Here is a 57,186-nt window from a genome sequence, read left to right on the forward strand (position 1 = left end):
GATGGCACCAGCATGCGCCAGCTGCTGGAACGCGAACACGTGGACCTGATCGTGCTCGACCTCAACCTGCCGCGCGAGGATGGCCTGACCCTGTGCCGCGACCTGCGCGCGCGCTCGAACACGCCGGTGATCATGCTCACCGCGCGCGCCGAGCCGATCGACCGCGTACTCGGCCTGGAAATGGGCGCCGACGACTACCTGGCCAAGCCGTTCGAGCCGCGTGAACTGCTGGCGCGCATCCGCAACGTGCTGCGACGTACCGAAGCGCTGCCGGCCAACCTGGAACCGCTGGCGGTGCGCCGTGCGCGTTTCTCGCGCTGGATCTTCGACCTGGAGCATCGCCACCTGGTCGATCCGGACGGGCGCGTGGTGGTGCTGTCCGGCGCCGAATTCCGCCTGCTGCGGGTGTTCATCGCCCATGCCAACAAGGTGCTCTCGCGCGAGCAGCTGGTGGCCCTCAGCAGCGGCCGCAACTACGAAGCGCAGGACCGGGCGATCGACCTGCAGGTCAGCCGGCTGCGCAACAAGCTGGCCGATGATGGTGGCCCCGATGGCCTGATCAAGACCGTGCGCAACGAAGGCTACGTGCTGGCCTCGGCCGTCAACCTGGAATAAGCCGCGATGAAGCGCCTGCGCCACTTCCTGTCCTCGATGGTCGGACGGCTGTTCGTGATCCTGCTGCTGGGCATGAGCGTGGCCGCGATCGGCGCGACCATGCTGGCCAGTTCCAAGCGGCAGCAGGAATTCGAGCGGCAGAACCTGAACCGCATCGCCGACCGACTGCAGGGCTACATCAACCTGCTCGACGGCAACCCGGAGCTGCGCGAGCGCCTGCTGGAGATCGGTGGCCCCAGCGTGCGGGCACTGCAGCCCGGCACGCGCATCGGGCGGGCCGACAAGGCGCTGATGGAAGTACTGGAAGACCGCCCGGGCCCGGTGTCACGGGCGCACGTGCACTTCGCCTCGTTCCGTTCGTGCATTCCCAAGCTGCAGGACCTGCTGCCGCCACCGCCACCGGGCCACCGCAAGCCGCCACACGAACGCGATCCCACCTTCATTCCGCCCAAGTGCCGGGCGGTGGACGTGGTGCTCAACGACGGCACGTTGCTGAAGCTTGCCCTGGATTCGCCTGCGATCGCGCACAACGGCATCCTCGCCGTGGACCCGCTGTTCCTGACCCTGCTGGTGCTGGCCATCGCCGTGCTGGCCTACGTGGTTGCACGCATGGCCAGTGCGCCGCTGCAGGAGCTGGCGGCCGCCGCCGAGGACCTGGGCGATGACCTGCAGCGGGCACCTTTGCCGCTGCGCGGGCCGCGTGAAGTGCAGCGCGCCGCCGAAGCCTTCAATGCCATGCAGCATCGGCTGCAGCGCCACCTGGCCGAACGTACGCAGATGCTGGCGGCGATCACCCACGACCTGCAGACGCCGCTGACCCGGCTGCGCCTGCGCCTGGAAAACGTGACCGACGAGACGCTGCGCGAGCGCCTGATCGGCGACCTGGCTGCGATGCAGGCACTGGTACGCGAGGGGCTGGAACTGGCCCGGAGTGCGGAGAGTGCCGAACAGCGCGCCGCGCTGGACCTGGATTCGCTGCTGGAGAGCATCGTCGAGGACACTGCCGAGGACGGCGCCGACGTCGTCTTTGAAGGCCGCAGCGGCGCGGTGCTGATGCTGCGCCCGCTGGCGATGCATCGCTTGTTCTCCAACCTGGTGGACAACGCGGTGATGTATGCGCAACGCGCCCGGGTACGTGTCGAGCGCGGCGAGGGCACGATCACGGTGGTCATCGCCGATGATGGCCCCGGGCTGGCCGATGACCAGCTGGAAGCCGTGTTCGACCCGTTCGTGAGGGTGGAGACATCCCGTTCGCGCGAGACCGGCGGTGCCGGCCTGGGCCTGACCATCGCCCGCGCGCTGGCCGAGAAGGACGGGGGGCGCCTGTGGTTGCGCAACCGCCCCGAAGGTGGGCTGGAAGCGGTGGTGCAGTGGTCGACCAGCGCCGAGGCGCGGTAGCGGCATTGATCCCGGACCCGGCCCGGTTGCGCCGGGCTGCCCGGGCGCGGTGACGCCGGTGACAGGGTTTGCCCTATCATCTGCGTACTTCCCCATTCTTCGTCCGATGAGCCTGCCTGTTCCTGCCGGCATGCCGCCCTGCGCGGTGCGGCTGTCCCTGTTCGCGTCTGCTGCCGCCACCGGCATCCGCAGCTGGCCGCCGCCGCTGCGCTGATGGGCGGGCAGGGGGCGGGCAGGCGCCGGGCGGGGCGCCACGCGGAAAACATCGGTCGCCTGCTGCGGGTGGGTGTGCTGTGGCTGTTGCTGGCGATTGCCACGCCACTGGCCGCGCAGAGTGGTGCGCCGCCGTTGCGCGACTACGCCATCGACGTGTGGACCTCGCGCAATGGTCTGCCGCACAACTCGCTGCGCGACATCGCGCAGACCCCGGAAGGCCACCTGTGGTTCGCCACCTGGGAAGGCCTGGTGCGCTACAACGGCCTGGATTTCACCGTGTTCGACCGCAGCACCCGGCCGGGGCTGCGCGACAACGGCATCGGCGCGCTGCTGGTCGACCCGCAGGGCGGTCTGTGGATCAGCGATTCGCGCGGCAATGTCAGCCACCGCGGCAGCGACGGCCAGTGGCGGGTCTGGGAACATCAACCGGATACGCCGCAGGTGCTGATCCAGTCCATGCAGATGGACAGCCAAGGGCGCCTGTGGCTGTTGTACGAGGGCAAGGGCATTGGCTATCTGACCCCGGACAAGGGCATCGTCTACCAGCGCCCGCCGCCGGACCTGCCGCTGGCGATGAGTTTCACCAAGATGGCGGTCGATGCGCAGGACCGGGTCTGGATCGGCACCCTCGACGGCCTGGTGCTGCGCGACACCGCCGGCGTACTGCAGCGCGCGCCAGCAGCGTGGGGCGTGGACAAGGGCCTGTCGTGGCCCTATCGCGCACCCGATGGCACGCTGTGGATCGTCGCGGGCGAGCGCCTGTACCGGGTGGAGGATGATCGCCTGGTGCTGGTGCACCGGCTGCCTGGCCAGCTGCACTTGACCGCCATGCTGCAGGACCGCCATGGCGACCTGTGGCTGGGCACCGAGAACCAAGGGCTGCTGCGCATCTCGGCACATGGCCTGGAGCGCCTGCCAGCGGGCCTGAACCTGCCCGGCGGGCGCGTGGTCAGCCTGCGTGAAGACGCCGAGGGCAGCATCTGGGTGGGTGCCAATGGCGGTCTGTACCGCCTGCGCGAAACCCTGTTCAGCAGTTACACCGAACGCGACGGCCTCAGCGGCGACTACGTGCGCACGGTGCTCGAAGACCGGGACCGCCACCTGTGGGTGGGCAGCGCCAGCGGCCTGGACCTGCAGACCGCCGACGGTAGATTCCGTGCGATACCGCTGCACAACCGCGGTGGCAAGGCGCCTTCGGTGCTGAGCCTGGCGCAGGATGCCGGCGGCGATCTGTGGGTGGGCACCTTCGGCGACGGCATCTACCGCTTGCACGCCGATGGACGGCTTCGCCACAACTACGCGGCGGCCGATGGCCTGCCTGGCGGCAACATCCGTGCGATCAGCATCGCGCCTGACGGCGTGGTCTGGGCGGGGACGCAGAAGGGCGTGGTCCGCATCGAGGGTGACCAGGTAACCGTGCCCACCGTTCCTGGCATGCCGGGAGGCCTGACCACCGCGCTGGAACACGATCACCAGGGAAATCTGTGGATCGGCACCATTGAAGGCGTCCGCGTGCTGCGCGGTGACCAGGTGCAGTCGATCGACCTGGCGCCGCTGGGCGGTGGCCGCAGCGTGTTCGGCTTCCACCAGATCGGCGATGCGATGTGGATCAGCAGTGACCGTGGGCTGTACCGCTGGCAGGCGGGGACGCTGGCACGGGTGGGCCTGGAGCAGGGCATGCCGGTGGACGCGGTGTTCCAGCTGGTGCCCGACCGACTGGGCAACGTGTGGATCAGCAGCAACCGCGGAGTACTGCGCACCGACATGGCCACGCTCAACGCCGTGGCCGACGGACGCGCGCCGCGGGTCACGGTGGAGCGTTACAACGAGATCGACGGCATGGCCAATGCGCAGGCCAACGGCAGCTCCGGTCCCTCGGCGATCCTGCGCCAGGACGGCACGTTCTGGGTGGTGACCGCCGGCGGCTTGAGCACGGTCGATCCGCAGCGGCTGCAGCGTTTCCGTGAACGTCCCGCACCGCCTGCGGCAATCGAGAACGTACAGGTCGACGGTGCACCGGTGCACTGGGAAGGCCCCGAGCGCAACCTGATTCCCGGTGGGCGACGGCTTGCGGTGAGCTACGTGGGCCTGAGCTACCTGATGTCCGACCGCATCCGCTACCGCACACGGCTGGAGGGGCTGGACAACGGCTGGGTGGAACGTGGCCCGCAGCGCAGCGTGGAATTCGTCGGCCTGCCGCCGGGTGATTACACGCTGCACGTGGCCGCCGCGCACCCGGGTGGCAGTTGGGGGCATCAGGAAGCAGTGTGGAGCTTTACTGTCGAGCCGTTCTGGTGGCAGCGGCACAGCGTGCAGGCGCTGATCGGGCTGGTGCTGCTGTCCGCGCTGGTGGCGCTGTACCGCTTCCTGCTGCAGCAGTACAAGGCCAGCAACCTGCGCCTGGCACGGCGCGTGGACGAGGCCACCTTCGACCTGCAGGCGCAGACCGTGCACCTGCAGGCGCTGAACCAGGAGAAGACCGAGCTGGCCGAGCGCCTGGCGCGGCAGGCCGAGGCGTTCGAACGGCAGGCCCGCGAAGACGCGCTGACCCGGCTGGCCAACCGTCGTGGCTTCGACGAGGCGCTGGCCCGCGACTTCGCCCGCGCCCAGCGCAGCGGCCATCCGCTGTGCCTGGTGGTGCTGGACATCGACCACTTCAAGGACGTCAACGACCAGCACAGCCACAGCATCGGTGATGCGGTACTGGTGGAAGTGGCCCAGGTGATCGCCGCCGCCAGCCGTGATTCGGATCTGCCGGCACGCACCGGCGGCGAAGAATTCGCGCTGCTGCTCAATGACACCCGGCTGGAGGAGGCGGCGCAGCTGTGCGCGCGCCTGCGTGGCTTGTTCCATGACCACCCGGACTGGGCCGGCATCCCCGGCCTGCGGGTGACCTTCAGCGCCGGCCTGGTGGAACTGGACGGCGACGACCGCACCCCGGCACTGCTGTACCAGCGCGCCGACCGCGCGTTGTACCGTGCGAAGAGTGACGGCCGGGATCGCACGAGCATCGGTTGATCCAATGCAAAGCATCCACGCATGGCGTGGATCTACTGGCATTGCCGTACCAACAGTCGGCACCCATCGAGCGCAGCGACCCGCTGTTGCTCCCGCTTTTCTGATCTTTCCGTGGCGCCCGGGAAACTGTCAAAGGCCGGGCAGGGTGGGTTCGCGGGGGTATCTGCGCCATGGATGGCGCGGCTAAGCCCCCAAGGATGGTTTACGGCGTCCCCCGCGAATCCATCCTGCCCGGCCTCACCCGCAATGCCGATTCGCCACGAGGGGCTCCGCCGTTGGCTGCTTCACCGCGGCCAGGCGTTGGCGATCGTGCAGAACAACCGCGCCGTCTGCTCGGTGTCATACACCGCGCTGTGTGCCTCGTTGGCATCCCAGCCCAGCCCGGCCGCCGTGGCCGCGCGTGCCAGCACCGTCTGGCCATAGGCAATGCCCGCCAAGGTGACCGTGTCGAACACGCTGAAGGGGTGGAACGGGTTGCGCTTGTGCCCGGTACGGGCCACCGCGGCGTTGACGAAGCCGAGATCGAAATGCGCGTTGTGGCCGACCAGGATCGCGCGCTGGCAGCCGTACTTCTTCATCGCTGCACGCACCGGAGTGAAGACGTGGTCCAACGCCGCCTTCTCTTCCTTGGCCAGCCGGAACGGGTGGTCGAGGATGATGCCGGTCACTTCCAGCGACTTCGGGTCGATCTCCAGCCCCTCGGCCGGCACCACGTGGGCGCTGGCGGTCTGGCCGGGGTAGAGCAGGCCGTTCTCGTCCATCTCGATCGGCACGGCGGCGATTTCCAGCAGCGCGTTGCGCTGGCTGTCGAAGCCGCCGGTTTCAACATCCACCACCACCGGCAGGAAGCCGCGGAAGCGTTGTGACATCGCGCGCTGCGCCTGGGGTACGTCGGAAACAGGGAGGGCGGCAGGTGCGGAAGTGGGGTCGGTCATGTACGGATTCTAGCAGAGCGACCCTGAGCGCCCGGGATCGCGGTAGGTGCCAGCCTTGGTTGGTACCCTGCGCGCCGACCAAGGTCGGCATCTACCGTACCGCGCGACGTGCGCCGACCAGGGTCGGCATCTACCGGACCGCGCGACGTGCGCCGACCCTGAGTGCCCGGGATCCCGGTAGGTGCCAACCTTGGTTGGCACCCTGCGCGCCGACCAGGGTCGGCGTCTACCGGAGCACAGGCCGCGCCGTGGGGCCCGACGGATACCAGCGCGCCAGCACCGCATCCACGCTCAGGCGCCCAGCACCGGTGAACAGCAGCGGCAACAGCATCGCCATGAACAGCAGCGGCAGTTTGAAGTTGCCAAAGCCCTGATCGCTGATCGCATAGCCCATCGCCAGATCGCCCAGCGAGCTCCATTCGGCCGGCCAGTGCACCGCGTACGTTGCCACAGCCGTCAGCACCAGCAGGCTGGCGGCGGCAAAGCGGGTGCCGAAGCCCAACAGCAGGCACGCTGCGCCCACCAGTTCGAACCAGGTGGCCAATTGCCAGTTCAGCGCAGCGGGCAGCTGGTCGAACGGAAACGGGAAGGCATCCTGCAGATCGGCGAACCAGTTCTGCCCGTGCAGCTTCTCGCGCCCGGATTCGAAGAATTCCCAGGCAAGCAGCAGGCGCAGGCCAAGCGGGGCCAACCACGGGGCGAAACGGTCCAGCTGGCCGCGTGCGGCGGCCAGGGTCGGGGTCTTCATCGGTGTATCTCCTGGAAGGGGCGTCAGGGTGAAGCGGGGAGCGGACCGATCACGCCAGCACGCAGGAACTGCTGCAGCAGGTGCGCGCCAGGGGCGGCCAATGTCCCAGGATCGAGGTGGTGCAGGGCGGCCAGTTGCTGCAGCTGTTGTTGGCCGGTGGCCCCGGGGGACTCGCCGATCAGGGTCAGCAGATGCACCGCCAGGCTGGTCAGGGTGGCAAATCGCACCGCGCCATCGGCATCGCGCCGTACCAGCAGGCCGCTGGGCTCTGCCGGTGGTTGCGACGGTGCATCTTCGCTACCCAGCTGATGCACCGGCCAGCGGTACAGCAGTGGCCAGGCCAGCGGTGAGCGGCGCAGCGGCACCTGCAGCGGATCGATGTCGCCCGGTTCCGGCAGCGGATCGGCCTGCAGCTGGTACAGCGCGGTCTCCACCCACTCGTAGTGGGCCAGTTCGGCAAGCGCCGGATGCGGCAGCTCCGGTTGCACCTGCAGCCACTGCACGAACTCGGCAGCCAGTTCGGTGAACAACGGAGTGTGGCAATGGTGGCTGGCGAAATAGTGGCGCACCAGTGCACTCCAGTCCGGTTCGCCCAGCAGGCGCACGCAGATCGGGAAGCCATTGCTCAACAACCCCAGCAGATTGTTGAACAGCAGGCGTTCGTACACGGCCACCCGACGCGGGTCCATGCCGGGCGGCGCCGGTACCTGTGCCGGGTCGCGCAGGTGCGCGGTGAACGCGTGCTGCTGCGCACGCAGGCGTTCGGGGGCGTCAGCCATGGGCGGCTCCGGCATGCGCGGCCTGCAGGCGGTGGATGGTCTGCAGTTCGCCCCGCAGCTCGGCGTAGGGCGGGAAATTGAAGTCGCGTTCGAGCAGGGTGGGGCGTGGGCCGATGCGGGCGTAGGTGCGTGCCAGCAGGTCCCACACCGGGTCGATCACCGGGCTGCCGTGGGTGTCGATCTTCAGGTCCGGCGCCTCGTCCAGGTGCCCGGCCACGTGCAGGCAGACGATGCGTTGTGCGGGCAGGCCGGCGATGAAGGCATCGGCGTCGTAGCCATGGTTGCAGGCATTGACGTAGACGTTGTTGACGTCCAGCAGCAGATCGCAGTCGGCCTCGGCCAGCACGGCAGTGGTGAAGGCCAGTTCGTCCATCGTCGGGTCCGGCGCCAGGTAGTACGACACGTTTTCCACGGCGATGCGGCGGCCGAGAATGTCCTGTACCCGCGCGATGCGGGCAGCGGTGTGGCGTATCGCTTCATCGGTGAATGGAATCGGCAGCAGGTCGTACAGGTGGCCCTCGTCGCTGCAGTAGCTCAGGTGTTCGCTGTACAGCGGCACTTGATGCTGGTGCAGAAACGCAGCCACCTGCGCCAGCAGCTGGGTATCCAGGGGCGCACTGCCGCCCAGCGACAACGACAGGCCGTGGCAGCTCAGCGGATGGCGCGCCGCCAGTTCGGCCAACGCGTCACCTGCGGGACCACCGACACCGATCCAGTTCTCCGGCGCGCATTCGAGGAAATCGAAATCGCCGGCCGGTGCATCGCGCAGGTCCTGCAGCAGGGCACGGCGCAGGCCCAGGCCCACGGCCGCCGCAGGAAGCGGCGACCGCGGGTGGACGACGCCGGCGCGGACGTCAGTGCTTGCCACCGCACTTGCCTTCGCCGCACTTGCCTTCGGCCGACTTCTTGTCACCGCCGGTCTTGGCCTTGGTGTCCGCACCGGCCGCTGCCTTGCCCTTGTCGCCGCCGCACTTGCCTTCAGCACTCTTGCCGTCGGCGCCACACTTGCCTTCGGCATGCTTGGCCGCATCGGCGGATTTTGCATCGGTCGCCTTCGCATCGGTGGCCTTGGCCGCCTGGCCGGCCACCAGGTAGCCCTGGGCGAGGTCGGTCATGCTCAGGGCTGAGGCGGAGGCGGTCATGCCGAGGCCTGCGGCCAGGGCGGTGGCGGTCAGCAGGGACAGCGTCTTGTTGGAGGTGCTCATCGGTCGTGCTCCTGGGTGGTGGGCGGGTGCCCGTGGTGAAGCGATGGTGCAGCGATCCTACTCAACGAATCCTCGCCGGGAATTCAAATTTTCGTGAGAAGTATTGCAGCGCCAACAAAAAGGCCGCTGTCACGAGGACAGCGACCACCCTGGAGTCGAATCCGGTGTTGCAGTGCAGTATCAGATATCGCCCGCGCTGGAGGTCTCGTCGCGCTTCTGGCGCGGCGGCAGCGGCTGTTCGCCGTGCACCAGGAACCACACGTTCTCGGCGATGTTGGTGGCATGGTCGCCCACGCGCTCCAGGTTCTTGGCCATGAACAGCAGGTGGGTGCACGGGGTGATGTTGCGCGGGTCTTCCATCATGTAGGTCAGCAGCTCGCGGAACAGCGCGGTGTACTGCGCATCCAGGCGGGCGTCGTCCTCGCGCAGTTCCAGCGCGGCATCGGCGTCGTTGTCGCGGTAGGCGGCGATGGCGCGACGGACCTGCTGTGCGGCCAGGCGGCCGAGGGCGCGCAGGCCCTGGATCTGCGGCAGCGGCGGCACCTTGCCCAGCGCGATCGAGCGCTTGGCGACGTTGGCCGCGTAGTCGCCGATGCGTTCGATATCGGCCGGAATGCGCAGGCCGGCGAGGATCTCGCGCAGGTCGCGGGCCATCGGGCCACGCAGCGCCAGGCGCATCACGTCGTGGCTGATCTGCTGTTCCAGCGAATCGATCGCTTCGTCGTTGGCGATGATGCGATGGGCGGCGTTCTCATCGCGCTTCTCGATGACGTCCATCGACGCCTCCAGCTGGGCGACGGCCATCTCGCCCATGCGCACGATTTCGGCCACCAGGCGCTGCTGCTCTTCGTCGTAGCTTTTGACGATGTGGTCGTTGGGAAGGTTCATGTTCTGCAATCCAGGTAGAGCCAGGCGGGCCTGGCTGGGACAGGTGACGAAGCGTCAGCGCCGATCAGCCGAACCGGCCGGTGATGTAATCCTCGGTCTGCTGCTTGGACGGCTGCGAGAAGATCACTTCGGTGCGGTCGTGTTCGATCAGGTCGCCCAGGTACATGAAGGCGGTGTAATCGGACACGCGCGCGGCCTGCTGCATGTTGTGGGTGACGATCACGATGGTGTACTCGTGCTTGAGCTCTTCCACCAGCTGCTCGATGCGGCTGGTGGAAATCGGGTCCAGCGCCGAGGTCGGCTCGTCCAGCAGCAGCACCGACGGGCGCAGGGCCACGGCACGGGCGATGCACAGGCGCTGCTGCTGGCCACCGGACAGGCCCAGCGCGCTCTGGTTGAGCTTGTCCTTCACTTCGTCCCACAGCGCGCCCTGGCGCAGCGCGTGCTCGACACGGTCGGCCATGTCCGCCTTGGACAGCTTCTCGTGGTGGCGGATGCCGTAGGCCACGTTCTCGAAGATGGTCATCGGGAACGGCACCGGCTTCTGGAACACCATGCCGACCTTGCTGCGCAGGCGGTTCATCGGGTACTTCGGCGACAGGATGTTCTCGCCGTCGAGGATCACCTCACCGCGCGCTTCCAGCTTCGGGTACAGCGCGTAGATGCGGTTGAAGATGCGCAGCAGGGTCGACTTGCCGCAACCGGAGGGACCGATCAGCGCGGTCACGCGCTTTTCCGGGATCTCCAGGTTGATGCCCTTCAGGGCGTGGAACTTGTCGTAGTAGAAGTCCAGTCCACGCGCGGCGAGCTTGACCGGGGCCGGAGCGTGCAGGTTCTCGTGCGAGGCCGGCACGACGATGCGCTGCATCGGCACGGCGTTGGAAAGGTCGTTCATGGCGGTATCCACGGAAAGGTCAGTCATGGGAGATACGGTTGCGCAGCAGGATGCCGCGCGCAGAGAGGCTGACCAGCAGCACGAACACGGTCAGCACCAGCGCGCCGGCCCAGGCCAGCACCTGCCAGGATTCGTACGGGCTGCCGGCGAACTGGTTCATCACCACCGGCACCGAAGCCATCGGCTGGAACACGTTGCTGTTCCAGTACTGGTTGCCGAAGGCGGTGAACAGCAGCGGTGCGGTCTCGCCGGAAATGCGGGCCAGCGCCAGCAGGATGCCGGTGATGATGCCGGCCGAGGCACTGCGGTACAGCACCTGCACGATCACCTTCCACTGCGGAATGCCCAGCGAAAGCGCGGCTTCGCGCATCTGCGAAGGCACCAGGCGCAGCATCTCGTCGGTGGTACGCACCACCACCGGCAGCACGATGAAGGCTAGCGACAGTGCACCGGCGAAGGCGGAGAAGCTGCCGCCGGTCTGCATCACGTACAGGGTGTAGACGAACAGGCCCAGCACGATGGACGGGGCCGACAGCAGGATGTCGTTGACGAAGCGGACCACGGTGCCGGCCTTGCGGGCGTTGCCGTACTCGGCCAGCCAGGTGCCGGCCAGCACACCCAGCGGGGTGCCGATGCCGATCGCCAGCGCACACATCACCGCACTGCCGAAGAAGGCGTTGGCCAGGCCGCCTTCCTGCATCGGCGGCGGTGTCATCTTGGTGAACAGATCCAGGTTGATGCCGGCCAGGCCCTTGGAGGCCAGGGTGAACAGGATCCAGCCGAGGAAGAACAGGCCGAACAGCGCGGTGGCGCAGGACATCGCGATGGCGATGACATTGCCGATGCGGCGGCGCAGGTACAGGGAGTCAGCGGTGCTGGACATCAGTTGCCCTCCTTGCGGGACAGGCGCATCAGCATCAGGCGGGCGATGGCGAGCACCACGAAGGTGACGATGAAGAGGACGAAGCCGAGCAGCAGCAACGCCGAGCGGTAGGTTTCAGTGGCTTCGCCGAAGTCGTTGGCGATCAGTGCGGCGATGGTGGTGCCCGGTTCCAGCAGCGACGGCGACAGGCGCACGCTGTTGCCGATCACGAAGGCCACCGCCATCGTCTCGCCCAGTGCGCGGCCGAGGCCGAGGAACACGCCACCGATCACCGCCGAGCGGGTGTAGGGCAGCACGATGTCCCAGCTCACTTCCCACTTGGTGGAGCCCAGCGCGTAGGCCGATTCCTTCAGGCGGGTCGGCACGGTCAGGAACACTTCGCGCATCACCGAGGAGATGAACGGGATGACCATGATCGCCAGCACGAAGCCGGCGGTGAGCATGCCGATGCCCAGCGGCGGGCCCTGGAACACCGGGCCGATGATCGGCCATTCGCCCAGGGTTTCGTTGAGGAACGGGGTGACGTACTCGGTCATCACCGGCACCAGCACGAACAGGCCCCACATGCCGTAGATGATCGAGGGAATGCCCGCCAGCAGTTCGATGGCGGTGCCGACCGGACCACGCAGCCAGCGCGGTGCCACTTCGGTGAGGAAGAAGGCGATGCCGAAGCTGACCGGTACGGCGATGACCATCGCGATCAGCGCGGTGACCAGGGTGCCGTAGATCGGGGCGAGGGCGCCGAACTTGTTTTCGACCGGATTCCAGTCGGAGGAGAAGAAGAAGCTCAGGCCCTGCACCTGCAGGGCGTGGCGACCGCCCCACAGCATCGACAGTGCGGCGCAGGCCAGCGCGATCAGGACGAAGATGACGGTGCCGACCAGCACCCATCGGAACAGTTTGTCGTTGCGGGCATCACGCGTGTCACGCGTGGACGGGGCGGCTACAGGCTGGGCGATGGCATTCATGGGGACGGCAGGGCCAGGAAGGGGCGGGGCAGCACGATGTGCAGGAGACGGTGCCCGCACGTGGCGGGCACCGTCGGGTCCATCACTTCAGTTCGGTCGCCCAGTAGGCTTCGATCTGCTTGACCAGCTCGGCCGGCAGCGGCACGTAGTGCAGTTCGTTGGCCTGGGTCTGGCCGCTTTCGAAGGCCCACTTGAAGAAGGCCAGCGCATCCTGGTTGCGCTTGGCATCCTTCGGCTTCTTCTGCATCAGCATGAAGTTGGTGGCGGTGATCGGCCACGCCTGCTCGCCCGGGGCGTTGGTGATGACCAGGTTGAAGTCCTTGGCGCTGGCCCAGTCGGCGCTGGCGGCAGCGGCGGCGAAGGTTTCAGCGTTCGGCTGCACCCAGGTGCCGGCGGCGTTCTGCAGCGAGGTGTACGGCATCGCGTTCTGCAGGGCATAGGCCAGTTCGACGTAGCCGATCGAGCCCTTGATCTGCTTCACGTAGGAAGCAACGCCTTCATTGCCCTTGCCACCCACGCCGTCCGGCCACTGCACCGAGGTGCCTTCGCCGACCTTGCTCTTCCACTCCGGGCTGACCTTGGACAGGTAGTTGGAGAAGTTGAAGGTGGTGCCCGAACCATCCGAACGGTGGACGATGGTGATCTTGCCGTCCGGCAGGGTCACGCCCGGGTTGGCGGCGACGATGGCCGGGTCGTTCCAGGTCTTGACCTTGCCCAGGAAGATGTCGGCGAGCAGGGCGCCACTGAGGCGCAGCTTGCCGGCTTCCAGGCCGTCGATGTTGACCACCGGCACGACGCCGCCGATGGCCGACGGGAACTGGGCCAGGCCGGCCTGGGCCAGCTCGTCGCTGCTCAGCGGCTTGTCGGACGAACCGAAATCAACGGTGCCGGCCTTGATCTGGGCGATGCCACCACCGGAACCGATCGACTGGTAGTTGATCTTGGCGCCGGTGGCGGTGTTGTAGTCGGCCGACCACTTGGACACCAGCGGGAAGATGAAGGAGGCGCCGGCACCGGAGACCTCAGCGGTCACCTTGTCGCCGGCAGCGGCCGGAGCAGCGGCGCCGTCAGCGGCCGGCTGCTGTGCGGCCTGCTTGTCGCCACCGCAGGCAGACAGGCCCAGGGCGATGGCCAGGGAAAGGGCGGCAAGGCTGGCCGAGTGCAGTTTCATGGTCACTCCATAGCGGGGTAGAGCCGACGGTGTCGGCGGATGCGGCTATGAAATGATGTTTTTGTTACAGCCGTATGACGTCCATGACAGAGGTGTCCTGGATCACGTTCTGGCAAGGGTTTCGCGGGATTCACGGTTGGCTGCCGGGTCGGCTGACAGCCCCAACTGCGCTTCTGCGCGGTCCCCAGCGCGGCGGAGGTCCGGGTAACCGTTGCCCCCGCTCCTGCCTTCCATGACCCCACCGCGCCCCGATGAACCATCAGGCGGCGGTGGGCCGGGCTGCGCAGGACCGTCCACGGCATGGATGCCGTGGCCGAGCCTACAAGGACGTACTTGCGGCGTGTCCTGCGCAGCCCGGCCCATCGCCGCAGCAACTCATCAACGGAAGCGCAGCGCCTTTCACGACCAACCCTACAAAGAAGAAGAGCGCCGGACCCCGAAGGATCCAGCGCCCGGTGGGGCCGGCGGGGGAGAGAGGACCCGCCGGCCCCGTTCCTGCGGGGGAACGCCTTGCAACGAACTCAGTACTTCAGGTTCTGCGTCCAGTAGGTCTCGATCTGGCGCACCAGCGCGTCCGGCAGCGGCACGTAGTCCAGCTGCTTGGCCTGCGCATCGCCATTCTTGTAGACCCAGCGGAAGAACTCCTGCGTGGCCTTGGCGCCCGCCACATTCTTCGGCTGCTTGCGCACCAGTATGAAGTTGGTGGCAGTGATCGGCCATGCATCAGCGCCCGGGGCGTTGGTCATCACCAGGTAGAAGTCACGGGCGTTGGCCCAGTCGGCGCTGGCCGCAGCGGCCGAGAACGAGGCGTCCGACGGCTGCACGATCTTGCCGGCCGCATTCTTCATCGCCGCGTAGGACATCTTGTTCTGCAGCGCGTAGGACAGTTCGACGTAGCCGATGCCGCCCTTGATCTGCTTCACGTAGGCAGCAACGCCTTCGTTGCCCTTGCCGCCGATGCCGGCCGGCCACTGTACCGAAGTGCCTTCACCGACCTTGCTCTTCCACTCCGGGCTGACCTTGGACAGGTAGTTGACGAAGTTGAAGGTGGTGCCCGAGCCGTCCGAACGATGAACGATCGTGATCTTGCCGCTGGGCAGGGTCAGGCCACTGTTGAGGGCGGCGATGGCCGGGTCGTTCCAGGTGGTGATCTTGCCCAGGAAAATGTTGGCCAGGGTCGGGCCGTCCAGCTTCAGCGCGCCGGGGGCGACGCCAGCAACGTTGATCACCGGCACCACGCCACCGATCACCGACGGGAACTGGGCCAGGCCGGCGGCAGCCAGCTCTTCCGGCTTCAGCGGCGCGTCGGACGAACCGAAGTCCACGGTCGCTGCCTTGATCTGGGCGATACCACCGCCGGAACCGATCGACTGGTAGTTGACCTTCTTGCCGGTGGCCGTGCTGTAGTCGGCCGACCACTTGGACATCACCGGGTAGATGAACGAGGCGCCCGCGCCGGTGACATCGGCGGCGTTGGCGGCGAACACGGACGACGCGGCCAGAATGGCGACGGCGGCGCGCGACTTGAAGGCGTGGATCACGGGAGAGACTCCTGGGGTGGTCGAGGGGCGGCTGCCCGACGTTTCGGTGCACATTCCATAACGGTTCCATGACACGCCCGCGTCTGTCATATGACGCGAACGTGACAGCCGTCATGGCGGTGCCCAAGCCCGCCCTTCAGAGCCCGCGCAGCGCCTCCGGAACGGCATAGCGACCGTCGCGGGGCTGCAGTGTCCAGCGCTGTACGGGTGCCGTCGTGTCGGTGGCATGGCAGTCGTCACCGGCGGCGACGCTGATCGTATCGGTGCGTTTTTCGCGCACCACGATCGGCGCCAGGCCAGCGGCATTGGCACTGCCCATCTCCAGCGTGCGCTCGAAGCGGCTGAACTCGCCGGCGCACCGCGTATCCCATTCGCCGCGACTGCCGCTGACGGCCAGCGGGGCAAGCACCCGGCGCAGCTGCCGGCCCTCGCGTACGAACAACTGCAGTTCGGTCTGCGCGAACGGGTTGGGGCCTGAGCTGCCGTTGTAGTCCATGCGCACGCCGAACGCGCGGGTGGCCGGGTCCAGCTGCCAGCGTGCCGTGTCCAGGCGCAGGCCGGTAAAGCGCAGCGCATCACTGCTGACCGCATCGGCCACGCGGGTCCAGGCCAGCGGCTGGCCACTGGCGGTATCGATCAGCAACAGGTCCAGGTCGCCACCGCGCACGTCTTCCGAGGCGGGGGCGGTCCATTGCGCGACGGCCAGCAGGGTCGTGCCGGGCTGTGCGGGCCACGCGCGGCAGGCCGTGCTGTCCGCATCGGTGAAACGTGCCGTGACCGGCAGGGCGCCGGCCGGCAACTGCCGATACGCGGCCTCGCGCACGGCATCCGCATCGTCACAGGCGAACGCAGTGGCGGGCAGGGCAGCGAGCAGGACACCGCAAAGCAGGCGGCGCAGGCGGAGCGAAGAAGGCATCCCGAAGGTCCTTGTCGACAGGGCAGGGCATCATCGCGCGGCCACCGCCTGCCCACAACGACGAAGGCACGGCCTGGGCCGTGCCTTCGTTCGAACGCGTGCTTCCGGTATTACCAGAAGAACTGCGCGCGGGCTTCCAGGATGTTCGGATCGTCGTTGACGAAGCCGCGGGCGGTCGAGCTGTACTTCTTGCTGTCGACCATCACGTAGTTGAGCATCAGCTTGAAGTTCGAGCGCCAGTACCAGTTCGCGCCGACAGTCCAGATGTCCATCTTGCCGCCGAGCACGCCATCGACGATCGGCGGACGGCCGGCCACTGGATTGGCGGCGAGGTTGCCGTCGTTCAGATCCATGTGGTCATAGCGCACGCCCAGCTGCCACTGGCCGCCGGCCGGGTTGTTCGGCAGGCCGGTGCCCGGGGTGCCGCCCTTGTAGCTCCAGCTTTCGCCGGTGACATTCCACACGCCGCTGACGTAGTAGCCGTCGGTGGTGTAGTTGTCATGGGCGTAACGCTTGGCCTTGCTGGTGTAGTACTCGGCTTGGGCCTTGAACGGGCCCTGGAAGTACATCGCTTCGGCGCCGATGGTGCTGACGCGGTCGGTGTCGGTCATGTTGCCGCCATCGACCAGGCGCGCGGTGGCCAGGTCGGCGTTCGGGCGGGCACGCACGCGCAGGGTGTCTGCGTCGGTGTCGTAGTCGACGTAGCTCAGGCCGAAGTGCAGGACCTGGCCCTTCTCGTTGATCGGGGCCCAGGTGCCACGCGCGCCGTAGCCGCTGCCGTGGGCCAGGTTGCGGGTCAGTTCGCGGCCGAAGGCGCTGGCGGTGACCGACCAGTTGTCCTGGCCGTAGCTGTAGGCACCGCCCAGGCGACGGGCGACAGCGTAGGTGTTGGTGACCGCAGCCTTGGAGATGAAGTCGTTGTTCTTGGTGCTGGACAGTTCTTCCAGGCTGTTGGGCTGCTTGAACTGGCCGACCTGGATGAAGTGGTTGGCGTTGCCCAGCAGCTTGTACTTCACGTTGGTGTCGAGGAACTTGTCGGCCTTGGCGTCGTAGCCCACGACCCATTCCACGTTGCCCGGGCCCTTGCCCTTCAGCACCAGCTCGGCGCGACGCAGTTCGAATTCGCTGTTCTTGCCGTTGCCGGCGTCACCGCCGTTGAGGTCCACGACGTCATTGTCGTACCAGTTGCCGTCGGCCTGGACCAGGCCTTCGAAGGTGATTTCCGAACCGCCGATCACATCGATGGCGACTTCGGCGTGGGCGGCCGGCACGTACAGCGCAGCAGCCACGGCGATCGTCAGGAGCTGGTGATGCAGTTTCATGGAGAGGAGCCTTGCAGGCAGGTGGGAAGATGCGCGCAGGCTAAAACGTGAAGATTGCGTAAATGTGACAGTTCGCGCACGGCGGCGATCCGCCGCAGGCCCCGTCACGGCTGGGCCTGCCATTGAAACCGGTTACGTATGACGCGCGGATTGCGCCCCGGTTGCAGTAGATCCACGCCATGCGTGGATGGATTTTCCAGCCGATCCACGCCATGCGTGGATGGCGCCGTCACTCCGCGGGGGTCTTGTCCTTGAACCGGCACAGGTCGGCAATCACGCAGCCCGGACAATCCGGTTTGCGCGCTTTGCACACGTACCGACCGTGCAGGATCAGCCAGTGGTGCGCGTCGAGCAGGAACTCGGCGGGAATCGCTTTGACCAGTCGATCTTCGACTTCGCGCACGTTCTTTCCGGGCGCAAGTCCAGTGCGGTTGGCGACACGGAAGATGTGCGTGTCCACCGCCATCACCGGTTCGCCGAAGGCGGTGTTGAGCACCACGTTGGCGGTCTTGCGGCCGACACCGGGCAGGGCTTCCAGTGCGTCGCGATCGCGTGGCACTTCGCCATCGTGCTTCTCAAGAAGCAGCGCGCAGGTGGCGATCACGTTCTTCGCCTTGGCGTTGAACAGACCGATGGTGGCGATGTACTTCTTCAGTCCCTCTTCGCCCAGCGCGAGGATCTTCGCCGGCGTGTTGGCAACCGGGAACAGGCGTCGGGTGGCCTTGTTGACGCCGACGTCGGTGGCCTGTGCAGACAGCGCGACCGCCACCAGCAGTTCGAACGGCGAGCTGTATTCCAGCTCGGTCTTCGGATGCGGGTTGAGCTCGCGCAGGCGGGTGAACATTTCCACCACGTCGGCACGCGGCATCGTACCGCCGCGGCGCGCAGGTGCGCGCGCGGTCTTCTTCGCGGTCGCCATTACTGCTCCTTGCCGGCGGCGCGGGCCTTGGCCCGGGCGAGGATGGCGGCCGCGGCGGCAGGCAGGGCGGGTTTGACGTCCGGTGCCGGCGCGGGCGTCCGGCGCGCATCACGCTCGGCCTCGCGGCGGGCAAGGCGCACGGCGCGTGCGCGGAAACGTTCGCGCGCCGCCCATGCACGCTGCAGTTGCAACTGCATCTGGCACAGGCGGTCGGGCAGGTCCGGATGATCGGGCAGCAGCCGCTCATCGCCAGGCCGCACCACGTAGTCCATCAGTCCAGCCTGCAGCGCACCATCGGGATCGTCTGCCTGGACCCGGGCGAACAGCAGCACGGGGTTGGGTCGGGATGCCATGGCGTCAGCGGTTCTGGAAGGCGGGGGGGCGGCGCTGCAGGAAGGCGCTGGTGCCTTCGCGCATGTCCTCGGTGGCAAACAGCAGGCCGAACTGCGCACTTTCGTATTCCAGGCCGGCTTCCAGGCTGCATTCGCCGCCCACGTGTACCGCGTCGAGCAGGCCACGCAGCGCCAGCGGCGCCGACTGTGCCAGCTGCCGGGCCAGGGCCTGCACGCGGGCGTCGAGCTCGGCGGCGGGTACCACTTCGTTGACGATGCCCAGGGCCAGTGCGCGTGCGGCGTCGATCGGGGTGCCCAGCAGGCACAGTTCCAGCGTGGCGGCACGGCCACACAGGCGCAGCAGGCGCTGGCTGCCGCCGAAGCCGGGAATCAGGCCGAGATTGATCTCCGGCTGGCCGACTTTGGCCGAATCGGCGGCGATGCGCAGATGGCAGGCCATGGCCAGTTCCAGCCCGCCGCCCAGCGCAAATCCGTTCACCCGGGCGATCACCGGCTTGGGCATGCGTTCGATGCGGCGCATCAGGGCCTGGCCGAGCAGAGAGAAATCACGTCCCTGAACCGCGCTCAAGGTGTTCATTTCGGCGATGTCGGCCCCGGCCACGAACGCCTTGGGGCCAGCCCCGGTCAGCACCACCACCCGTACCGCCGGGTCGGCGGCGGCGTCGCCAAACGCCTCGGCCAGGGCCTGCAGGGTGGCGGCGTTGAGGGCGTTGAGCTTGTCCGGGCGTTGCACGGTAATGGTGCGGACGGCGCCATCATCGCTGACGTCGACCGGGTGGGGAGCGGGGGCCTCGACCACGGGAAACTCCTGGAACGTTAAAAAAAAGTGAGATTGAACTCTGTAAACGCAGACAGGTCATAGCCTGCGTGGTGAGTAGCGGTTACACGTTGTGGCCGTTATCCTAACCCGTCGCCTCAGGGCGGCGCAGAACGTCCCTGAGTTACCACCCCTGGAGAACTGTTTGATGAAGTTGCGTTCTATCGCGGTCGCCGTCGCGGCCCTGGCCCTGACGGGCAATGCCTTCGCCCAGGACATCGCGTCCGAGAAGGGCAAGCTGAGCTACTACTTCGGTTACGACTACGGCAACAACCTGGCGGAGCTGACCGGTCGCGGTGAGCAGCTGGACATCAACTCGGTGGTGAAGGGCCTGCAGGACGCCTACGCCAAGAAGCAGCCGGCCATTACCGCCGAGCAGCTGAAGCCGGCCGTTGAAGCGTTCCAGAAGCGCGAGCAGGGCCGTGCCCAGGCCGCCAAGGCCGAGTACGAAAAGGCTGCTGCCGAAAACAAGACCAAGAGCGATCAGTTCATGGCGCAGAACAAGGCAAAGGCGGGCGTGCAGACCCTGCCGAGCGGCGTTCAGTACCGTGTGATCGAAGCCGGCAAGGGTGCCAAGCCGACCCAGGCCAGCACCGTGCAGCTGGAAGTGGCCGGTCCGTTCCCGTACGGCCAGCGCCCGACCGAAGCCCGCCCGGCCCAGCAGATTCCGTCGATCAAGGTCAGCGAAGTCGAAATGAAGGCCATGCGTGAGACCCTGCTGCAGATGCCGGCAGGCTCGAAGTGGGAAGTCTCGCTGCCGCCGGATCAGGCCTACGGCGCCGACCCGCGCACCCCGTTCCCGCCGAACGTGGCTGTGCAGTTCGAGATCAAGCTGATCAGCGTCAAGTAAGAAGAAACAGCGTCAACATCAACGCGCCGGTGAACCCACCGGCGCGTTTTTGTTTCTGCACCACGCTGCAGCCGTGCGGGGCCCATCCCAAATTCAGCCCATTCGCGCTACTGTTGACCGGTGCAAATAATGGAAGAAACGGCGCGTGCTGTCGCAAGCCCCTGCATCAACGTCTGCAAGCTGGATCGCAACCGGCTCTGCGCCGGGTGCGGGCGGCATATCGACGAAATCGCACGGTGGTCGTCGATGAGCGACAGCGAACGCAGCCACATCCTGCAGCGTGTGCTGCCCCTGCGCCAACAGCTGCAGCAGTCGCTGCGAGGGTCGTTGGCCGATCATGAGCGGCTGCTGCGCGCGCTGCATCCGCTGGCCGAACCGCCGGCAGGTGACGGCTGGAACCGCAGTGAACTGGATGACCTGCTGCCTCCGGGCCCACCGGTCGAGGCGGCGGTGCTGGCTGGCATCGTGCCGCGCGCCAACGGTGCGCAGGTGATCCTGACCCGGCGTACCGAAACCCTGCGGCAACATGGTGGCCAGGTTGGCTTCCCCGGCGGCCGTACCGAGCCCGATGATCGCGATGCGCTGGCTGCCGCACTGCGCGAAAGCCAGGAAGAAATCGCGTTGGCGCCGACACAGGTGCAGGCACTGGGATATCTCGATCCGTTCGTGACCATCACCGGCTACCGGGTGACCCCGGTGGTGGCAGTGATCGATCCGGATTTCGTGGCGGTCCCGCAGCCCAGCGAAGTGGCCGAGGTGTTCGAAGTGCCGCTGGACTATCTGATGGCCGCCGACAACCTGCGCCAGGTAGAAATCAACCATCGCGGCCGCGTCCGCCATGTCCTTGAATATGGCTGGCCCGGCCAGCGCATCTGGGGCGCCACCGCGGCCATCCTGTACAACCTGCGTCGCCGCCTGGAGCAAGTGCAATGAAGCCGATCGACCCACCGTGGACCACCCTTGTCGATGTTGCGACCCTGGCTGCGGCCTTGGGCAATGGGGTACGCGTGGTCGATGCCCGCGCGACCGCCAGTACCGTGCGCGTGGTCGACGCGCGTGCATCGCTGGCCGACCCGCAGGCGGGCAACGGCCTCTACGCGCAGGGACACATTCCCGGCGCAGTGCATGCCGATCTCAACCGCGACCTGTCCGATCTGACGCGGGTGGGCCATGGCCGCCACCCGTTGCCCGACAGCGATGCGTTCGCCGCACGACTGGGGCAATGGGGCATCGGCACCGACACGCAGGTGGTGGTGTATGACGGCAGCGATGGCAGCATGGCCGCCGCGCGCCTGTGGTGGCTGCTGCGCCTGATCGGGCATGCGAACGTGGCCGTACTCGATGGCGGCATCGCCGCGTGGCAGGCCGCCGGCCAGCCGCTGGCGACCGGCAGCAGCGAGGTCACCGCGTTGCCCGCGTATCCGGGGCGCTTCGATGGCAGCCAGGTTGCCAGCGCGGACGAGATCGAATCACGCCTCAAGCATGCGCCGGGCTGGCTGGTCGATGCCCGCGCGGGCGAGCGGTTCCGCGGTGAGGTGGAGCCGCTGGACCCGGTCGCCGGCCATGTACCGGGCGCGGTCAATCGCCCGTTTGCGTTGAACGTGCTGGACGGCCGCCTGCGCGATGCACAGGAACTGCGTGCCGAACTGCAGGGCGTGATCGGCAACCAGGACCCGCAACGCGTGGTGCTGATGTGCGGTTCGGGCGTGACCGCCTGCCACCTGCTGCTGGCGATGGAAAGCGCGGGCCTGTCCGGCGCACGCATCTACGCGGACTCATGGAGTGGCTGGGTCAGCGACAGCAGCCGCCCGGTCGCCACCGGCGCCTGAGCAAAGCGGGTTGGTCGATTTGTCGTTCATCCACGCATGGCGTGGATCTACTGGCCACCGGTTCATCTCTGGGGCAGAGCCCCCTGAGTCAGGGGGCGGCCGCGAAGCGGCGGGGGTGTGGGAGCTGGTAAGTGGGGCCCGCGGTTCGCGCAGCGAAGCGTGGGAGCGACAGCGCGTATGCGATGGCGTGTACCCAGGGCGCAGCCCTGCCGACGCTTACTCCAACCCCTGCAACGACACCTTCGCCAGCACCCGCGCCCACGGGAACAACGGGCCCGGATCACGCTTGCGCGCCACGGTCACCGCCGGGTCATCACTGGCCGGCACCTGCTCCAGGTCCAACTGGTCATGTCCGGCAATCCGCCGCAGCGACGGGTAACGAGCCACCAGTGCCTGCAGCAGCTGTTCCAGCGCCAGCAGCTGCGCTTCGGTGTACGGCTCGTCCATAGCCTGGTGGCGGCTGTCGAGCCAGTGCGGGTAGCGCCCCGAATTGACCAGTTCGATGCCCACGGTATCGGCATTCATGCCGCGCACGTGGTGGGCGATGCGCTCCGGCGCCACGTACTGCACCACGCTGCCGTCGCGGTCGATGTAGAAATGCCCGCTGTTGCCTGCGCCGCTGTCGTACAGCACGCGCTCGCCGTACTCCCGGGCGGTCGCCAGGTCGGGCAGTTCGGTGCAGTGGATCACCACCATTGCCAGGCTGGATGGATCGCGCAGTGGCAGGCGGTCGTGGTAGGGCAACGGCTGCAGCTGCAGGCCGGGCAGGAGCGGTTTGGGCATGCGGCGATGCTAGCATTGCCGGATGAAACTGCCTTCCCTTCTGCTGTCGATCCGCTCCGTGGGAGCGCACGCATGAGCCGCGGTCACTGCATCCTGTCCCACGGCTTCGAGAGCGGCCCGGAGGCGACCAAGGTCACCGCGCTGGCCGAAGTCGCCGAGCGACTGGGCTGGACCCATGAGCGCCCCGATTACACCGACCTGGACGCGATGAGCCAGGTCAGCCGCGTTGGCGATGTGCGCACCCGTCTGCAACGCCTGATCGAGCGCACGGCCGCTGCCGCTGCGCAGGGGCCGGTGGTGCTGGCCGGCTCCAGCCTGGGCGCCTACATCTCTGCCATCGCCTCGCTGCAGGTGCCGGTGGCCGGCCTGTTCCTGATGGTGCCGCCCACCACCATGGGCCCGATGCCGGCGCTGGATGCCGCGCCGGTGCCGACCACGGTGGTGCAGGCCTGGCATGACGAGGTGGTGCCGGCCGCCGGAGTCATCGCCTGGGCGCAGGCGCGCTCGGCGCAGCTGCTGCTGGTGGACGATGGCCATCGCCTGGAGCACCACGTGGAAGCCTCTGCGCAGGCCTTCGAGCGCCTGCTGCGGCAGCTGTGAAGCCCGGGCGCACGGCGCGCCCGGCCGCATTGACTACAATGGCAGCCCCGCCGCCCCCGGCGCGGGCCTGCCGGCCGTGTCCACGGCCCTCCCTTCCGAATGGCCCGGCCCCCTGCCGTGCCTGACCACCTGCGAACCGATCCCGTGAAATTTTTTGTCTCCTGCGCCAAGGGCCTGGAATACCTGCTTGCCGATGAGCTGTCGGCCCTGGGCCTGGAAAAGGCCACTGCCACCATCGCCGGCGTCAACGCCGATGGCGAACTGGAGCAGGCGCTGCGGATCGTGATGTGGTCGCGGCTGGCCAGCCGCGTGCTGTGGCCGATCGACGAATTCGAATGCCCGGACGAGCAGGCGCTGTACGACGGCGTGCGTGCGCTGCCGTGGCACGAACACATCAAGCCGGAGATGACCCTGGCGGTGGACGCGCATGTGTCCGGCGACAAGATCACCCATGCCCGTTTCGCCGCGCAGCGGATCAAGGACGCCATCGTCGACCGCATGCGTGACGAAGGGCTGGAGCGCCCTTCGGTCAACACCGACCTGCCGGACGTGCGCGTCAACCTGTCGCTGCGCAAGGGCCGCGCCTCGCTGTCGATCGACCTCGGCGGCGGCCCGCTGCATCGCCGCGGCTGGCGCGGTGCGGCGCATGACGCGCCGTTGAAGGAAAACCTGGCTGCCGCGCTGCTGATGCGCGCGCAGTGGCCGCGCCTGCACGCTGCCGGTGGCGGCCTGCTGGACCCGATGTGCGGCAGCGGCACCCTGCTGATCGAAGGCGCGCTGATGGCGGCCGATGTCGCCCCCGGCCTGATGCGCCATGGCAGCCTGCCGCCGAGCCGCTGGCTGGGCTTCGACAAGGCCGCCTGGAAAACCATCCAGAGCGAAGCGCGTGATCGCGAAGCGGCCGGCCTTGCCGCGCTGAAGCCGGTCATCCACGGCAGCGACATCGACCCGGTGGCGATCCAGGCCGCGCGCGAGAACGCCGAAGTTGCCGGCGTCGCCCATGCAATCCGCTTCACCCGCGCCGATGTGGCTGACCTGCCCACCCCGGAGCAGGAGATCGGCGCGGTGGTCTGCAACCCGCCGTATGACGAGCGCCTGGCCGCCGATCCGGCGCTGTACCGCAAGCTGGGCAATGCCCTGCAGAAGGCCGTGCCGCAGTGGCGCGCCAGCCTGCTGTGCGGCAATGACGAACTGGCCTTCGCCACCGGCCTGCGTGCGGGCAAGAAATACCAGATGTTCAATGGTGCGCTGGAATGCGCACTGATCGTCTGCGATCCGATCGCGGTGCCGGGCCGCGACCCGGCACAGGTGCGCGAGCTGAGCGAAGGCGCGCAGATGGTGGCCAACCGCCTGCGCAAGAACCTGAAGAAGTTCAAGAGCTGGCGCGCGCGCGAAGGCATCACCTGTTTCCGTGCCTACGATGCCGATCTGCCGGAATACGCAGCGGCCATCGACGTGTACGAGGAAGATGGCGGCCAGCGCCGCACGTTCCTGCATGTGCAGGAATACGCTGCACCCGCTGCGATTCCCGAGAACGACGTGCGCCGCCGCCGCAATGAACTGCTGGCCGCTGCGCGCGAGGTGTTCGGCGTGCCGCCGGAACAGGTATCGATGAAATCGCGTGAACGTGGCAAGGGCGGCAGCAAGTACGGCCGTTTCGAGCAGCGCGATGAGTTCCTCGTGGTACGCGAGAACAACGCGCTGCTGCAGGTGAACCTGTTCGACTATCTCGATACCGGTCTGTTCCTCGACCATCGCCCGCTGCGCCGGCTGATGGCCGAGCAGGCGCGCGGCAAGCGCTTCCTCAACCTGTTCTGCTACACCGGCGTGGCCAGCGTGCAGGCGGCGGTGGCCGGTGCGGCCAGCACCACCAGCGTCGACCTGTCGGCCACCTACCTGCAGTGGTGCTACGACAACCTGGCCTTGAACGGGCAGGGCGGCAATCAGCACCTGCTGGTGCAGGCCGATGCGATGGCATGGCTGGAAGGTGATCGCGGCCAGTACGACGTGATCTTCTGCGACCCGCCGACGTTCTCCAACTCGGCCCGCGCCGAGGACTTCGACGTACAGCGCGAGCAGGTGAAGATGCTGCGTGCGGCCGTCGCGCGACTGGCGCCGGGTGGCGTGCTGTACTTCTCCAACAACTTCCGCCGCTTCAAGCTGGAAGAGAACGCCATCGCCGAATTCGCCCAGTGCCGCGAGATCAGCGCCAGCACCATCGGCCCGGATTTCGAGCGCAACGCGCGCATCCATCGTGCGTGGGAGCTGAAGCGCCTGGCGTGACGCGTCGCCGGGCATGGCCCGGCGCTACCCACGTGCGCGCAGAACGGTAGCGCCGGGCCATGCCCGGCGAGCGTGGGTCCGGTAGATCCACGCCATGCGTGGATGCGGTCCACCGCACGGGTTACAACAGCGCCACCACCAGCCCGATCACCGGCAACGCGATCGCCAGCGGCGCGATCCATTTCGGCCGGTACGGGTACAGCGCGAACGCCAGCACGATTCCACCCAGGGTGAGCGCGCCGAGCCACAGCACCGGGCCCATCGCCCAGCCGTGGTCGACCACGCACAGTGCGAAAGCCACCGTCAGCAGTACCCAGCCCAGCACCCGCCATTGCGTGCGCCGTGCCGGTGATGCCGCGGATTTGCCGTGCAGTTCCTGCTGGTGCTTTTCCATCGCCAGCGACAGCGCGGTGAACGCTGTGAACGACAACCCCAGTACCAGCAGCATCATGCGCTGGCCTCCGCTTCCACTGCATCGGCCGGTGCCTTCGTCGCTGCAGCGGCCGCCGCGCGTTTCTTCTTCTCGGCGGCAGTCAGCGGCGGCGTCCAGCGCTGCATGCGCCAGCCGCACAGGGCCAGCATGACGCCGAAGGCGATCATCGACAGGTCGAAACCGGCCAATGCCCAGTCACCGTTGAACAAGGTGACGCCCAGGTGCGCGTGGGTGGTCAGCGCGTTCACTACCGGAATCAGCGCGAACGCGGCCGCGCCGATGTACAGCTGCCACGCCCACATCATCCGCTTGGGCCAGATGAAGGCTGCCAGCAGCGAGGCGCCCCACGCGTAGAAGAACACGTTCGCTTCGGCGTTGGAGCGCTCGGCCAGGCCCAGCGGCAGCAGCCGGTTGCCCCAGAAATAGGCGGCAAAGGCGATCGGCAGACCGGCCACGGCGCCGATGTTCAGTGCATCGACCAGGCGCAGGCCGAAGCCGGTGCGACCGCTCTTGGCATGCTTCGGCCGCTCCTTCACCGCCCACAGCACCACGCCGCTGGCCACCATCAGGCAGCCGGTCAGGCCGGACAGGAAGAACAACGCGCGCAGGCCCCAATCGGCAAAGCGGGCCAGGTGCAGGCCATACAGCACGCCACGGGTGGCGGTGGCGCCACCGGAAGGCGGCGTTTCCTGCAGCAGCGCGCCAGTGACCATGTCATAGCGCAGCGCCGGGGTATCGATGGACAGGCGTTTGCCATCGCGCTGGCGGATGTCGATCACCGCATTGGCGGCACCGGGATTGGCAACGCTGAAACCGGCGACCTCGGTGCCGTGCCAATGCGTGCGGGCACTGTCCAGCAGCTGCCGCAGCGGCAGGGGGGCTGCCTTGCCTTCGGCGGGCGCGGTGACCTCGGGCAGGCCACCAAAGGCCTCCGCGTAGAACGCATCCTGGTCGGTGCCGTAGGCCACGTTCACTCCCCACGGCAGGTACATGATCATCAACGTGACGATGCCGGTGTAGGTGATCATCGCGTGGTAAGGCAGGGCCATCACCGCGCTGACGTTGTGGAAGTCCAGCCAGGAGCGGAGGCCCTTGTCCTTCCGGAAGGTGAAGAAGTCCTTGAAGATCTTCTTGTGGGTGATCACGCCGGTGATGATGGCCACCAGCATGAACATCGCGCAGAAGCCCACCAGATAGCGCGCCCACAGCACGGGAATGTAGTGCAGGTCGAAATGCAGGCGGTAGAAGAAGTCGCCGCCACGTGTCTCGCGGGCCTTCAGCTCGGTGCCGGTGTTCGGGTCCAGGGTGGCATCACCGAAGGCGCCGCGTCGGCCCTTGCTGGGGTCGGCCAGCTCGGCCGGCAACCGCCAGAACATCTGCATGGCCGGATTGCGTGGCTGCGGCAGGGTGACGAACCAGCTCTCGGCCTGTGGTGCGTTGGCCAGCAGGTAGTCGGCCGCGCGCTGCGCCGCTTCGTCGGTGCTTACCGTGCTGCGCGGCAGCTCCGGGCGCATCCAGCGGCTGATTTCCTCGCGGTAGTAGCTGGCGGTGCCGGCCATGAAGATCAGCAGCAGCAGCCAGCCGACCAGCAGGCCGGTCCAGGTATGCAGCCAGGCCATGGATTGGCGGAATCCATTCTTCATGCCCACGCTCCCAGCAGGCGCGAAATGCCGGCCAACAGCAGGGTGGGGGCGAGAATGCCGACCCAGGCACGCAGCGCACTGCGCGTGGCGAACGCCCACAGCGCGGCGCAGGCGGCGACCAGGATCGCCAGCAACATGCCGGTCAGCACGGCCTGGCCGCGCGCGCCCGGCAGCGCCAGCGCACAGAACACCGTGGTCATCGAGGCAAGCGCGTAGCCGCCGAAGATGGCGGCAAGGGATCGGGACAGCACGCCCCATCGCGGGTTGGCGAAGAAGGTGCTGAGGCGGGGGCTGGCGGTTGCGGGCGAGCGGTCCACGGCGGTCCTGCAGGTTGAATGAAGAGAAGGCCGGCGCACCGAAGCACGCCGGGGTTGGCCATCCGTGGCCGGGTGCCGGTCGCAGAACCGGCACCATCCATCAGGTCATCAGAGTTTCCAGCGCAGCGTCACGCTGACGTTGCGGGGTTCGCCCCAGTACACGCCCTGGTAGAAGCCGACGTTGTTGTAGTACTTCTTGTCCAGCAGGTTGCTGATGTTGAGCTGGGCGCTGAAGTTCTCGTTGAAGCGGTAGCCACCGGCCAGGTTCAGCAGGTAGAACGCGTCCTGGGTGATGCGCGCACTTTCGGTGCGGCCGGTGGTCAGGTAGTCGGCCGTCGGCTTGGTGCTGTTGTTCCAGATGCGGCTCTGCCAGGTCACGCCACCGCCCAGCCAGAAGCGGCCTTCGATGCCGCCCGGCCGCCAGCTGGTGTTGAGGCGGAGGGTTTCCTGCGGGGTGGTGGTCCGTTGCAGCACACCCGCGGCGTTGCGGATCCGGGTACGGGCGAAACCGGCCGAGATGTTCCACTGCTCGCCGATGCTGCCCTGGGTTTCCAGTTCCCAACCCTTCACCTTGTTGCCCTTGCCGGTCGAGCGATAGGCCTGGCCGCCATCGGGCAGCGAGTTCAGCGGCACCGAATCATCGATCTCGGCCACGTTGTCCTGCTTGCCTTCAAACACGGCGGCCGAGGCGTTCAGCAGGCCACCGAAGAATTCAGCCTTGACGCCCGCCTCGTACATGTCGCCGACCACCGGCTCAAGGTAGTTGCCGTTGCGGTCGCGGTAGTTCTGCGGCTTGAAGATGTCGGTGTAGCTGACATAACCGCTGAACATCGAATTGAAGTCGTAGACCAGGCCGGCATACGGGGTCAGCGTGTCGTCGGGCTTGTAGCCGGTGCGGGTGGTGCGGTTGCGGTTGCCGTTGGTGTCGTAGCCGTAGCCCCACTGGCGGGTTTCCCAGCTGCCATAGCGGGCGCCGACCACGGCCAGCAGCGGGTCGGCCAGGCGCAGGCGCGCGGCGATGTAGGCGGCGCGCTGGCGCAGCTCGTTTTCCGAGGAAAGACGGCCGTAGCGTGTCACCGGCAGGACCGGCACCTTGCCGGTCCAGTTGCGCCAGTCGGGAACCTGCATGTAGCCCGGTGCGCTGGTGTCGAAGCTGGTCGCTTCGGATTCGCCCTTGCGCACGGACTGGCCCAGCCCGAACACCAGTTCATGCTCGCGGCCGAACAGCTGGAACGGGCCGCCGACGTTGACGTCGAACACGTCCATCGTGCTGTGTTCGTTGAAGTGCGAGACGTAGGCGGTGACGCCGGTGCCGTCCGCGCGCGGGTAGCCGGCTGCGCCGTACCAGACGCTGCCATCGGTATCACGCACGGCATGGCTGACGTTGCCCTTCAGCGACCAGCCGCTGCCCAGCTGCTGTTCGAGGCGGGCGAAGGTGGTCTTTTCAATGATCGGCCATTCGCTCCACGACGCCGACAGATTGGTCGAGCGCGGCAGGTTGGCCGGGTTGCCGTCAGCACCCCAGTAAGGCACCACGCCCCAGGTCACGCCCGTGGTGTGCGGTGACTGGTATTCGTAGCCCAGCTCGAACAGGGTGCTGTCGGTCAGGTCGGCCTGGACGATGCCGTAGAACACGTCCTTGTCGAGCTTGTAGACATCGCGGAACGAATCGCTCTGCTGCTTGGCCGCGACCACGCGTGCGCGGATGCGCCCGTCCCACGCCACGGGACCGCCCAGGTCGGCTTCCAGGCGCTGGTTGCCCCAGCGCCCCACGGTCAGGTTGCTGCTCATCTGGAAGGTGTCGGTGGGGCGCTTGCGCACCATGCTGATGGTGCCGGACGGATCACCGGCGCCCGTGGTCAGGCCGGTGGCGCCGCGGATCACTTCGATGCGTTCGTAGATGACGTTGTCGGTGTTGGTCTTGATCGACCCACCGAAGGTGTTGAGCATCCCGTCGATCTGGAAGTTCTCGATCGTGTAGCCACGCGAAACATAGCTGATGCGCTCGCTGTCGGTGACCGACACGCTGACCCCGGTGACCTGGCCCATCACGTCGGACAACGAGAACAGCCCCATGTCATCCAGCCGTTGCCGGGTGATGACGGTGACCGACTGCGGCGTCTCGCGCAGCGACAGATCCAGCTTGGTCGCGCTGCGGGTGTTCTTCACCGTGTAGCCGTTTGCGATCTCGCCGTCAGCGGTCACCTTCACCGTGTCCAGCGTGCGCGCATCGGCAGCGAGCGGTGCATCGGCGTGGGCCAGCGGAGCGATCATCACAGCGGTCAGGGCCAGGGCCAGCAGGGTTGGGCGGGGAGTATTCAGGGGAGAAGCCATCGGTGCGATTCCATGCAGGACAAAAAACAGGCGATGGCAAACGCACCCATGGCAGCCATGCGCTCCGCGCACGTCACCCAGCGTGATTCCCATCGACGGTGCGCCACCTGCGGCAGGCAGGCGACCCAGTGGTCGGGGGATGTACACGGGCGAAGGGGCGGGTGGGCGCGTGCTTCCGTGCCCCGCTTGGCTAAGCGTACAACCGATCAGTAAATGATAGGCATTCGCATTTCGTTAAGCAAGTGTGACGGCCTCATTCGTCCCCGAACATGTGGATCCAGGCAGATCGAGGGGAAACGGTCGAAGGCGGGGCGCTGTGGGTTTGCGGGGTGTGAGCCGCATGGATGCGGCGACCAAGCCCCAAGGATGGGTTCACGGCGGCCCCGCAAACCCACAGCGCCCTGCCATCCCGCAGGAAACCAGCTGTGGCTGTTGCTCTGGCTCCGGCCTCTGCGGGTGCCGGGCGCAGCCCGGCCGGGAACCCCCCTCAGAACCGGAACAGCACCGTAGCCGCATGCAGCAGCAGCCCGATCAGCCCACCCACCAGGGTGCCGTTGAAGCGGATGAACTGCAGGTCGCGGCCCACGCTCAGTTCCAGCTGCTCGACCAGATGACGCTCGTCCCAGCTCTTCACCGTCTGCGCGATATGGGTGGTGACGCCCTCGCGCAGGCGCCCGGTGAGCCGCTGCGCGCCTTCCAGCAGGTGCTGGTTCAATGCCTCGCGCAACGCCGGGTCCGATTGCAGGCTGTCACCCAGCGAGGCCAGGCTGCGCTGCAGATGGCCGACCAGTGCCGAATCCTCGCGCTGCAGATCGCCGCGCAGGCTGGCATGGATGCGCGACCACAGGCCCTGCACGTAGTCCTGCAGGGCAGGGTGGTCGATCATTTCCTGCTTGAGCTGTTCGATGCGCTCGGCCAGTGCCGGGTCTTCGCGCAGGCGCTGCACGTAGTTGCCCAGCCATTGTTCGTAGTCCTGGCGCAGCGGGTGCTGCGGCTCGGCCAGCACCTGCTGCAGCTCCTCAAGCACCGCGCGCGCCAGGCGTTCGGCAAGGCTGTCGCCGATCTCATCGATCGGCTTGACCCAGTTCACCGTGCTCGACAGCGTCGGCCATTCGCGCTGGATGTAGCGCACGATCAGCTGCGAGGCGCGTTCCTTCACTTCCGGCTGCTCCAGCCAACGCCCCAGCCGTTGCAGGCCTTCGTCCAGCACCCGCTGGTGGCGCCCATCGGCGGTCAGCAGGCCCAGCAGTTCGCCGGCGGTGGCCGCGGCGTTCCACTGCCGCAGCTGCTGCACCACGAAGCTGTGCAGCTGCCGCCGCACCGCCGCTTCATCGAAGAAATCCAGCGCTTGCAATGCCCAGCCACGGGCCATGTCGGCCAGCATCCGTGAACGCGCGGGATCGGCCAGCCAGCTGCCGAGGCGGCTGGCTGGATCGAATACCTGCAGCTTGGCCAGCAGCACCGTCGGTTCCAGGAACTGGTCACGCACGAACAGGGCCAGGCTGTCGCCGATGCGTTCCTTGCTGCGCGGAATGATCGCCGTATGCGGAATCGGCAGGCCCATCGGCCGCCGGAACAGGGCAACCACCGCGAACCAGTCGGCGAGCGCGCCAACCGCGGCGGCCTCGCAGAAGGCCGAGACCCAGGCCCAGATGCCACGCTCGCCCTGCCAGTGGCTGATCGCAAAACCGGCCAGCATCAGCAGCAGCAGGCCAAGGGCGAGGGTTTTCAGGCGCCGCAGCTGGGCGCGGCGCGGATCGATGGCAGACGTCATGCCCGAAGTCTACCCGCAGGCCGGTGAGTACCCGGTAGTGCCGGCCGCTGGCCGGCAACCCATGGACGTTGGAAGCACCTTGCAGCTGCCGGCCAGCGGCCGGCACTACCGGGGGATGCTCAGAGCGTTTCCAGCTGCCTGCGCAGATGGGCCAGCTGCGCGCGCAGGGTGTCGTTCTCGCGGGTCAGGGCAACCACGCGGCGGCGCAGCGCCGGGGCATCCTCGCCAAGCTGCTCCAGCGCGGCCAGCACCTCGGCATCGCGGCTGGCGATCTCATCCTCGTTGGCCTCTTCGAAGTCCATTTCCGCCGACTCCGGTTCAGGCTTCGGCGCACGCGGCTTGCGCTTGGACTCACGCACGCGCTTTGCAGCCTGCTTCAGTTCATCCTTGCCACCGGCAGCCGCCGCGCGCTGCTCTTCTTCCGGCAGGTCGGCCACGGCGGCGGCGGCGCTGATCGAGATCATGCCGGCCTTCACCGCTTCCACCACCTCGGCCGCGGCCTGGGCGTGGATGCGCTCGATCATGCCCACCTGGCTGGTGCTCAGCTTGGCTTCGCGAGCCAGTTCGGCGCGGCTGATCTTCGGCGCCGGTTCCCACGGTGGGCTGTCTTCGCCGGTCTCGTCGGCAGGCTCGGCGGTGCCGTCGCTTTCGCGCTGCAGCTGCGCCTGTTCGACCTGCTTGCGCGCGGACAGGATGTCGCGCTTGCGCAGGGCCAGCACGCCGCGCTGGAAATCGGAAACGCTGCGCCGGCCCAGGTGCTGCTCGATCATCCACAGGTGCACGTCTTCCATGCTCTGGAAGCGGGTGTTCTGCACGGTGTTGAACGGCAGTCCATGCTTCTGGCAGATGCCGAAGCGGTTGTGTCCATCCACCAGCACGTCGCCCCACAGTACCAGCGCATCGCGGCAGCCTTCGGCGAGGATGCTGCGCTCCAGCGCCTCGTGTTCGTCGGCGGTGAGCGGGTCGATGTAGGCCTTGAGTTCTTCTTTGACGACGATGTTCATGGGCACGGCAACAGGCAGGAGCGGAACCGCCCATTGTACCTGCTCGCCAGCACCGCCCTGGCCTCAGGCGGTGGCCCGGATCATCTCGCCCAGGGTGCCGGTGATCTGGTCGATCTGTGCCTTGTCCACGATCAGCGGCGGTGACAGCGCGATGATGTCGCCGGTGCAGCGCACCAGCAGGCGCCCGTCGTGGAAGCAGCGGCGGAACACCTCGTAGCCACGGCTGCCGGGGGCGTCCTTGCGCGGTGCCAGCTCCACCGCACCGACCAGGCCGAAGTTGCGGATGTCGATCACGTTCGGCAATCCGTGCAGGGCATGCAGGCGCTCCTGCCAGTATTCGCCCAGCTCGATCGCGCGCTCGAACAACCGTTCCTCGGCGTAGATGTCCAGCGTGGCCAACGCCGCCGCGCAGGCCAAGGGGTGGCCCGAATACGTATAGCCATGGAACAGCTCGATGGCCTGTGGCGGACCCTGCATGAAGCTGGCATGCACGCTGTCGCCGACCAGCACGCCTCCCAGCGGCACCGCGCCGTTGCTGGCGCCCTTGGCGAAGGTCAACAGGTCCGGGGTGACCCCGAAACGCTGCGCGGCGAACGCCATGCCAACCCGGCCGAAGCCGGTGATGACCTCATCGAACACCAGCAGAATGCCGTGCTGGTCGCAGATCTCGCGCAGTCGTTGCAGATAGCCCGGCGCCGGCAGGATCACCCCGGCCGAGCCGGCGATGGGTTCAACGAACACCGCGGCAATGGTGGACGGATCGTGCAGGGCGATCAGCCGTTCCAGATCGTCGGCCAGCTCGGCGCCCTGGCGTGGCAGGCCCTTGCTGAACGCATTGCGTGACAGGTCCAGGGTATGCCGCAGGTAGTCCACGCCGCCGAGCTGCAGGCCGAACTGGCGGCGGTTGTTGGGCAGCCCGCCCAGTGCCATGCCGCCGAAGCCGACCCCGTGGTAGGCCTTCTCACGGCTGATGAAGCGCGTGCGCTGTCCCTCGCCGCGCAGGCGGTGGTGGGCCAGCACGATCTTCATCGCTGAATCCACCGCCTCCGAACCCGAGCTGGTGAAGAACACGTGGTTCAACCCGGCCGGGGCCAGTGCCGCCAGCCGCTGCGCCAGGGCGAAGGCCGGCGGCGAACCCATCTGGAAGGCCGGCGAGTAATCGAGGGTGGCGGCCTGCTCGGCGATCGCGTCGACGATGCGTCGGCGGGCGTGCCCTGCATTGCAGCACCACAGGCCAGCGGTGCCATCGAGGATGGCGCGCCCATCGACGTCCTCGTAGTGCATGCCCTCGGCACGTACCAGCATGCGCGGCGCGCCCTTGTACTGGCGGTTGGCAGTGAACGGCATCCAGTACGCGTCCAGTGAATCGGGGCGCTGGGTGGCCAGGTCGTGCAGGTCGCTTGCAGGGGTTTTCATGCCGGCTCCGTCGGGTCCGATGGTTGCGACTCTAGCGCAGCCGCGTCACGGTTCTGTCGGCAGGCATGGCCCGGCTACCGTTCGGGCCTCGACCTTGTGGTAGCGCCGGGCCATGCCCGGCGAGCGCGCAGCGCGGTCGATCACGGTGGGGTCGCGGCCGCGCCGGTATAAACAAGGATCGTTGATTGCTGGAGCGACCCATGGCCGACTTCCCCGACCGCAGCCACTGGCAGGCCCTGCGCAGCCGCGTGGCGATTCCTGCGCAAGCGTTCATCGATGGCCGCTACGTGGATGCCGCCAGCGGCGCGCGCTTTGATTGCATCAGCCCGATCGACGGGCGTGTACTGGGTGCGGTGGCCGACTGTGATGCGCAGGACGTCGAGCGTGCAGTGGCCTCGGCGCGCTGCGCGTTCGAGGCAGGCCACTGGTCGCAGGCCAGCCCCGCCCATCGCAAGCGCGTGCTGCTGGCGCTGGCCGCGCTGGTGGAGACGCACGCCGATGAGCTGGCCCTGCTGGAAACGCTGGACATGGGCAAGCCGATCCGCGATGCGCGTCGCATCGATCTGCCCGGCGTGGTGCGCTGCCTGACCTGGACCGCTGAAGCGGTGGACAAGCTGTACGGTGAAATCGCCCCCACCGGTCCGCACGAGCTGGGCCTGGTCACGCGCGAGGCCGCAGGCGTGGTGGCGGCCATCGTGCCGTGGAATTTTCCGCTGCTGATGGCGTGCTGGAAGATTGCGCCGGCATTGGCGATGGGAAATTCAGTAGTGCTGAAACCCTCCGAGCGCTCGCCACTGAGTGCGTTGCGGCTGGCCGCACTGGCGGCCGAAGCGGGATTGCCGGACGGCGCGCTCAACGTGCTGCCCGGTCACGGCTCACGCGTGGGCGAGCCGCTGGCCCTGCACATGGACGTGGACGTGCTGGCCTTCACCGGCTCCACCGTTACCGGCGCCAGGCTGCTCGAATACGCGGGGCGCTCCAACCTCAAGCGGGTCTGGCTGGAATGCGGTGGCAAGAGCCCGCACGTGGTGTTCGCCGACGCGCCGGACCTGGATGCGGCCGCCAAGGGCGTGGCGCAGGGCATCTTCTTCAACCAGGGCGAAGTCTGCACCGCCGGTTCGCGGTTGCTGGTGCAGCGTTCGATCCGCGATGACTTCGTGCACCAGGTGATCGCCTACGGCCAGCGCATGCAGCCCCGCCATCCGCTGGAGGCCGATGCACCGATGGGCGCGCTGGTCGATGCCGCGCACGTGGACAAGGTACTGGCCGATATCGCCCGGGCCGAAGCCGATGGCGCTCGCCTGCTGCTGGGCGGCCAGAGGGCCGAAGTGGAGGCGGGCGGTTGCTATGTGCAGCCGACGGTGTTCGACCAGGTACGCCCGGAACAGGCATTGGCCCGCGAGGAAGTGTTCGGCCCGGTGCTGGCCGTGCTCGGCTTCGATGACGAAGCCGAGGCTGTGCGCTTGGCCAACGACAGTCGCTATGGACTGGCCGCCGGCCTGTGGACGCGGGATCTTGGACGCGCCCATCGCGTAGCCCGCCAACTGCGCGCGGGCAGCGTGTGGGTGAACGGCTGGGACGGCGGTGACATGACGGCACCGTTCGGTGGCTACAAGCAGTCCGGCAACGGTCGCGACAAGTCGCTGCACGCCTTCGACAAGTACAGCGAGATCAAGGCCACCTGGATCCAGCTGTAGACCGCGCTACCGGCAGCTTGCACTGACCTGCAGCACCGCCTCGCGCAGCAACTGCCGGTCCACTTCCTCCACTGCGTTCTGGAAGTAGTGCATGTCCTGCTGGCCCAGCGTGCACGGGTCAACCATGTAGCCCGGTGGCCAGGTGCCGAGCATCTGGGCAACACCCTGCAGGATCTGCTCGGGCGTCATTTGCCGGTGGATCCGGAAAGGTGGGCGACGGGGCGCGAACGCCGCATGCACCTCACGGCGGCCGATCAGCTTTGCGGCCACACCCTCGGCAGTGATGCCATCGCCACCATCGATGCTGCCAGCCGGCAGCCTCAGATTCAGTGGTTGGTTGCGCGCAGCCGCGCTGCGTTGCCGATCGACATGCGCTGGGCGCTGCTCGGCCTGCGCAGTAGGAAGCGCGGGGGCGTGCGGAACCTGGTGCGGCGCAGCCGCCGGCCGTGATGCATCGACAACCAGACGGCTCATCGGCGGCGCTTCCGGCGGCAGCCAACGCAGGCTGATCCGCGAATTGTCGTGTGCGATCAAGGCGATGCGCCCCGCATGCAACAGCCACCACAGCATCAGCAGATGCACCAGCAGCACCACCAGCCATGCAGCCAGGCGAGGCAGCAGCGGGGAATCGGAGCATGACTGCGGGGCGGCAGAACCCATCGGTGAAGCATCCATGCAGGGACCGATGGTGCAGCGTAGCGGCCCCCCGGAAAGAATTCGTTGGCGTCGGTGTCGCCTGAAACCATTGCCCCGGCGGGGCGGTCAAGCGTGGCAGAATCGGTCGATCCGCCGTTACCCGCCTTGCCGATGTCGACGATCACCGCTGCCGCGCCACCCGTGAATTCTCCCCGCCGTGTCCTGCTGGCCAGCCTGATCGGCACCACCATCGAGTTCTTCGACTTCTACATCTACGCCACCGCCGCGGTGCTGGTGTTCCCGCACCTGTTCTTCCCGGAAAGCAGCGACCAGGCCGCCTTGCTGCAGTCCCTGGCCACCTTCGCGGTGGCGTTCATCGCACGCCCGGTGGGCTCGGCGGTGTTTGGTCACTTCGGGGACCGTATCGGCCGCAAGGCCACCCTGGTGGCCGCGCTGCTGACCATGGGCCTGTCCACGGTCGCCATCGGCCTGCTGCCCACCCATGCGCAGATCGGCCTGTGGGCGCCGGCACTGCTGGCGCTGTGCCGCTTCGGCCAGGGCCTGGGCCTGGGCGGCGAATGGGGTGGGGCGGTGCTGCTGGCCACCGAGAACGCACCACCGGGCAAGCGCGCCTGGTACGGCATGTTCCCGCAGCTGGGTGCACCGATCGGCTTCCTGCTGTCAGCCGGCATCTTTCTGCTGCTCGGTCGCTTTCTGGGCCAGGACGATTTCCTGCAATGGGGCTGGCGCATTCCGTTCGTTGCCAGCGCGCTGCTGGTCGGCCTTGGCCTGTGGGTGCGGCTGAACATCCACGAGACACCGGATTTCAAGCGCGCGCTGGAGCGCAAGGCGCCGGTGCGCCTGCCGATGTGGACGGTGCTGCGCGACCATCCGCTGCCGATGCTGCTGGGCACGCTGGGGGCATTCGCCACCTTCGTGTTGTTCTACCTGATGACGGTGTTCAGCCTCGGCCATGGCACCGCCGTGCTCGGCTACAGCCGCGAGCAGTTCCTGCTGATGCAGATGGTGGCGATGCTTTTCTTCGCCGCCGGCATCCCGCTGTCGGCGCGCTACGGTGATCGCTGGGGAACGCGCCGCACGATGGCCATCGCCAGCCTGCTGATCATCGGCTTCGGTGTGCTGTTCGCGCCGTTGTTCCAGGCCGGCAGCCCGTGGCTGGTGCTGACGTTCCTGTGCCTGGGCCTGTTCCTGATGGGGCTGACCTACGGCCCGTGCGGCACGTTCCTGGCCGAAATCTATCCGGTGGAAGTGCGCTACACCGGTGCCTCGCTGTCGTTCAACCTGGCCGGCATTCTGGGCGCAGCCCCGGCGCCGTACCTGGCGACCTGGCTGGCCGAGCGTTATGGGCTGGTCGCGGTCGGCTACTACCTGTGCCTGACCGCAGTGATCACCTTGTGCGCGCTGCTCGCCCTGCAGCGCCGCCAGCGCTGATCAGCCGAAGAAGCGCTTGAGCGTGCGGCCCAGCCAGCCGCCGCTCTGGTGCTCGCGGGCAAACTGGTTCAGGTGCTGCTTGACCTGTTCGGCATAGGCCTGGTCGTCGCCGCGGATGTGGTTGAACAGCCAGCGCGAGAGCATGGTGCGCAACTCGTCACTGATGTCCTCACCGGCCTGGAAGCGCATGCGGTATTCCGATACCCGCTTGATGAAGACCTCATGCACACGCTTGTGCGCGGCACAGAACGGGTAGCCTGCCTCCTCCATCAGCTCTTCTTCGAATGCGAAGTGCGACATGGTGTAGTCCACCACCTCGTCGATCACTTCGCCCACCGCTGCCCGCTGCAGGCTGGTCTGCGCCACGTGCAGGTGGTTGAGCATCTCGATGATGCGGCGGTGTTGTTGATCGATCACATCGATGCCGATGTTCAGATCGTCCTGCCAGACCAGTAGTGCCATCCCCGGCTCCCCTTCATGCTGATGTCGGGGCCGACTGTAGAGGCGCCGCCCACGGGCGGCGTTGATCTGGATCAAGGCATGCCTGTCAGGACAGCGCAGCCTCGCGCGGGCGCAGCGGGCTGGCCACCGTGGTGCAGCTGACCCGGTTGCGGCCTCCGGCCTTGGCCAGGTACAGCTGGCGATCGGCCTCGGAAATCAGCCGGTGCAGCGCATCACGCTGCGGCCGCAGGCAGCACAGGCCGATGCTGACCGTCATGCGCAGCGTGGCACTGCCGATGTCCACTTCCAGCGCGGCGATGCGCTGGCGCAGCTCCTCGAAATAGAGCAGGGCTTCGTCCTGTTCCATGTCCGGCACCAGCAGGCAGAATTCCTCGCCGCCGAAGCGCGCGATCAGGTCCTGGCTTCGCGCGTGGTCGCCGACGGCACGGGCGACCGCACGCAGCGCATCGTCACCCGCTTCGTGGCCGTGGGTGTCGTTGATGTGCTTGAAATGGTCGATGTCGATCATCGCCACCGCCACGCACTGGCCATGCAGCTGCAGTTGCGGCAGCTGGCGCTGGCTCTGTTCCAGGAAGCAGCGGCGGTTGGGCAGGCCGGTGAGGAAATCGCGGGTGGCCAGATCCTGCAGCGTGCCGATCAGTTCCAGCTGGTCCACATTCTGCGAGACACGGCAGAAGAACTCTTCACGCGAGAAGGGTTTGCGCAGGAAGTCATTGGCGCCGTTCTTCAGGAAGCGCGGAATCAGCGACGCATCGGTATTGCCGGAAATGCCGATCACCGCCACCTTGTCGCGCGAGCGCAGGGTACGCAGGCGGCGCGTGAACTCCACGCCCTGCATGCCCGGCATCTCCTGGTCGACCACGGCCAGACGGATCGCCGGGTGCGCCTCGATCGCTGCCAGGCCTTCGCTGCCATCGGCAGCCTCGTACACCTCATGACCGTACATGCGCAGCAGGGCGGCGGCATAGCCGCGGGCGGACGGTGAGTCGTCCACCACCAGCGCGGCGATGCGCCGGTTGCGTTCCAGGCGCTGCACCAGCCAGACCAGATAGTCGATGCTGCCCGGAGTGTTCTTCAGCACGTAATCGATGATCTGCTGCTGCAGCACGCGCTTGCGCAGGTCCTCGTCGTACACGCCGCTGACCACCACGGTCGGCAGGTTGCGCTTGAGGAAGAACTCGACCACCGCGTCGCGGTCGCCATCGGCCAGCACCAGCCCGGTCAGCACCAGGAACCAGCCGCCTTCTTCACTGAGCAGGCGATCAGCTTCGGCCAGCGAGCTGGCCACCACCACCGGCAGCTCCAGGCGCTGTTCGATGGCTTCGCGCAGCATGCCGGTGAAGGCACGGGAATTTTCCACGAGCAGGATGCGCTGCGGCAGCGGATCGGCCAGGTCGCCATCGACAGCGGCCTGCGGCAGGACGGGCATGATGCGGTGGCTCACGTGGGAGGGCTCGGCACCGATAGCGGCGGTTTCAGGTGCAACTTTAGCCGCGCAGGATAACCGGCACGCAGCGGGTGTGTCAGGCCGACGTTGGAATCTGCGGCTGCACACTGGAAATCGAGTCGTATACCGCAAGGCGGAGCCGATTGCTGCGGCAATGTACCGCGCCACCGTAGGCCTGAATCCGTCCGCTCAGGCGCTCGACGGCCTGGTGGGTCGTGTCAGTGGACAGCGCACAGCCACGGTCCAGCAGTGCGACGACCGCGACGATGCCACGGCGGCTACCGGCCGTGCCACACCGGGTCCGTACACAGATCTGGCCCGCCTCCAGTTCCAGCAGCAGCGAGACCGCCTCGATCAGGGTGCGGTAGATCACCAATTGCAGGTCCACATTCAGGATGAACGGGTTTCCGGTCAACCTGGGTCGATTGACCCGGTGGGTATTGCTCCAGATCCCGTACGCGCCACCGCCTTGCAACGCGACATACAGCCCGACCTGTTCCAGTCCAGTGGGGTAGACCAGGCTGGCTTGTTCCCGGAACAGTCGTGAATGCACGGACGATGCATGGTTCAGGCTGTTTGCAACCGCGTGGTGACCCTGGGACTTCAGCCAGCTGACCATCTCGCTGAGCGAACTGTCCATGCCCTCACTCAGATGCTTGAGACGGATGGCCCGCTCGCGTAGCTCACGCTCGCTGGTCTGGTGGGAGCTGCGTGTCAGGCGCAACGTGGTTTCCTCTGCCAAGCCTCGGGACCGGGCGCGTTGATGGTGATAGCTGATGCTGGATCCCAGCGCGAGCAGAGCGACACTCATCACCGCCATGTTCTGTTGGGTAGCGAACGTGCCCAGGTCGAAGGAGGAGGGGAGGCCAGTGCTGGGCGTCGCGGCATGAAGCGGCAGGTTCAACAGCGGAATTGCAATGGCTGCACCACGCCAACCATGCATGAAGGTCAGGGCGATGGCGGGCAGGGCCGCTATCAGTACAAGGTGTGTGCGGGCGACATGGGCGCTGCTGCCTGTCAGCTGCATACCCAAGCCCAGTATCAGCATCAACAGGATCGCCACAGCGGTGGGCGCGACAAGGCGGGTGCGCCAGCTGGGATCTGCGTGCCGCAGGCCCCACAGGAAGGCCAGCGGGACCAGGGTGATGATGGTGGCGAAGTGGCCAAAGATTGCCCGATCGACCGCGTCCAGCAGGTTGCTGGGCGGCGGATTCGTCCAGAGGGCATACGAAATGCCCAGATTAAGACCCGGGACGAACAGCGCTGTGCAGAACGACAACGACAGCAGCCAGAGGCCGGTGGCGGCCTCGGATGGTGTTCTCATCCGATGCAGATAGATCACCAGCATCGCCATCGGCATCAGCAGGGTCGATGCCAGGATGACCCAGTCCAAGCCGTAGGTATCGATCATGGGAAGGCGCAGCTTGGCGAAGTAGATGTACTCGCCGAGCAACAGATAGGGCCACAGGCGCATCGGGACGATCAGCAGCGCAGCCGCCCGGATACCTGCTGGCAGGAAGAACTGGTCCAGCGAGAACTGGCGCGAGACGAGGCAGCTGGCAGCGTAGACGGCGGCCAGCGCAAGTCCGACCGGTCGAATGCGGAAGCTCACCTCGAAGGCATTCTTCAAACGGTCCAGAAAAGCCTCCCTTGCCATCGCTAAGCTACCGCCGACCCGGTAATGAACACTATCCATGGATGAGTGCAGACGCAATCGGCACCATGTTTTCCCGCCAAGGAAGTTGGGCCGGGGGGCGTCGGGTGCACATATGGGACTAAATCGTCCGGATTATTCAGCCCTCACTGTGTTGGGGCTGGAAGACGTTACTATCGCTGCGAAGTTGTTTGCTCTCACCCCGACCAGGAGGTCATTGTGCGATCCATGATTGTTGGTGTGGTAACCAGTGCAGCAGTGTTTGTCGCAGCTCCAGTATTCGCGAGTGATAGAGGAGGCGGTGACTACCACGGAAAACCCTTGGCAAGTGCCGCAGTTTCGACGGAGGGCCTTGGTGAGACCCATCCCGCCGCTGCAGACATCAGCGCCGATCCCGCGTTGCAGGTGTACGCTTTCCAGCGCGATGGCGTGGTCTATCTGCAGGTCAACGATCTGGCCGGGCAGGTAAAGGTGATCATCGGCAACGCCGGTGATGCCTACTTCGCATTGCCCGCAGGCAAGTCTGCGGCGCGTGTTTCGCTTCCCGGTCAGCGACTCACTGTTCCGGGTGCGGCACGGCGTTTCGAGGTATATCGTGCGCAGGATGTGGTGCTGGTGCGGTACGCGAGCAGCGATGGCGACATCTGGTCCATTGAAGCACCGTAGTACTCGGCTTCAAGATGCTGGACGTGCAGGCGGCTGAAGCCGCTTGCACGTTTTCGCCTCAACACCGGTGGCGGTACATGCATGCCCCGGAATCAGAAGCCGGCGGGGCCTGTCAATCACGCCTTCGCGCGTGAGGCATCCGCTTCGAATCCCGAAATGCTGTTTCTTCCATTTGACGTGAAAACTTCCAGAGGGGCGGCCGTGCCCGTTTCCTTCATTGCCAGCATGATGCGATTCCGGGTGCATTTCAGTGCGCCCCCGTAGGCCAGCGTTCTCCCGGCCAAACGTTCCATGGCTGCGGCGACAGTTGCGTCGGAGAGGTGTCGCTGTTGATCCAGCAAGGAAACCGTCATCAGGATTCCACGATGCGAACCGATACGTCCGCAGCGTGCCCGCACGTGGATCTGCCCTGCTTCACCCTGGATCAGCAATGACACCGCGTCGATCACCGTGCGGTAGGCGGCTAGTTGCAGGCCGACGCTGAGTTGGCAGGGGTCGCCAAGCAGCGCCGGATTGGCGACACGGGCCGTCTTCTCCCACGCTTCGCGGACGCCTCCTGCCCTCAATGCAACATAAAGCCCGAGGTGCTCCAGAGCCGTCGGATAGATCATGCTTGTCTGCTCGCGCAGCTGGCGCGAATGGATCGACGCCACATGCACAAGACTCTCCGCAATCGCAAGATGGCCCTGAGCGGAAAGCCAGTTGATCACCTCGTCAAGCGCGTGATCAATGCCATCACCCAGCCTCCTTAGATGCAACGCACGTTCGCGAAGGTCAAGCTCACTGGCGACATGTGAGCTCCGCGCGAGTCTTATGGCATTTCTCTCCCCGATCTCCCTGAGTCGATAACGCCGATAGTAGTGGGTGATCCGGGAGCCAAGTATGAGCAGCGCTGCGCCGGTGACGGCCATGATCTGCTGGGTAGCGAATGACGCAGGGTCGAACGACTCCGGGTGAGTGGCGGGTGTGGTCAGACCGATGATCATGTTCAGGGTCGGCACGCCGATGGCGGCGCCCCGCCATCCATACACGCATGTCAGAAGGACCGCAGGAAGTGCCATGAGAAGTTGCAGAGACACTTTCGTCGTCACTGCATCAGCTGGCACATCCGCAGCTGACAGGCCGAGCACGACCATCAGTGCGAGGGCCCCCGCCATCTGCGCGACGTCACGCTTCCGCACCTGTACTTCGGCCTTCCCTCGAGACCAGAGCAGCACAAGTGGCGCGAACGTCAGGATGCCGATGAAGTCACCCACCACCAGGCGGACGATGCCGGTCAATAGGGGGAAATCGGGTGGTGTCGGCCAGAGGAAATTTGCAAGAAGCAGGTTGATCAGCGTGACGGATATTGCGGCGAATGCGGCAACCGATATGAGCCAGGCATTCTTTACTGCCGAGATCACGTTGCGGTGAAGATGGACGATCGTCATGACGACCGGCATCTGGAATGCCGAGCCAAGAATGACCCACGTCAATCCGTACCGATCGATCATCGGCACGCGCATCTGCGCGAAGTAGGCATACTCGCCCAGCAGGAGATAAGGCCAAAGCCGAGGTGGGCAGAGCAGTACCGCAGCAACGCGTACGCCGGCGGGAAGATAGAACTGATCAAGCGAGAGCTGCCGTGTGGCCCAGCAGGCAATCGCGTACAGCACAGCCAAGGCAAGTCCTGCCGGATGGATGCGCAACTTCAGCTGCAGGCCTTCATTCCACCAGTTCAATCGCACTACCCCTTCACAGTACGTTCCCTGTCAGCATCCATTCGCCGCGGGACCCGGTTCTTAGCGACGGTATCGACACGCGTTCGATTATGCAATCGCCTCAGCGCTCGGCCCGGCAAGTGAGAAAGTCATCACAGGAATACCGGCGGCGACGAGTTTCACAGTTTTCGGCGGGCGGTAGATTCAGCTCGCTTCCTGATCAGCTCACCACAACGCATCCCGCAGCTTGTACCAGGACATGGCCGCCACCAGCAGCGGCATGCGCAGCAGGCGTCCGCCGGGGAAGGGGCCATGGCGCAGCCGCTGGAACACGTCCAGCCGCTCGCTCTGGCCAACGATGGCTTCGGCGATCACTTCACCGGCCAGCCCGGCCGCTGCCACGCCGTGGCCGGAGAAGCCCTGCGCGAAGTACACATTTCCATCCAGCCGGCCCCAGTGCGGGGCACGGTTGCGGGTGATGTCCACATAACCGCCCCAGACCTGCTGCAGCGGGATGTCGGCCAGTTGCGGGAACACCTCGTGCATGCGCCGCTGCATCACCCGGTGCAGGCCCGGCGGCGGCAGCGCGGAATAGCTGGCGCGGCCACCGAACAGCAGGCGGTGGTCATGGCTGAGCCGGAAATAGTCCAGCGCCCAGGCCGTATCGGAGACCGCCATGTTGTTGCCGATCAGGGCACGGGCGCGCTCGGCCCCCAGCGGTGCGCTGGCGCCGATGTACGTACCGACCGGCATGATGCGCCGCTCGAGCTCAGGCACCAGCCCCTGCAGCAGGGCGTTGCCGGCCACCACCAGCTGCGGCGCGCGCACGCTGCCGTGGTCGGTATGCAGCACCGCATGTGCGCCGCGTTGAATGCGCGTCACCGGCGATTGTTCGTGGATGACCACCCCGGCTGCGCGCGCGGCATCGGCCAGCCCGCGGGCGTAGGCCAGCGGATGCAGGTGGGCGCTGAGCGGGTCGAACATCGCCGCGCGGTAGCGCGGACTGTCCAGTTGCCCACGCAGGGTATCGCGCTCCCACCACTGCATCGGGTAATCGTAATGTCGCTGCAGGTGTTCGCAGTTGGCGCGCAGGTCGCGCTCGTGGCGTGCGCGGATGGCAACGCTGGCGTGGCCCTCCACCCAATGGCACTCGATGCCATGCCGGTCGATGCGCGCACGCATCGCCTGTACCGCCTCGCGCGACCAGTCGAACAGGCGGCGCGCATCCTCGTGGCCGAGCTGGCGTTCCAGCTCGTCCACTTCGCAGCCGTAGCCGACCAGCGCCTGGCCACCATTGCGGCCCGAGGCTCCCCAGCCGATCCGCTGCGCTTCCAGCACCACCACCCGCTGGCCGCGCAGGGCCAGTTCCAGTGCGGCGGTGAGGCCGGTATAGCCGGCGCCCAGTATCGCCACATCGGCATGCAGTTCACCGCGCAACGGCGGCAATGCGGGCGGTTCGGGCAGGCTGCTGGCGTACCAGCTGGGCGGGAAGGAGGCGCTCACCGGCGGCCTCGCAGAAGCGGGAAAGGGCGTCGGAGCGGGGGAGGACGGTCGGGCTTCACGCCGATAGTTTGGCCCAAGCCGGGCGCCCGTGGTGTGAGGGCAGCGGCTTGCCGATGCCGATGCCGGGCGCGTACCTTGATGCCACGCCAAGGAGTTTCCCCATGCGCCGCCTGCCCTGGGTGGGCCTGCCCACCGACAGCACCGTGCTCGGCCATCATCGTTTCGCGGTGGCCGGGGAAAAATATGTGCGTGCGTTGGTTGACGCTGCGCAGGCAACACCGCTGGTGCTGCCGAGTCTGCAGCCGCCGCTGCCGGCGCGCGATTGGCTGCAGGGCCTGGATGGCCTGCTGCTGACCGGCGCGGTCAGCAACATTGAGCCGCAGCATTACGAAGGGGGCCGCACCTGGAACGGCAACCGGCATGACCCGGCGCGCGACGCCACTGCGTTCGCGCTGCTGCGCGAGGCGCTGGCGATGGATCTTCCCGTGCTGGCGATCTGCCGCGGATTCCAGGAATTGAATGTGGCGCTCGGTGGCACGCTGCATCCGCAGGTACATGCGGTACCTGGCCTGGCCGACCATCGCGAAGACCCGCAGGCGCCGGTGGAGGAGCAGTATGGGCCGGCCCATGCGATCACCCTGGCCGATGGGGGGTGGCTGGCGCAGTGGTGTGCCGCCGATCGGGTGCAGGTCAATTCAGTGCACGGGCAGGGCATCGCGCAGGTGGCCGACGGCCTGCAGATCGAGGCCTGGGCCGATGATGGCCTGGTTGAAGCAGCACGCAGCCCGCGCCATCGATTCGTGCTCGGCGTACAGTGGCACCCGGAGTGGCGTGTCATGCAGACGCCGTTCTATCACGCTATTTTCCGTGCGTTCGGCCAAGCTTGCCGGCAGCACCAACAGAATCGACTGGAATCCCCATGAGTTCCCGAACGCGCCCGCGCAAGACGGCCACGCCCCCGCCCCCGCAGGAAAGCAGCCTGCTGCGCTGGCTGAAGGAGCGGCGCATCACCGAGGTCGAATGCCTGGTTCCGGACATCACCGGCAATGCGCGCGGCAAGATCATCCCGGCCGACAAGTTTTCGCACGATTACGGCACGCGCCTGCCCGAAGGCATCTTCGCGACCACCGTCACCGGCGAATTTCCGGACGATTACTACGACCTGACCTCGCCGTCGGACTCGGACATGATCCTGCGCCCCGACCCGGACACCGTGCGCATGGTGCCGTGGGCGACCGACCCGACCGCGCAGGTCATCCATGACTGCTACACCAAGAACGGCGAGCCACACGAACTGGCCCCGCGCAACGTGCTGCGCCGGGTGCTGGATGCCTATACCGAGCTCGGCCTGCGGCCGGTGGTCGCGCCCGAGCTGGAATTCTTCCTGGTGCAGAAGAACACCGATCCGGATTTTCCGCTGCTGCCCCCGGCGGGCCGCTCCGGTCGCCCGGAAACGGCAAGGCAGTCGTACTCGATCGACGCGGTCAACGAGTTCGATCCGATCCTCGACCTGATGTACGACTACTGCGACGCGATGAAGCTGGACGTGGATACGCTGATCCACGAATCCGGCGCGGCGCAGCTGGAGGTCAACTTCACCCACGCCAATGCGATGGATCTGGCCGACCAGGTGTTCCTGTTCAAGCGCACCATGCGCGAATCGGCGATGCGCCATGGGGTGTATGCCACCTTCCTGGCCAAGCCGATGGAGAACGAGCCGGGCAGTGCGATGCACATCCACCAGAGCCTGCTGCGCATCAGCGATGGCCAGAACGTGTTCACCGGCGAGCACGGTGGTGAGGATTTCAGTCCGCTGTTCGCCCATTACCTGGCCGGCCTGCAGAAATATGTGCCGATGGCCATGGCGTTCTTCGCGCCGAACGTGAATTCCTACCGGCGCCTGGTGTTCGGTGAGGTCTCGCCGAGCAACGTGCACTGGGGCTTCGACAACCGCACCTGCGGCCTGCGGGTGCCGCTGGATACGCCGGAGAACATGCGGGTGGAAAGCCGCTTTGCCGGCTCCGACGCCAACCCTTACCTGGCGATGGCCGCGACCTTGGCCTGCGGGCTGCTCGGCATCCGTGAGCGCCTGGCGCCGGATGCGCCGGTGACCGGCAGCGCCAAGGAACTGGGCTACGACCTGCCGCGTTCGCTGGGTGAAGCGCTGGACGGGCTGGAGCAGTGCAGCGAGCTGCAGGCGCTGCTCGGCGAGCGCTTCTGCCGCGCTTACACCTCGGTCAAGCGCAAGGAATACGAGACCTTCTTCCGCGTGATCAGTTCGTGGGAGCGCGAGTTCCTGCTGCTGAACGTGTGAAGGCCGCGAATAGAAAAATCCCTCGCCGGGGGGTAGGCTGGCACCCGTCGCCGGCCCGGCCGGCCCCCCTTTCCGCATTCTGGAGCACCCGATGAAGCTGCGTATCCTCACGCTCGGCCTGGCCTCCGCCATGCTTTCCGCCTGTGGCGGCGGCAACGGCGGCGGACAGGACAGCCAGGTCCTGAACGTCTACAACTACAGCGACTACATCGCCGAAGACACCATCCCCAACTTCGAGAAGCAGAGCGGGATCAAGGTCACCTACGATGTGTTCGACAGTGACGAGATGGTCGAGACCAAGCTGCTGGCCGGCAACAGCGGCTACGACGTGGTGGTGCCGACGCTGAACTTCTTCGGCCGGCAGATCCAGGCCGGCGTGTTCCTGCCGCTGGACAAGTCGAAGATCCCGAACCTGGCCAATCTCGACCCGGCGGTGATGAAGCGCATCGCTACCCAGGATCCGGGCAACCAGTACGGTGTGCCGTACATGATCGGCACCACCGGCATCGGCTACAACGTGGACATGCTGAAGGAGCGTTTCGGTGGCAGCGCCGACATCGCCAACAGCTGGGACCTGGTGTTCAAGCCGGAAAACATCAGCAAGATGAAGGACTGCGGCGTGACCATCCTGGACACGCCGGCGGACATGATTCCGATCGCGCTGCACTACCTGGGCCTGGACCCGCACAGCGGCGATCCGGCCGACCTGCAGAAGGCGGCGGACCTGCTGAAGTCGATCCGCCCGTACGTGCAGAACTTCCACTCCTCGCAGTACGTGGGCTCGCTGGCCAACGGCGGCACCTGCCTGGTGGTGGGCTGGTCGGGTGACATCATCCAGGCCCGCGACCGTGCTGCCGAGGCCAGCAATGGCGTGCACGTGGCCTATTCGATCCCGAAGGAAGGCGCGCCGCAGTGGTTCGACATGCTGGCCATCCCGAAGGATGCCAAGCATCCGGAAGCGGCCTACGCGTTCATCAACTATCTGCTGGAACCGAAGGTGGCCGCGGCCAACACCAACTTCATCCACTACGGCAACCCGGTGCCGACCGCGACCCCGCTGGTGGACGAGGCAATCCGCACCGACCCGACCATCTACCCGCCGGCCGACGTGGCCGCGAAGATGTTCACCTATTCGATCAACACGCCGGAGACCGACAAGCTCTACACCCGGCTGTGGACCGAGGTGAAGACCGGCAGGTAAGCGGTCCTGCCCGCTGGAAGAAAGTGGTAGCGCCGGGCCATGCCCGGCGGATGGCCTCAGCCCTTCCCGGAAGCTGCACCACCGGCCCGGCCAAGGTGCCGCAGGATGGCGGGCAACAGGTCGCGCGCATCGCGACCGCCGTTGCACAGGAATGATGAGCTCATCCGCTGCAGGTTGTGCATGCCGATGAAGAACAGCCCGGGCTGCGGGGAGACGCCGAACTCGCCGAGCGGATAACCGTGTTCGTCCAGCACGCCATCCACATCCAGCCACGGCCATTCGGCGACGAAGCCAGTGGCGAGGACAACCGAGCGGATGCCGGCAGCGTTCAGATCCAGTTCGCGCGGCGAGGCGTCCGGCTCCCAGTGCAGGTACACCTCTTCGGGAATGTAGCGGGCATCATCGGTGCGCGGTTCGGGCCGCGTGGCGTAGTACCCGCTTGCCAGTGAATCGAGATAGGCGTACTCGGCCCGAGTCGCCTCGACCGCGGTGCGCAGCTGTGGGCGGACATCGGCGAAGCGGGCGATGTCCGCGTCGAAGCCCTGCAGGCGGCCCAGCAGCGTGATGCCCTCGCGATGCATCGACAGCAGGCTGATCGAGCTGCCCAGGCCTGCGCGTCCCTTGCCGGAAATCAGCGGGAACTCTGCGGTCCGGGCCTTGCGCAGCGCGTCCGGCTCCCCGGCGAGCACCCCGGCCGATTCACTCACATGCTGGTGGATGCGTCCGGCCATGTCCCACCAGGTCATCGAATCCTTGCCGCGCAGCCGGCGCGTATGCGAATGGCGCTCGGCCAGCGACCAATACACGTTGCGGCCGCTGGCGCGGAGATCCTGGGCGATCTGCGCGCCGGACTGGCCGCCGCCGATGACCAGCACCGCGCCGTCGGGAAGCTGCCGGCAATTGCGGTAGTTGCTGGAGTGCATTACCGCCAGCGCCGGCCCGGGCGCAAAGGGAACGCGGGGCATCCGGGGACGGCCGTATTCGCCGGTGGCCACCACCACCGCAGCGGCCTGGATCGGCCCGCGGCTGGATTCGATGGCGTAGCCGCCCGCCTTGGGCGTGACACGCAGGACCGCGCAGCCTTCGTGGATCGGCAGTGACCTTTCGCTGGCGTAGTCGCGGAGCCGCTGGATCACTTCCGGTGCGGCCATGAAGCCCTCCGGGTCGTCGCCCGCATAGGCGTGGCCATGCAGGGCCATCGTCGCGTTGGCGGTGTTGGTCTGGAAGGAATCCCAGCGCCGCCGCCAGCTGGCGCCCACGGTTTCCGCCTCCAGTACGCGATGCGCGACGCCGGCCTCCTGCAGGACCGCGCTGAGTGACAGCCCGGCCTGGCCGGCGCCGATGATGGCCACCTCCAGCCGATCAGCCGACGAGGGCTGGGGGGCGGGTGGGGCGAAGACAGAAGTGTCTGCGGATGTCACGCGTGTTCGTCCATGGTCGGCCTCGATCCTGGGGATTGCGACGGGGTAGTGGCGGGCGATCAAGGCTTCCGGTTCTGAAAAACGTTGCAGATTCGGCGCGGCACCCGCAGGCCAAGGCGGAAACACCAGGCAACGGCCACGCAGGGAGCGCGTGTTGCGCCTGGAGTGCGCCATTTGCGGGCCAAACCCGACACCGGTCCGGTACTCCAGGACGGCCAGCGGCGCCTTCCCGCCCGCCGTCGTCATATCCCCATCGGCCCCCGGCCGGTAGAATGGCCGCCGCTGTCCACCGCCCGCTCCCGGAGCCCCCATGCCCGTTGAAGCCCAGCCGGAAGCCGCCGTCGTCGAAGCGACCGGTGTGCCCGGCTATCTCTCCATTCGTGATCTGCGCAAGGAATTCGATGGCTTCGTCGCCGTCGACGACGTCAACCTGGACGTCCGCAAGGGCGAGATATTCGCGCTGCTCGGTGGCTCCGGCAGCGGCAAATCGACCCTGCTGCGCTGCCTGGGCGGCTTCGAGACACCCACCAAGGGCAGCATCACCGTCGATGGCCAGCGGATGGACGCGCTGCCGCCGTACCAGCGGCCGGTCAACATGATGTTCCAGTCCTATGCGCTGTTCCCGCACATGACCGTGGAGCAGAACATCGCCTTCGGCCTGAAGCAGGACGGACTCGCCCGCGAGACCATCGCCAAGCGCGTGGGCGAGATGCTCGACCTGGTGCAGATGGGCCATCTTGGCAAGCGCAAGCCGCACCAGCTGTCCGGCGGCCAGCAGCAGCGCGTGGCGCTGGCGCGGTCGCTGGCCAAGGGGCCCAAGCTGCTGCTGCTGGACGAACCGATGGGCGCGCTGGACAAGAAGCTGCGCTCGCAGATGCAGCTGGAGCTGGTCAGCATCATCGAGTCGTCGGGCGTGACCTGCGTGATGGTCACCCACGACCAGGAAGAGGCGATGACCATGGCCACCCGCATCGCGGTGATGGACGCCGGCTGGATCCAGCAGGTCGGCAAGCCCGACGAGGTCTACGAGCAGCCGGCCAACCGCTTCGTCGCCGAGTTCATCGGCTCGGTCAACCTGTTCGACGGGGTGATCGACGAGGACCTGCCCGAATACGTGACCGTGCGTTCGCCGCTGTTCCCGGCGCCGGTCTACATCGCCCACGGCATCACCTGCTATGAAGGGCAGCCGGTCGCGTTCGCGCTGCGCCCGGAGAAGGTGATGATCGGCAAGGACGAGCCGGAAGGGCACACCAACAAGGCGCAGGGCGTGATCGAGGACATTGCCTATTTCGGCAGCCATTCGGTATACCACGTGCGCCTGCCCAGCGGCGCCAAGGTGCTGGCCAACTTCGCCAACTCGCAGCGCTGGGCCAGCGATGGCCTGACCTGGGGTGACGAGGTGTGGGTACACTGGCGCGACAACGACGGCGTGGTGCTGACCTCATGAGCGCCGCCGGCCTGAAGCGCTGGCTGCCGGGGCTGCGTGCCACGGTGATCGGCATTCCGTACCTGTGGCTGCTGCTGTTCTTCGCCGTGCCGTTCCTGATCGTGCTGATGATCAGTTTCTCGCACAGCCGGGTCGGCTCGCCCCCGTACACCTGGCTGCTGCAGTACGTCGATGGCGGGCTCTCGCTCAAGCTCAACCTCGAGAACTACCTGGCGCTGTTCCGTGATTCGATCTATGCGCAGGCGTTCCTGAGCTCGATCAAGATCGCCGCCATCTCGACCTTCCTCACCCTGCTGATCGGCTATCCGATGGCCTATGCCATCGCCCGCCTGTCGCCGGCCGCGCGCAACGTGGCGATGATGCTGGTGGTGCTGCCGTCCTGGACCTCGTTCCTGATCCGCGTCTATGCATGGAAAGCGATCCTGGACCGCAACGGCCTGCTCGACCAGTTCCTGCAGTACACCGGCCTGCAGTCGCTGATGACCTCGATGGGCCTGCCGAAACTGCAGCTGATCGACACCCCGACCGCGGCCTACATCGGCATCGTGTACTGCTATCTGCCGTTCATGGTGCTGCCGCTGTACGCCAACCTGGTCAAGCATGACCACCGACTGCTGGAAGCAGCCTACGACCTCGGCGCCAAGCCGTGGCAGGCGTTCCTGCGCATCACCCTGCCGCTGTCGAAGGCGGGCATCATCGCCGGCTGCATGCTGGTGATGATCCCGGCGATCGGCGAATTCGTGATCCCGGAAATGCTGGGTGGGTCGGAAACCCTGATGGTCGGTCGCCAGCTGTGGAACGAGTTCTTCAACAACCGCAACTGGCCGGGCGCCTCGGCGATGGCAGTGGCGATGATCCTGTTGCTGCTGGTGCCGATCCTGCTGTTCAACCGATCCCAGCAGCGGTTGCTGGAAGGGAAGCAGGCATGAGCCCGCGTTCTGCCAAGGGCCTGGGCCTGGGTGTGCTGCTGCTCGGCTTCGCTTTCCTGTACCTGCCGATCCTGCTGTTGATGTTCTATTCGTTCAACAGCTCGCGGTTGGCCATGGTCTGGGCCGGGTTCTCCACCCGTGCCTACAGCGACCTGTTTGCCGACCGCGCGCTGATGGATGCGATGTGGACCAGCCTGGTGGTCGCGTTCTGGACCGCCTGTACCGCCACCGTGCTCGGCACGCTGGCGGCAATGGTGATGACCCGCTTCAAGCGTTTCCGCGGCAAGCCGTTCTTCGGTGCGCTGGTGACCGCGCCGCTGGTGATGCCGGATGTGATCCTCGGCTTCTCGCTGATGGCGCTGCTGGCCTCGATGGGCGCGATACCGGGCTTCCCGGCGCGTGGCCTGGCCACCATCTGGATCGCCCACGTCACCTTCACCCTGTGCTTCGTCACCGTGGTGGTGTCCTCGCGCCTGCAGGAGATGGACCTGTCGCTGGAAGAAGCGGCGATGGATCTCGGCGCGAGCCGGCTGACCGTGTTCACCCGCATCACCCTGCCGATCATCGCCCCGGCGCTGGTGGCCGGTTGGCTGCTGGCGTTCACCTTGTCGCTGGATGACGTAGTGGTGGCCAGCTTCGTTGCCACGCCGGGCTCGACCACGCTGCCGATGAAGGTGTTCGCCTCGGTACGCATGGGCATCAGCCCGAAGATCAATGCGCTGGCCACGCTGCTGGTGTCTGCAGTATCCATTGCTGCGGTGATCGGCTGGTACATCAATGCGCGTGCGGAGAAGCGACGCCAGCGCGACCTGCAGCTGGCCCGCCAGGACAACGGCTGAGCCGGCAACATCCGGCTCACGGCGGCCGGCGCACAATGGGGGTCTACCTGATGGAGACCCCCCATGACCGTCGAGATCATCAACCCGGCCACCGGCCAGGTGACCTACCGCCATGAGCTGATGGATGCCGCTGCCATCGAGCAGCGCCTGCAGGCCGCAGCCGAGGCGTTCCCACGCTGGGCCGAGCGCTCGCTGCAGGATCGCGGGGCGATCCTCAAGCAGATTGCCGGCCAGCTGCGTGCGCGCCGCGATGACCTGCAGCAGGCCATGACCAGCGAGATGGGCAAGCTGAAGGCCGAGGCCCTGGCCGAAGTGGAAAAGTGCGCGACCACCTGTGAGTTCTATGCCGACCACGCCGCCGACTACCTGAAGCCGCAACTGATCGATACCGAGGCCCAGCGCAGCTACGTGCGCTATGAACCGATCGGCTGCGTGTTCGCGGTGATGCCGTGGAATTTCCCGATCTGGCAGGTGTTCCGCTTCCTGGTCCCGGCGTTCATGGCCGGCAACGTGGCGCTGCTCAAGCACGCCAGCAACGTGCCGCAGTGCGCCGACCTGATCCTGGCGGTGTGCCGCGATGGCGGCCTGCCGGACGGTGTGTTCGACGTGCTGCACATCGACAACGACCAGGCTGCCGACGTACTGCGCGATGCACGGGTGAAGGCAGTCACCCTGACCGGCAGCGAGCGGGCAGGGCGCTCCATCGCGTCCAATGCCGGCAGCCAGTTGAAGAAGTCGGTGATGGAGCTGGGCGGCAGCGACGCCTTCGTGGTGCTCGATGATGCCGATCTGGACAAGGCGGTTGCCGCCGCGGTGAAGTCGCGCTTCGACAACAGTGGCCAGACCTGCATTGCCGCCAAGCGCTTCATCGTGGTTGAAGCGGTAGCCGATGAATTCACCCGGCGCTTCGTCGAAGCCGCAGGCGAGCGTCAGTACGGCGACCCGAACGAGCGCGGCACCACGCTGGCGCCGATGGCCCGTGCCGATCTGCGCGACGAACTGCACAAGCAGGTGCAGGCCAGCGTCGCCAAAGGCGCGCGGGTGCTGATCGGCGGCGAACCGATCGCCGGTTCGCATGCGGGCTACCCGGCCAGCGTGCTCGACCAGGTGGGGCCGGGCATGCCGGCCTATGACGAAGAACTGTTCGGGCCGGTCGCTGCGGTCATCCGGGTCAAGGATGAATCCGAAGCGCTGCGCGTGGCCAACGACACCCGCTTCGGCCTCGGCGGCAGCGTGTGGACGCGTGACCCGGTGCGTGGCGAGTCCTTCGCCCAGCGCATGGAATGCGGCGCGGCCTTCGTCAACGCCATCGTCAAGAGCGATGCGCGGTTGCCGTTCGGCGGCAGCAAGGAATCAGGTTTTGGCCGTGAACTGGCCGACCACGGCATCCATGAGTTCATGAACATCAAGACGATCTACGTGGCTTGATTCCCAACGGTAGTGCCGGCCGCTGGCCGGCATTGCCTGGTTGCCGGCCAGCGGCCGGCACTACCCAAGGCAGGTCATGTGCCACGACCAACGGTCGTGGCCTACCGGTCCGGTGGGAATCGACCGTTGGTCGATACGCCCTACAACCACTTCACCCGCTTGAACAGCCGGTACAGGCCAACGCAGATGCCACCGACAGCGACAATCATCAGCGGGTAGGCCCACGGCTGGTTCAATTCCGGCATGTGGCTGAAATTCATGCCATACCAGCTGGTGATCAGCGTCGGTGCGGCCAGCAGCGCGGCCCAGGCACCCAGCCGCTTCACCGTCTCACCCTGCGCCAGCGTCACCAGTGACAGGTTCACGCTCAGGGCCGTGCCCAGCATTTCGCGCAGCGTGTCGATGACATCGCTGATGCGTACCGCATGGTCGTGCACGTCGCGGATATACAGCTTCACTTCGTCCGGGAACAGCTCGCCCTGGTACCGACGCAGCTGTGCCAGTACATCCTGCAGTGGCGCCACCGCCATCCGCATCTTGTTCAACTCGCGCTTGAGCTCATACAGGCGCACCACCGTGCTGCGCTTGTAGCTGTCGGCAAAGATGTCCTTCTCCAGCAGTTCCAGGGTGTCGCGGAAGCGGTTGGTGATGGGCAGGTAATTGTCGACCACGAAGTCGGCCACGGCGTACAGGCAGTACGAGGGGCCCATTTTCAGCAGCTGTGGTTCGCGCTCCACGCGCGCGCGCACCGGTGCGTACGAGAGCGAGGCGCCATGGCGAACGGTCACCAGGAACCGTGGGCCGAGGAAGGCGTGGGTCTCGCCGTACTGGATGCGCTCGTCGACCATCTGCGCGGTGGTCACCACCACGAACAACGAGTTGCCGTAGGCCTCCACCTTGGGGCGCTGGTGCGCGTTGCGCGCATCTTCGACGGCCAGGTCGTGCAGGCAGAATTCTTCCTGCAGCTTCAGCAGCACGTCTTCGTTTGGATCGTACAGGCCGACCCAGACGAAACCATTGTTGCTGGCGATGACATCGCTGATGGCATCCAGGCTGATGTCGTGGCGTTTGCCGTCGTCATCGTAGTGGACGCAGTTGATGACGCAGGTGGGATTGGCTGCGGCGGAGGCGGCAGCAGGGGCGGGCAGTGGGGCGGGCAATGACATGCCCGCCATCGTGCGTCAGTGCTGCGTTTCCGACAAGTGAGGACGGCGCCCCAGCACCCAGGCCAGCGCCGCGTGGACCGGCAGCAGCAGCACGATCCACTGCACGTTGTACTGCGCCTGCAGGCTCAGCCAGTGCAGCACCAGGGCAGCCACGGCCTGCACCGCCACCAGCCACAGCACGATCCTGAACATGCGGCCGGGCACGCGCCGCCGCAGCAGGCTGATCGCCCCCGGCAACAGCAGCACGCACAGCGGCGACAGCAGCAGCAGGTTGCGGTTGGCCCAGGCAGCGTAGTGCGTGCTGAAGCCCCACAGGAACACCAGCAGGCCACCGGCGATGGTGCACAGCAGCCACAGCGGCAAGGCCAGGC

The 57,186-nt window shown here is 66.7% G+C and carries 51 protein-coding genes (2 of these 51 running past the window's edge); 18 read left to right on the plus strand and 33 right to left on the minus strand.

Annotated features, from left to right (window positions below; translation table 11 throughout):
- The 3 genes from LC407_RS03180 to LC407_RS03190 form a co-directional block, all read left to right on the plus strand.
- Positions 1–615, plus strand: partial view of a response regulator gene (locus LC407_RS03180; protein WP_025875399.1) — the 3' portion only. It extends 114 nt beyond the left edge of the window; 615 of the gene's 729 nt are visible here — the last part of the coding sequence; its start codon lies beyond the left edge, outside the window; it ends in the stop codon at positions 613–615.
- A gap of 6 nt (positions 616–621) precedes the next feature.
- Complete coding sequence (locus LC407_RS03185; protein ID WP_223482186.1) at positions 622–2,013, plus strand: ATP-binding protein; 1,392 nt, start codon at positions 622–624, stop codon at positions 2,011–2,013.
- Between the two features lie 213 nt (positions 2,014–2,226).
- The gene (locus LC407_RS03190) at positions 2,227–5,247 is read left to right on the plus strand and encodes a ligand-binding sensor domain-containing diguanylate cyclase (protein WP_223482187.1); all 3,021 of its coding nucleotides are present in this window, start codon (positions 2,227–2,229) and stop codon (positions 5,245–5,247) included.
- A 284-nt stretch (positions 5,248–5,531) separates the two neighbouring features.
- Here LC407_RS03190 and rnt read toward each other — a convergent pair whose 3' ends face one another.
- The 16 genes from rnt to LC407_RS03270 form a co-directional block, all read right to left on the minus strand.
- On the minus strand, positions 5,532–6,116 hold the full coding sequence (gene rnt / locus LC407_RS03195; protein ID WP_032951815.1) for a ribonuclease T: 585 nt from the start codon (positions 6,114–6,116) through the stop codon (positions 5,532–5,534).
- Between the two features lie 292 nt (positions 6,117–6,408).
- Positions 6,409–6,930 carry a DoxX family protein gene (locus LC407_RS03200; RefSeq protein ID WP_088100407.1) on the minus strand — a complete coding sequence of 174 codons (522 nt, stop codon included), beginning with the start codon at positions 6,928–6,930 and terminating at the stop codon, positions 6,409–6,411.
- 23 nt (positions 6,931–6,953) lie between these two features.
- Positions 6,954–7,709, minus strand: a complete 756-nt coding sequence (locus LC407_RS03205) for a putative DNA-binding domain-containing protein (protein ID WP_223482188.1) — start codon at positions 7,707–7,709, stop codon at positions 6,954–6,956.
- Entirely contained in the window at positions 7,702–8,577 is an 876-nt protein-coding gene (locus LC407_RS03210; RefSeq protein WP_223482189.1) for a DUF692 domain-containing protein, read from the minus strand. The genes LC407_RS03205 and LC407_RS03210 overlap by 8 nt, the downstream gene beginning before the upstream one ends.
- Positions 8,564–8,914 carry a hypothetical protein gene (locus tag LC407_RS03215; RefSeq protein WP_025875386.1) on the minus strand — a complete coding sequence of 117 codons (351 nt, stop codon included), beginning with the start codon at positions 8,912–8,914 and terminating at the stop codon, positions 8,564–8,566. The genes LC407_RS03210 and LC407_RS03215 overlap by 14 nt, the downstream gene beginning before the upstream one ends.
- Before the next feature lie 180 nt (positions 8,915–9,094).
- On the minus strand, positions 9,095–9,802 hold the full coding sequence (phoU, locus tag LC407_RS03220; RefSeq protein WP_025875384.1) for a phosphate signaling complex protein PhoU: 708 nt from the start codon (positions 9,800–9,802) through the stop codon (positions 9,095–9,097).
- Positions 9,803–9,866: 64 nt separating this feature from the next.
- Positions 9,867–10,697, minus strand: coding sequence for a phosphate ABC transporter ATP-binding protein PstB (pstB, locus tag LC407_RS03225; protein ID WP_025875381.1), 831 nt, complete (start codon positions 10,695–10,697; stop codon positions 9,867–9,869).
- A gap of 19 nt (positions 10,698–10,716) precedes the next feature.
- The gene (gene pstA / locus LC407_RS03230) at positions 10,717–11,580 is read right to left on the minus strand and encodes a phosphate ABC transporter permease PstA (protein WP_032951813.1); all 864 of its coding nucleotides are present in this window, start codon (positions 11,578–11,580) and stop codon (positions 10,717–10,719) included.
- Positions 11,580–12,548, minus strand: a complete 969-nt coding sequence (gene pstC / locus LC407_RS03235; protein ID WP_033830733.1) for a phosphate ABC transporter permease subunit PstC — start codon at positions 12,546–12,548, stop codon at positions 11,580–11,582. Before pstC ends, pstA begins: the two co-directional genes overlap by 1 nt.
- Before the next feature lie 82 nt (positions 12,549–12,630).
- Complete coding sequence (gene pstS / locus LC407_RS03240) at positions 12,631–13,719, minus strand: phosphate ABC transporter substrate-binding protein PstS (protein ID WP_025875376.1); 1,089 nt, start codon at positions 13,717–13,719, stop codon at positions 12,631–12,633.
- A 521-nt stretch (positions 13,720–14,240) separates the two neighbouring features.
- Positions 14,241–15,260, minus strand: coding sequence for a phosphate ABC transporter substrate-binding protein PstS (gene pstS, locus LC407_RS03245; protein ID WP_025875374.1), 1,020 nt, complete (start codon positions 15,258–15,260; stop codon positions 14,241–14,243).
- A 136-nt stretch (positions 15,261–15,396) separates the two neighbouring features.
- Positions 15,397–16,176, minus strand: a complete 780-nt coding sequence (locus LC407_RS03250) for a hypothetical protein (RefSeq protein ID WP_223482190.1) — start codon at positions 16,174–16,176, stop codon at positions 15,397–15,399.
- A gap of 110 nt (positions 16,177–16,286) precedes the next feature.
- On the minus strand, positions 16,287–17,498 hold the full coding sequence (locus LC407_RS03255) for an OprO/OprP family phosphate-selective porin (RefSeq protein WP_025875370.1): 1,212 nt from the start codon (positions 17,496–17,498) through the stop codon (positions 16,287–16,289).
- A gap of 229 nt (positions 17,499–17,727) precedes the next feature.
- Positions 17,728–18,417 (minus strand): endonuclease III, encoded by a 690-nt coding sequence (gene nth, locus LC407_RS03260; RefSeq protein ID WP_032975653.1) that lies wholly within the window; start codon positions 18,415–18,417, stop codon positions 17,728–17,730.
- Positions 18,417–18,770 carry a hypothetical protein gene (locus LC407_RS03265; protein ID WP_033830735.1) on the minus strand — a complete coding sequence of 118 codons (354 nt, stop codon included), beginning with the start codon at positions 18,768–18,770 and terminating at the stop codon, positions 18,417–18,419. The genes nth and LC407_RS03265 overlap by 1 nt, the downstream gene beginning before the upstream one ends.
- A 4-nt stretch (positions 18,771–18,774) precedes the next feature.
- Positions 18,775–19,569 carry an enoyl-CoA hydratase-related protein gene (locus LC407_RS03270; RefSeq protein WP_025875367.1) on the minus strand — a complete coding sequence of 265 codons (795 nt, stop codon included), beginning with the start codon at positions 19,567–19,569 and terminating at the stop codon, positions 18,775–18,777.
- Positions 19,570–19,735: 166 nt separating this feature from the next.
- On the opposite strand from LC407_RS03270, the gene LC407_RS03275 reads away from it, so the two are divergent.
- From LC407_RS03275 to LC407_RS03285, 3 genes are all read left to right on the plus strand, one after another.
- Positions 19,736–20,437: an FKBP-type peptidyl-prolyl cis-trans isomerase N-terminal domain-containing protein gene (locus LC407_RS03275; RefSeq protein ID WP_025875366.1), complete on the plus strand. Its 702-nt coding sequence runs from the start codon at positions 19,736–19,738 to the stop codon at positions 20,435–20,437.
- 129 nt (positions 20,438–20,566) lie between these two features.
- The gene (locus LC407_RS03280) at positions 20,567–21,370 is read left to right on the plus strand and encodes a CoA pyrophosphatase (RefSeq protein WP_025875365.1); all 804 of its coding nucleotides are present in this window, start codon (positions 20,567–20,569) and stop codon (positions 21,368–21,370) included.
- Positions 21,367–22,266, plus strand: coding sequence for a sulfurtransferase (locus LC407_RS03285; RefSeq protein ID WP_223482191.1), 900 nt, complete (start codon positions 21,367–21,369; stop codon positions 22,264–22,266). The genes LC407_RS03280 and LC407_RS03285 overlap by 4 nt, the downstream gene beginning before the upstream one ends.
- 216 nt (positions 22,267–22,482) lie before the next feature.
- Here the strand turns inward: LC407_RS03285 and LC407_RS03290 are convergent, their stop codons facing one another.
- A complete protein-coding gene (locus LC407_RS03290) occupies positions 22,483–23,049 on the minus strand; it encodes an N-acetylmuramoyl-L-alanine amidase (RefSeq protein WP_223482192.1) in 567 nt (188 codons plus the stop codon).
- A gap of 72 nt (positions 23,050–23,121) precedes the next feature.
- On the opposite strand from LC407_RS03290, the gene LC407_RS03295 reads away from it, so the two are divergent.
- Positions 23,122–23,649: an alpha/beta hydrolase gene (locus tag LC407_RS03295; RefSeq protein WP_025875362.1), complete on the plus strand. Its 528-nt coding sequence runs from the start codon at positions 23,122–23,124 to the stop codon at positions 23,647–23,649.
- A 144-nt stretch (positions 23,650–23,793) separates the two neighbouring features.
- Positions 23,794–25,932, plus strand: a complete 2,139-nt coding sequence (rlmKL, locus tag LC407_RS03300; RefSeq protein WP_080149528.1) for a bifunctional 23S rRNA (guanine(2069)-N(7))-methyltransferase RlmK/23S rRNA (guanine(2445)-N(2))-methyltransferase RlmL — start codon at positions 23,794–23,796, stop codon at positions 25,930–25,932.
- A 121-nt stretch (positions 25,933–26,053) separates the two neighbouring features.
- Here rlmKL and LC407_RS03305 read toward each other — a convergent pair whose 3' ends face one another.
- The 7 genes from LC407_RS03305 to LC407_RS03335 form a co-directional block, all read right to left on the minus strand.
- The gene (locus tag LC407_RS03305) at positions 26,054–26,383 is read right to left on the minus strand and encodes a DUF3325 domain-containing protein (protein ID WP_032975662.1); all 330 of its coding nucleotides are present in this window, start codon (positions 26,381–26,383) and stop codon (positions 26,054–26,056) included.
- Positions 26,380–28,008 (minus strand): PepSY-associated TM helix domain-containing protein, encoded by a 1,629-nt coding sequence (locus LC407_RS03310; RefSeq protein ID WP_032975663.1) that lies wholly within the window; start codon positions 28,006–28,008, stop codon positions 26,380–26,382. The genes LC407_RS03305 and LC407_RS03310 overlap by 4 nt, the downstream gene beginning before the upstream one ends.
- Positions 28,005–28,325 (minus strand): DUF3649 domain-containing protein, encoded by a 321-nt coding sequence (locus LC407_RS03315; protein WP_032975664.1) that lies wholly within the window; start codon positions 28,323–28,325, stop codon positions 28,005–28,007. Before LC407_RS03315 ends, LC407_RS03310 begins: the two co-directional genes overlap by 4 nt.
- A gap of 108 nt (positions 28,326–28,433) precedes the next feature.
- Positions 28,434–30,659 (minus strand): TonB-dependent siderophore receptor, encoded by a 2,226-nt coding sequence (locus tag LC407_RS03320; protein WP_223482193.1) that lies wholly within the window; start codon positions 30,657–30,659, stop codon positions 28,434–28,436.
- Between the two features lie 487 nt (positions 30,660–31,146).
- Positions 31,147–32,433: a DUF445 family protein gene (locus LC407_RS03325; protein WP_099783449.1), complete on the minus strand. Its 1,287-nt coding sequence runs from the start codon at positions 32,431–32,433 to the stop codon at positions 31,147–31,149.
- A gap of 119 nt (positions 32,434–32,552) precedes the next feature.
- Complete coding sequence (locus tag LC407_RS03330; RefSeq protein ID WP_154879779.1) at positions 32,553–33,437, minus strand: plasmid replication/partition related protein; 885 nt, start codon at positions 33,435–33,437, stop codon at positions 32,553–32,555.
- Between the two features lie 63 nt (positions 33,438–33,500).
- Positions 33,501–34,853: an aspartate aminotransferase family protein gene (locus LC407_RS03335; RefSeq protein ID WP_223482194.1), complete on the minus strand. Its 1,353-nt coding sequence runs from the start codon at positions 34,851–34,853 to the stop codon at positions 33,501–33,503.
- A 200-nt stretch (positions 34,854–35,053) separates the two neighbouring features.
- On the opposite strand from LC407_RS03335, the gene LC407_RS03340 reads away from it, so the two are divergent.
- Positions 35,054–36,550 (plus strand): aldehyde dehydrogenase, encoded by a 1,497-nt coding sequence (locus tag LC407_RS03340; RefSeq protein ID WP_223482195.1) that lies wholly within the window; start codon positions 35,054–35,056, stop codon positions 36,548–36,550.
- 6 nt (positions 36,551–36,556) lie between these two features.
- Here LC407_RS03340 and LC407_RS03345 read toward each other — a convergent pair whose 3' ends face one another.
- Positions 36,557–37,210: a hypothetical protein gene (locus LC407_RS03345; RefSeq protein WP_223482196.1), complete on the minus strand. Its 654-nt coding sequence runs from the start codon at positions 37,208–37,210 to the stop codon at positions 36,557–36,559.
- A 147-nt stretch (positions 37,211–37,357) separates the two neighbouring features.
- On the opposite strand from LC407_RS03345, the gene LC407_RS03350 reads away from it, so the two are divergent.
- Positions 37,358–38,638 carry an MFS transporter gene (locus LC407_RS03350; RefSeq protein ID WP_025875343.1) on the plus strand — a complete coding sequence of 427 codons (1,281 nt, stop codon included), beginning with the start codon at positions 37,358–37,360 and terminating at the stop codon, positions 38,636–38,638.
- Here LC407_RS03350 and LC407_RS03355 read toward each other — a convergent pair whose 3' ends face one another.
- The 3 genes from LC407_RS03355 to LC407_RS03365 form a co-directional block, all read right to left on the minus strand.
- A complete protein-coding gene (locus LC407_RS03355; protein ID WP_025875341.1) occupies positions 38,639–39,100 on the minus strand; it encodes a bacteriohemerythrin in 462 nt (153 codons plus the stop codon).
- A gap of 85 nt (positions 39,101–39,185) precedes the next feature.
- Positions 39,186–40,529: a diguanylate cyclase gene (locus tag LC407_RS03360; RefSeq protein ID WP_059063890.1), complete on the minus strand. Its 1,344-nt coding sequence runs from the start codon at positions 40,527–40,529 to the stop codon at positions 39,186–39,188.
- Between the two features lie 94 nt (positions 40,530–40,623).
- A complete protein-coding gene (locus LC407_RS03365) occupies positions 40,624–42,186 on the minus strand; it encodes a hypothetical protein (RefSeq protein ID WP_223482670.1) in 1,563 nt (520 codons plus the stop codon).
- A 336-nt stretch (positions 42,187–42,522) separates the two neighbouring features.
- Here LC407_RS03365 and LC407_RS03370 point away from each other — a divergent pair, with 336 nt between their 5' ends.
- Entirely contained in the window at positions 42,523–42,867 is a 345-nt protein-coding gene (locus LC407_RS03370; RefSeq protein ID WP_025875335.1) for a hypothetical protein, read from the plus strand.
- 116 nt (positions 42,868–42,983) lie between these two features.
- Here LC407_RS03370 and LC407_RS03375 read toward each other — a convergent pair whose 3' ends face one another.
- On the minus strand, positions 42,984–44,594 hold the full coding sequence (locus tag LC407_RS03375; RefSeq protein WP_223482197.1) for an MASE1 domain-containing protein: 1,611 nt from the start codon (positions 44,592–44,594) through the stop codon (positions 42,984–42,986).
- A gap of 198 nt (positions 44,595–44,792) precedes the next feature.
- On the minus strand, positions 44,793–46,031 hold the full coding sequence (locus tag LC407_RS03380; RefSeq protein ID WP_223482671.1) for an FAD-binding oxidoreductase: 1,239 nt from the start codon (positions 46,029–46,031) through the stop codon (positions 44,793–44,795).
- A 200-nt stretch (positions 46,032–46,231) separates the two neighbouring features.
- Between LC407_RS03380 and LC407_RS03385 the strand changes: the two genes are divergently transcribed.
- The 3 genes from LC407_RS03385 (at position 46,232) to LC407_RS03395 (ending at position 49,585) form a co-directional block, all read left to right on the plus strand.
- Positions 46,232–46,993 carry a gamma-glutamyl-gamma-aminobutyrate hydrolase family protein gene (locus LC407_RS03385; protein ID WP_223482198.1) on the plus strand — a complete coding sequence of 254 codons (762 nt, stop codon included), beginning with the start codon at positions 46,232–46,234 and terminating at the stop codon, positions 46,991–46,993.
- Entirely contained in the window at positions 46,990–48,384 is a 1,395-nt protein-coding gene (locus LC407_RS03390) for a glutamine synthetase family protein (protein ID WP_025875326.1), read from the plus strand. Before LC407_RS03385 ends, LC407_RS03390 begins: the two co-directional genes overlap by 4 nt.
- Positions 48,385–48,475: 91 nt before the next feature.
- Positions 48,476–49,585 (plus strand): polyamine ABC transporter substrate-binding protein, encoded by a 1,110-nt coding sequence (locus LC407_RS03395; RefSeq protein ID WP_033830748.1) that lies wholly within the window; start codon positions 48,476–48,478, stop codon positions 49,583–49,585.
- A 56-nt stretch (positions 49,586–49,641) separates the two neighbouring features.
- On the opposite strand, the gene LC407_RS03400 is transcribed toward LC407_RS03395, so the two are convergent.
- Positions 49,642–51,042, minus strand: coding sequence for an NAD(P)/FAD-dependent oxidoreductase (locus LC407_RS03400; protein ID WP_223482672.1), 1,401 nt, complete (start codon positions 51,040–51,042; stop codon positions 49,642–49,644).
- Positions 51,043–51,316: 274 nt separating this feature from the next.
- On the opposite strand from LC407_RS03400, the gene potA reads away from it, so the two are divergent.
- From potA to LC407_RS03420, 4 genes are all read left to right on the plus strand, one after another.
- Positions 51,317–52,453 carry a polyamine ABC transporter ATP-binding protein gene (gene potA / locus LC407_RS03405; protein ID WP_033830749.1) on the plus strand — a complete coding sequence of 379 codons (1,137 nt, stop codon included), beginning with the start codon at positions 51,317–51,319 and terminating at the stop codon, positions 52,451–52,453.
- Entirely contained in the window at positions 52,450–53,382 is a 933-nt protein-coding gene (locus LC407_RS03410; RefSeq protein ID WP_025875318.1) for an ABC transporter permease subunit, read from the plus strand. The genes potA and LC407_RS03410 overlap by 4 nt, the downstream gene beginning before the upstream one ends.
- Positions 53,379–54,221, plus strand: a complete 843-nt coding sequence (locus LC407_RS03415; RefSeq protein WP_025875316.1) for an ABC transporter permease subunit — start codon at positions 53,379–53,381, stop codon at positions 54,219–54,221. Before LC407_RS03410 ends, LC407_RS03415 begins: the two co-directional genes overlap by 4 nt.
- A gap of 63 nt (positions 54,222–54,284) precedes the next feature.
- Positions 54,285–55,649: an NAD-dependent succinate-semialdehyde dehydrogenase gene (locus tag LC407_RS03420; RefSeq protein ID WP_223482199.1), complete on the plus strand. Its 1,365-nt coding sequence runs from the start codon at positions 54,285–54,287 to the stop codon at positions 55,647–55,649.
- A 140-nt stretch (positions 55,650–55,789) separates the two neighbouring features.
- Here the strand turns inward: LC407_RS03420 and LC407_RS03425 are convergent, their stop codons facing one another.
- On the minus strand, positions 55,790–56,824 hold the full coding sequence (locus LC407_RS03425) for a magnesium and cobalt transport protein CorA (protein WP_051501564.1): 1,035 nt from the start codon (positions 56,822–56,824) through the stop codon (positions 55,790–55,792).
- 6 nt (positions 56,825–56,830) lie between these two features.
- Positions 56,831–57,186, minus strand: the final stretch of a protein-coding gene (locus LC407_RS03430; protein WP_223482200.1) for a DUF4105 domain-containing protein. It continues 886 nt past the right edge of the window; the window shows 356 of its 1,242 coding nt (coding positions 887–1,242); its start codon lies off the right edge, out of view; its stop codon occupies positions 56,831–56,833.

The organism is Stenotrophomonas sp. OVS01A (genome assembly GCF_019969775.1).
GTDB lineage: Bacteria > Pseudomonadota > Gammaproteobacteria > Xanthomonadales > Xanthomonadaceae > Stenotrophomonas > Stenotrophomonas indicatrix.

What these genes read in the sequence shown, in the direction of transcription:
- LC407_RS03185 (WP_223482186.1), top strand. Translation starts at nt 622, where the DNA reads ATGAAGCGCCTGCGCCACTTCCTGTCCTCGATGGTCGGACGGCTGTTC.
- LC407_RS03190 (WP_223482187.1), top strand. Translation starts at nt 2,227, where the DNA reads ATGGGCGGGCAGGGGGCGGGCAGGCGCCGGGCGGGGCGCCACGCGGAA.
- rnt (WP_032951815.1), bottom strand. Translation starts at nt 6,116, where the DNA reads ATGTCACAACGCTTCCGCGGCTTCCTGCCGGTGGTGGTGGATGTTGAA.
- LC407_RS03200 (WP_088100407.1), bottom strand. Translation starts at nt 6,930, where the DNA reads ATGAAGACCCCGACCCTGGCCGCCGCACGCGGCCAGCTGGACCGTTTC.
- LC407_RS03205 (WP_223482188.1), bottom strand. Translation starts at nt 7,709, where the DNA reads ATGGCTGACGCCCCCGAACGCCTGCGTGCGCAGCAGCACGCGTTCACC.
- LC407_RS03215 (WP_025875386.1), bottom strand. Translation starts at nt 8,914, where the DNA reads ATGAGCACCTCCAACAAGACGCTGTCCCTGCTGACCGCCACCGCCCTG.
- phoU (WP_025875384.1), bottom strand. Translation starts at nt 9,802, where the DNA reads ATGAACCTTCCCAACGACCACATCGTCAAAAGCTACGACGAAGAGCAG.
- pstB (WP_025875381.1), bottom strand. Translation starts at nt 10,697, where the DNA reads ATGAACGACCTTTCCAACGCCGTGCCGATGCAGCGCATCGTCGTGCCG.
- pstA (WP_032951813.1), bottom strand. Translation starts at nt 11,580, where the DNA reads ATGTCCAGCACCGCTGACTCCCTGTACCTGCGCCGCCGCATCGGCAAT.
- pstC (WP_033830733.1), bottom strand. Translation starts at nt 12,548, where the DNA reads ATGAATGCCATCGCCCAGCCTGTAGCCGCCCCGTCCACGCGTGACACG.
- pstS (WP_025875376.1), bottom strand. Translation starts at nt 13,719, where the DNA reads ATGAAACTGCACTCGGCCAGCCTTGCCGCCCTTTCCCTGGCCATCGCC.
- LC407_RS03250 (WP_223482190.1), bottom strand. Translation starts at nt 16,176, where the DNA reads ATGCCTTCTTCGCTCCGCCTGCGCCGCCTGCTTTGCGGTGTCCTGCTC.
- LC407_RS03255 (WP_025875370.1), bottom strand. Translation starts at nt 17,498, where the DNA reads ATGAAACTGCATCACCAGCTCCTGACGATCGCCGTGGCTGCTGCGCTG.
- nth (WP_032975653.1), bottom strand. Translation starts at nt 18,417, where the DNA reads ATGGCGACCGCGAAGAAGACCGCGCGCGCACCTGCGCGCCGCGGCGGT.
- LC407_RS03265 (WP_033830735.1), bottom strand. Translation starts at nt 18,770, where the DNA reads ATGGCATCCCGACCCAACCCCGTGCTGCTGTTCGCCCGGGTCCAGGCA.
- LC407_RS03275 (WP_025875366.1), top strand. Translation starts at nt 19,736, where the DNA reads ATGAAGTTGCGTTCTATCGCGGTCGCCGTCGCGGCCCTGGCCCTGACG.
- LC407_RS03280 (WP_025875365.1), top strand. Translation starts at nt 20,567, where the DNA reads ATGGAAGAAACGGCGCGTGCTGTCGCAAGCCCCTGCATCAACGTCTGC.
- LC407_RS03285 (WP_223482191.1), top strand. Translation starts at nt 21,367, where the DNA reads ATGAAGCCGATCGACCCACCGTGGACCACCCTTGTCGATGTTGCGACC.
- LC407_RS03290 (WP_223482192.1), bottom strand. Translation starts at nt 23,049, where the DNA reads ATGCCCAAACCGCTCCTGCCCGGCCTGCAGCTGCAGCCGTTGCCCTAC.
- LC407_RS03295 (WP_025875362.1), top strand. Translation starts at nt 23,122, where the DNA reads ATGAGCCGCGGTCACTGCATCCTGTCCCACGGCTTCGAGAGCGGCCCG.
- LC407_RS03305 (WP_032975662.1), bottom strand. Translation starts at nt 26,383, where the DNA reads ATGATGCTGCTGGTACTGGGGTTGTCGTTCACAGCGTTCACCGCGCTG.
- LC407_RS03310 (WP_032975663.1), bottom strand. Translation starts at nt 28,008, where the DNA reads ATGAAGAATGGATTCCGCCAATCCATGGCCTGGCTGCATACCTGGACC.
- LC407_RS03320 (WP_223482193.1), bottom strand. Translation starts at nt 30,659, where the DNA reads ATGGCTTCTCCCCTGAATACTCCCCGCCCAACCCTGCTGGCCCTGGCC.
- LC407_RS03325 (WP_099783449.1), bottom strand. Translation starts at nt 32,433, where the DNA reads ATGACGTCTGCCATCGATCCGCGCCGCGCCCAGCTGCGGCGCCTGAAA.
- LC407_RS03330 (WP_154879779.1), bottom strand. Translation starts at nt 33,437, where the DNA reads ATGAACATCGTCGTCAAAGAAGAACTCAAGGCCTACATCGACCCGCTC.
- LC407_RS03335 (WP_223482194.1), bottom strand. Translation starts at nt 34,853, where the DNA reads ATGAAAACCCCTGCAAGCGACCTGCACGACCTGGCCACCCAGCGCCCC.
- LC407_RS03340 (WP_223482195.1), top strand. Translation starts at nt 35,054, where the DNA reads ATGGCCGACTTCCCCGACCGCAGCCACTGGCAGGCCCTGCGCAGCCGC.
- LC407_RS03345 (WP_223482196.1), bottom strand. Translation starts at nt 37,210, where the DNA reads ATGGGTTCTGCCGCCCCGCAGTCATGCTCCGATTCCCCGCTGCTGCCT.
- LC407_RS03350 (WP_025875343.1), top strand. Translation starts at nt 37,358, where the DNA reads ATGTCGACGATCACCGCTGCCGCGCCACCCGTGAATTCTCCCCGCCGT.
- LC407_RS03355 (WP_025875341.1), bottom strand. Translation starts at nt 39,100, where the DNA reads ATGGCACTACTGGTCTGGCAGGACGATCTGAACATCGGCATCGATGTG.
- LC407_RS03360 (WP_059063890.1), bottom strand. Translation starts at nt 40,529, where the DNA reads ATGCCCGTCCTGCCGCAGGCCGCTGTCGATGGCGACCTGGCCGATCCG.
- LC407_RS03385 (WP_223482198.1), top strand. Translation starts at nt 46,232, where the DNA reads ATGCGCCGCCTGCCCTGGGTGGGCCTGCCCACCGACAGCACCGTGCTC.
- LC407_RS03390 (WP_025875326.1), top strand. Translation starts at nt 46,990, where the DNA reads ATGAGTTCCCGAACGCGCCCGCGCAAGACGGCCACGCCCCCGCCCCCG.
- LC407_RS03395 (WP_033830748.1), top strand. Translation starts at nt 48,476, where the DNA reads ATGAAGCTGCGTATCCTCACGCTCGGCCTGGCCTCCGCCATGCTTTCC.
- potA (WP_033830749.1), top strand. Translation starts at nt 51,317, where the DNA reads ATGCCCGTTGAAGCCCAGCCGGAAGCCGCCGTCGTCGAAGCGACCGGT.
- LC407_RS03410 (WP_025875318.1), top strand. Translation starts at nt 52,450, where the DNA reads ATGAGCGCCGCCGGCCTGAAGCGCTGGCTGCCGGGGCTGCGTGCCACG.
- LC407_RS03415 (WP_025875316.1), top strand. Translation starts at nt 53,379, where the DNA reads ATGAGCCCGCGTTCTGCCAAGGGCCTGGGCCTGGGTGTGCTGCTGCTC.
- LC407_RS03420 (WP_223482199.1), top strand. Translation starts at nt 54,285, where the DNA reads ATGACCGTCGAGATCATCAACCCGGCCACCGGCCAGGTGACCTACCGC.
- LC407_RS03425 (WP_051501564.1), bottom strand. Translation starts at nt 56,824, where the DNA reads ATGGCGGGCATGTCATTGCCCGCCCCACTGCCCGCCCCTGCTGCCGCC.